Below are 52,912 nucleotides of genomic sequence, written 5' to 3' on the forward strand. Positions count from 1 at the left end.
GACCATGGGCGACCGCGTGGCGGTGCTCAAGGACGGTCTGCTCCAGCAGGTCGACTCGCCGCGCAACATGTACGACAAGCCCGCGAACCTCTTCGTCGCCGGCTTCATCGGCTCCCCGGCCATGAACCTGGTCGAGGTGCCGATCACCGACGGCGGCGTGAAGTTCGGCAACAGCGTGGTCCCGGTCAGCCGCGACGCCCTGAAGGCCGCGTCCGACCGGGGCGACCGCACGGTCACCGTCGGCGTCCGCCCCGAGCACTTCGACGTGGTGGAGCTGAACGGCGGCGCCGCGGCGTCCCTGACCAAGGACTCCGCCGACGCCCCGGCCGGTCTCGCGGTCTCGGTCAACGTCGTCGAGGAGACCGGCGCCGACGGCTACATCTACGGCACGGTCGAGGTCGGCGGCGAGACGAAGGACCTCGTGGTCCGCGTCAGCAGCCGTGCGGTGCCGGAGAAGGGCGCGACCGTGCACGTCGTGCCGCGGCCGGGCGAGCTCCACGTGTTCTCGTCCTCCTCGGGCGAGCGCCTCTCCGACTGAGAACCCGACCGGTGTGTGCCGGGGGCGGACGTCCCCGGCACGGGTGAATTCCCCCCGCATTGACGAGAAGGGCCCCGCAACCTGCTGCGGGGCCCTTTTCGTTGTCGACAAATACCCCGGCACAACGGACGTTTCGAGCAATGTGCGTCAACCCGTTACCCATTTTCGGGCCCTGCTATGTCACCCGAACCGGTGACTAAATGTCGCCAAATCATCACCGGGCGCTACCCTCACTCGCGTGAAGCACTCCGTGAAGCACTCCGCCACCCAGCAGACGCGAAGCGGCCGGGGCCCCGCCCGCCGGATCGGCCGTTCTCTCGCCTTCGTCCTGCCCGTCGTCCTGGTGCTCTCCGGGACCCTCGCGGTCACCCGGGTCAACTGGTCGGGGGACCCCTCGAACTCGGTGCTCACCGCGTCCGACGCCTCCGCCGCCGGGGCCTCCACGCGCGCCGCGGCCCGCGCTCCGCACGAGGTGCTGCGCGACCGGCTGCTGACCGAGCTTCAGGAGGAGGACCCGGGGGTCGCCCTCACCCACCTCCAGCAGGCCGTCGACGACCGCCCGTCCCTGGCCAAGCACTGTGCGTCCATCGCCCGCGCCCTCGGCCGCGCCGCCGTCAAGGTCTACGGCCCCACGCGCGCCCAGTCCTACGCGCGCCCCGTCTGCGACACCGCCTTCGCCTCGGGCGTGCTGGCCGCGCACCGCTGAACGCCCACGGCCGAACACCCCCACGGGGCCGACGGGACGCCACGTACAGTTCGGGTCATGACCGATCCGAACGCCGCGTCCCGCCGCCCCGTTCAAGCCGTCGTCCTGGCCGGCGGGCAGGGTTCCCGCCTGCGCCCGTACACCGACGACCGGCCCAAGCCGATGGTCGAGATACCGGGCACCGGAACCCCGATCATCGGCCATCAGCTCGCCTGGCTCGCCGAGGAGGGCGTGACCGACGTGGTGGTCTCCTGCGGCCACCTCGCCGAGGTGCTCCAGAAGTGGCTGGAGACCGCCGACCTGCCGCTCTCCGTCACCACCGTGGTGGAGCCCGAGCCCCTCGGCCGCGGCGGCGGCCTCAAGTACGCCGCCGCGCGTCTCCCCCACCCGGACCGGCCCTGGTACGCCACCAACGGCGACATCTGGACGCGTTTCTCGCTGCGCGACATGGCCGACTTCCACACCGAGCGGGACGCCGTCGCCACCCTCGCCCTGGCCCGCCCCCGGCTGCCCTGGGGCGCCGTGCAGACGGACGGCTTCGGGCACATCACGGACTTCATAGAGGCGCCCCCGTCGACCTTCGAGATCAACGCGGGTGTCTACGTCTTCTCGCCCGCCTTCGCCGAGATGCTCCCGGAGCGCGGTGACCACGAGCGGACGACGTTCCCGCGGCTGGCCCGCGAGCACCGGCTGGCCGGTTTCCCGATCCCGCAGGGCTCCTACTGGCGGGCGATCGACACCGCGAAGGACCTGACGGAGGCGGCCCGCGAGCTGGCGGCGCTGAGCCGCTGAGCCCCTACGTCGACGGGTCCCGCACGTCATCCGTGCGGGACCCGTCGTCGTACGTGCCCTGTGCCGGTGCGGCGGCCCCGGCCTAGCCCAGCAGGCCGCCCACCAGACGGCCGCCCGGCTGGCCCGTGGAGGAGGAGCCGCCGTCGCCGTCGCCGCTTCCGGTGGAGCCGGTGGAGCCGTCCCCGCTGCCCCCGGTGGCGGTGCCGCCGGAGGTCGGACCGGCGGTGGTGCTCGGCGCCTCTCCGGCCGGGGAGGTCCGCTGCGGCGGGGCCTGGCCCGTGGTGCCCTGGGTCTGGCTGGGGGCGCCGCCGGGAGTGGTGCCGCCGTCGCCGGGCTCTCCCGGCGTGGTCTCCTCGCCCTCGGAGGGCGTGGCCGCGCCGGAGGTGGCGCCCTCGGTGGATGCGGAGGAGGAGGCCTCCGGTGTCTTCTCCTTCCGCTCGCCGGGCTCCTGGGGGAGCGGGGAGCCGGGGAGTTCGTTGCGCGGGCCCTCGCCGGGTCCGGGCACGACCACGCGGTCGGCGTCGCGTACGGCACCGCCGAGCAGCGAGCCGACGAGGAGGGTGATGCCGCCGACGAGGAAGGTGAGGAGGGCGCCGCGGCGCAGCACGTAGCGGCGCAGGTCCCAGATGTCGGCGCGGGGGCCGAGGCGGCGCCAGGCACCGCCGGCGAGACGGCCGTCCACGGAGTAGACGGGCGCGCCGGCGATGATCAGCGGGGACCAGGCGGCGAGGTAGATGATGTCGGGCGCGTCGTAGACCGGGGTGCTCTTCCAGCTGACGGTGACCAGGAGCGCGGCGGACAGGATCGCGCCGATGACGGCGGCGACGCGCTGCCAGCAGCCCAGGACGGTCAGGACGCCCACGATGACCTGCAGGAAGGCGATGACCAGGCCGGAGCCGACGGGGTGCGCGAGGGCGAACTGGCGCAGCGGTTCGGCGACGTCCCAGGGGTGCAGGGTGTTGAGCCACTTGACCATGGACCCGCGCTCGCCGCCGTCGAAGTAGACGGGGTCGCAGAGCTTGCCCATGCCGGCGTAGACGGAGATGAAGCCGAGGAAGACGCGCAGGGGCAGCAGCACGACGCCGAGGTTGATGCGGCGGCCGGGGTAGTAGGCGTGCCGCGCCGGGTCGTCGGCGTGGCGCCTGGTACGCGGCTCCGTGTCCGTGCCGTCGCCGTAGTCGTGACCGGCGGGGGACGGGCCGAAGTCGTCGTCGCCGTAGGCCGGTTCGTCGTAGGCGCTGCCGACGGTGCGCATGGCGGGCAGCAGCCGGGTGCCGTCGCGGACGGGGCCGCGCTGGGCGCCGACGAGGGGGGTCTGGAGGGGCTGGGTGTCGGGGCCGTCGTCGAAGTCGTCGTACGGGTCGTAACCGGGGCGCCCGCCCTCGCCGGCGCGCGGGATGACCTGGGTGGCGCCGGCGTCGGCGGAGGTGTCGGCGACCGGGTCCTCGGTGTGACGGCCCGCTCCGGCCCGCACTGCCTGGAGCAGTCGGTGGGCGCCGGTGTCGTCCGGGTCGGACCGGCCGCTCCAGACGACGGGGCGGCGCCGGGCGGGCGTGGGGACCCCGGTTCCGGCGACGGGCATGCGGGCGGTGTCCTGGGTGGCGCTCAAGTGCCGCGCGATCCGCGGGGACCGGGTCCGTCGCGCGGAGGCACCGAGCTGCACGCGGAAGCTCGCGTGATTGACGATGACCTGGGCCGGATCGCTCGGCACCTTCACCATGCTCAGCGCGGGAGCTTCGTCGTAGCCCGACGAGCGGTCCCCCGTGGGAGTGCGGGGTGTTCTGGTGTCCACGCTCATCTAACCGAGTGATGTGTCGTTAGGACACTGCCTCGGCCCGCCGGATCTGTCCGGACCGCGTCAAGCTTGTCCGGACCGCCCGGAACACCCCGTTCGGGGGACCGCATCGAACACGCGATCCCCCGACCGTCGTCAGGCGCGTCGGCGCGCCGCCTCGTAGAGCACGATCCCCGCCGCCACACCGGCGTTGAGCGACTCGGCGCCACCGGGCATCGGGATCCGCACCCGGTAGTCGCAGGTCTCGCCGACCAGGCGCGACAGGCCCTTGCCCTCGCTGCCGACGACGATGACCACGGGTCCGCCCAGGGCGTCCAGGTCGCCGAGCTCGACCTCGCCGTCGGCGGCGAGGCCGACGACCGTGATCCCGGCCTTCTGGTACGACTCCAGCGCCCGGGTGAGGTTGGTGGCGCGGGCCACCGGCGTACGGGCGGCCGTACCCGCGGACGTCTTCCAGGCGCCCGCCGTCATGCCGGCCGCGCGCCGCTCGGGCACGACGACGCCGTGGCCGCCGAAGGCGGAGACGGAGCGGACGACCGCACCGAGGTTGCGCGGGTCGGTCACGCCGTCGAGAGCGACGATCAGCGGGTCCGCGCCCTCGTCGTGGGCGGCGGCGACCAGGTCCTCGGGGTGGGCGTACTCGTACGGCGGGACCTGGAGGACGAGGCCCTGGTGGTTGAGCCCGTTGGTCATCCGGTCCAGTTCGGGCCGCGGCGCCTCCATGAGGTTGATGCCGCCGCGCTCGGCCGCGAGCTGGAGCGCCTCGCGCACCCGCTCGTCGTTGTCGATGAACTGCTGGACGTAGAGCGTCGTGGCGGGCACGCCCTCGCGCAGCGCCTCGTAGACGGGGTTGCGGCCGACGACGAGTTCGGACGTCGACCGGCCGCCCCCGCGTCGCTGCTGGGGGCGCCCCGTGGCACGGCGGGCCTTCGCGTTCGCGGCGCGCTGCTTGGCGTGCCCCTTGCGCATCTCGGCGGGAGGCGTCGGCCCCTTGCCTTCCAGGCCCCGGCGTCGCTTGCCGCCGCTGCCGACCTGCGCGCCCTTCTTGCCGGACATGCGGCGGTTGTTCGCGGCCATGAGTTACCTGTCTCGCTCTCTGCGTCTTCACGGGAGTGTGGGTGGTGCTTGCGTCTTATGCAGTGTGCCGCCCGGGAGGCCGGGCGGCACAGTCGATCTTCCGGGACCGAGGAGCTCAGCGGGAGCCGAGGCTCCAGCGGGGCCCCTGCGGGCCGTCCTCGATGGCGAGCCCCGACTCCTTCAGCCGGTCGCGGATGGCGTCCGCGGTGGACCAGTCCTTCCGTCCCCGGGCGGCCTCCCGCTGGTCGAGGACGAGGCGTACGAGGCTGTCGACGACGTCGTGCAGGTCCTCGCCCTTCTCGCCCTCGCCGGCCCAGTGCGGCGCCTGCGGGTCGAGACCCAGCACACCGAGCATCGCACGGACCTCGGCGAGGCGGGCGACGGCGGCCTCCTTGTCGTCGGCGGCCAGCGCGCTGTTGCCCTGCCGGACGGTGGTGTGCACGACGGCGAGCGCCTGCGGGACGCCCAGATCGTCGTCCATCGCCTCGGCGAAGGCGGGCGGCACCTCGGCGGCCGGCTCGACGGTCCCGCCGGCCAGCTCGGTGACGCGCTGCACGAAGCCCTCGATCCGCGCGTACGCCGACTCGGCCTCGCGCAGGGACTCCTCGCTGTACTCGATGGTCGAGCGGTAGTGCGGCGTGCCCAGGTAGTACCGGAGCACGACCGGGCGCCACTGCTTGACCATCTCGCTCACGAGCACGCTGTTGCCGAGCGACTTCGACATCTTCTCGCCGCTCATAGTGACCCAGGCGTTGTGCACCCAGTACCGGGCGAAGGCGTCGCCGAAGCCCTTGGCCTGGGCGATCTCGTTCTCGTGGTGCGGGAAGATCAGGTCGATCCCGCCGCCGTGGATGTCGAACTCGGTGCCCAGGTACTTGTGCGCCATGGCGGAGCACTCCAGGTGCCAGCCCGGCCGCCCGCGTCCCCAGGGCGTCTCCCAGCTCGGCTCCCCGGGCTTGGCCGCCTTCCACATGGCGAAGTCCCGCGGGTCCCGCTTGCCGGTCTCGCCCTCACCCGCGGGCTGGCGCAGTTCGTCGATGTCCTGGTTGGACAGCGACAGGTACCCGGGCAGGGACCGTACGTCGAAGTAGACGTTGCCCTCGGCCTCGTAGGCGTGCCCGCGCTCGATGAGGCCGCGCATCATCTCGACCATCTCGGTGATGTGGCCGGTGGCACGGGGCTCGTAGGTGGGCGGCAGGCAACCGAGGGCGGTGTAGGCGTCGTTGAACGCCCGCTCGTTCTCGTACCCGATGGACCACCAGGGGCGGTTCTGCTCCGCCGCCTTCCTGATGATCTTGTCGTCGATGTCCGTGACATTGCGGATGAACGTGACGTCGTAGCCGCGGTACGCGAACCAGCGGCGCATGATGTCGAAGTTCAGGCCGGAGCGGATGTGCCCGATGTGCGGGGCGGCCTGCACGGTGGCACCGCACAGGTAGATCGAGACACACCCGGGCGTGAGGGGGGCGAAGTCACGGATCTGCCGGGCGCTGGTGTCGTACAGGCGAATAGTCACGAGTCCAGGGTAGTGGCCCCCGGGCAGTGCCACGGGCGCACGGCCCGCTTGTTCACCACACCGAATCCTTGAGGACGACGCCCACCCCTCAACCGGCCGAACACGAGGGCGCCGGTCACGGCCTGTCCGGCCGAGCGGCGACCGGGCCCGGAGGCGACGGCCACCGCTTGGCCGACCGAGTCGGGTGGTGGGTGGGCGCAGGCCGGAGTCCAGGGGCGGAGCCCCTGGCGGGGTGCGGGGCGGAGCCCCGCCGCTGCCGGGCACGGGCCGAGCCCCCAGCCCCCACGGCCACAGGGGCACGGGCCGCACCCGTCACCCCACCCGCACCACCAGCGCCGTCGCGATCGCCATCAGCCCTTCCCCCCGCCCGGGAAAGCCGAGCCCGTCCGTCGTGGCCCCCGACACCGACACCGGCGCCGCCACCGCCTCGGACAGCACCTTCTCCGCCTCCGCCCGCCGCTTGCCGATCTTCGGTCGCGGCCCCACCACCTGCACCGCGACGTTCCCGATCCGGAATCCCGCCGCCCGCACGATCCGCGCGGCCTCCGTCAGCAGGGTCACCCCCGACGCCCCGGACCACTCCGGCCGCCCGGTGCCGAAGTGCTGCCCCAGGTCACCGAGCCCGGCCGCGGAGAACAGCGCGTTGCACGCCGCGTGCGCGACGACGTCCGCGTCGGAGTGCCCGGCCAGCCCGGCCCCCTCGTCCTCCCACTTCAGCCCCGCGCACCACAGCTCGCGCCCGTCCTCGAAGGCGTGGATGTCGGTACCGATCCCGACCTGCGGCAGCACCAGGGGAACGTCCGCCTCAGAACCCATCGTTCAGCCTCCGGCGCGCCAGGACCGCCTCCGCGAGCACGAGGTCCAGAGGCCGCGTCACCTTGAACGCCTCCTCGTGCCCCGGCACGACCATCACCGTCTGTCCCAGCTGCTCGACCATGCTCGCGTCGTCGGTGACGTCACCGGTCACCGTCTCGTGGGCCCGCACCAGCGTGGCCCGGTCGAAGCCCTGCGGCGTCTGCACCGCCCGCAGCCGTGCCCGCTCCGGCGTCGCCACCACGGGTTCCGGCTCGCCCGGCACCGCGGCGGGCTCGACCTGCTTGACGGTGTCGGCGAGCGGCAGCGCCGGCACCACGGCGGACGCGCCGTCCCGGACGGCCTCGATCACGCCGTCCACCGTGTCCACCGGCACCAGCGGCCGGGCCGCGTCGTGCACGAGGACGATGTCGTACTCCGGCGGCAGCGCGTCCAGGCCGAGCCGTACGGACTCCTGCCGCGACTCGCCGCCGGGGACGACGAGGAAGTCGGTCCGCTCGGGCAGGGCGTGCGCGTCGAGGAGGCTCTTGACCTCGGCGGCGCCGTCGGGCGGGGCCACGACGACGACCAGGGAGACCGCGCGGGACGCGGCCATCGCGCGCACCGCGTGGATGAGCATGGGCGTGCCGCCCAGCGCGCGGAGGGCCTTCGGGGCGCCCGGGCCGAGGCGTACGCCGCGGCCGGCGGCCGGGATCACGGCCGCGGTCCGGGCGTTCGTACGGGCCCCGGCGGGCGGCTGCGCGGGCGAGGGGCGCGATTCGTCAGACATCGGTTCCTGTCAGGTTTGTGTGCTCGACCTAGTTGGGTATGGCCTCACCGTGCCGGGCGCGACGCCTTGACCGGACCCTTCCGTGACCCTGGTCGAGCCTGCTGCCCGGGCCCGGCACGCCAGGACCGGGGGGAAGCCTCCCGGGATGAGCGTACGAAGGCGTACGGCGTCAGGGTATGAAGATGCCGCAGCGCCCGGCGACAGCAAAGATGTCATCGGGCACCGCGGCATTTCCGTGCGCTGAACCGAGTGGGCCTGATGCGAGCGGCCGGTGGGCCATGTCTCGCGTCAGGTTCCGCGAGGGTTTCGCCTCAGGAGGCGAGCACCTCGTCGAGCAGGGCCTCCGCCTTGTCCTCGTTGGTGTTCTCCGCGAGAGCGAGCTCGCTCACCAGGATCTGGCGGGCCTTGGCGAGCATGCGCTTCTCACCTGCGGAGAGTCCGCGCTCGCGCTCACGCCGCCACAGGTCGCGTACGACTTCCGCGACCTTGATGACGTCGCCGGAGGCGAGCTTCTCCAGGTTTGCCTTGTAACGACGCGACCAGTTCGTGGGCTCCTCGGCGTACGGCGCGCGCAGCACCTCGAAGACCCGGTCCAGCCCGTCCTGACCGACCACATCACGCACGCCGACGAACTCCGCATTGTCCGCTGGCACACGTACCGTCAGGTCACCCTGGGCGACCTTCAGCACCAAGTAGGTCTTGTCCACGCCTTTGATCTGGCGAGTTTCGATAGCCTCGATCAGCGCGGCCCCGTGATGGGGATAGACCACGGTGTCGCCAACCTTGAACGTCATGTGACAGGTACCCCTTCCGTGGCTATCCAGGGTAACACGGATACGGCGTCTTCTGAATGGCGTTTTCGCAGGTCAGGGCATATCTCGGGGCTTGACAACAGCAACACGAACGTGCTGCGCCGGGTGAGCGGAAGAAGGTATTCGCAGGTCGGAGCGGCTCTTACGGCCGGGCGAAACGTGCACGCCACACACGCCGGGAGGGCCCCTCGAACGCCCGAAGGTCCCCATATGTCCGGTTCCATGCGTGCGACTTCCGCTACTCCGTTCGGTGTCCGGCGCGGGCTTCCGGACGAATCCGGAATTGATCACGGGCGCGTCCGGCCGGCCCCGCCGGTGATCAATTCCGGGTCCGTCCGCGCATTCCTTCACGCAAAATTCGTGCGCCGGCGGGGCGCCGGTATGACGGCGCTTCTTATCCGAATGGCGGATGAGTGCGTGTTGACTCTGCGTACCAATGTGGCCCCTGATGCCAGTGCGCTGGACGCCCTCCTGGTGCGACCGGCCGGCCCGGAACTGCCGCCTGCCGGGCGAAGCCGAGCCCCTCCGGGGAGGGTCGGGTGCGGCGGCCCGGGAACGGCTCGGTAACCTAAGGCCGCTGACAGTCACTTAGGGCGGCTTTATCCGTTGCCGCCGCCTCGCTCGAGTCCAAGGAGTTGCCGCCGCCGTGAGCAGCAGCCTTCGACGCGGTGCCCTCGCCGCCGCCGCCATCGCGTTCTCGATCGCCTCGCTCGCCGCGTGCGGTGCCGGTCACAACGCCCAGACCCTGGAGATCAAGCCGGACAACGCGGCCACCTCGGTCGGTGACCTCAAGATCCAGAACGCGCTGGTCATCACGCAGCCCGACCTGGAGTCGACCGGCCCGGCCGTGGTCTCCGCCACCCTGTTCAACAGCGGTTCGACGGACCAGACGCTGGACTCCATCACCGTGGCCGGCAAGTCCGCCGAGCTCAAGCCCGCCAAGGGCGGCAAGAACCTGACCGTCCCGGCCGGCGGTTCCCTGATCCTGGGCGGCAAGGACAACGCCTCCGCGGTGCTGCCCAGCAGCCGCGAGGCCATCCAGGACGGCAACGCGCAGAAGGTCACCTTCGCCTTCAGCGAGACCGGTGACGTGAGCCTGCGCGCCTTCGTCGTCCCGGCCGAGAGCTACTTCTCCTCGTGGGGCCCGAGCGACGTCCCGGCGGCGCCGGGCGCGTCGGCGCAGCCGTCCGCGGAGACCTCCGGGGAGCCGGCCGCCGGCGAGACCTCGGGCGCCCCGGCCGACGGCGCGTCGGCCGGCGCGACCGACGGTGCCTCGGCGGACGCCACCGGTACGGCGACCGGCTCCGAGGCGCAGGAGGAGACGGCCGGCCACTGAGCCCCGTACGGCGCAGCACGCGGTACGCCGAAGGGCGGGACCCCTGAGAGGGAGTCCCGCCCTTCGGCGTACCGTCCTGCTGTCCGGAAGGGGGCCGAGGCCGGTCCGGCTACGGCTCGAACTTGTAGCCGAGCCCGCGCACCGTCACCAGGTACCGCGGCGCGCCCGGGTCGGGCTCGATCTTGGCGCGCAGCCGCTTGACGTGGACGTCGAGGGTCTTGGTGTCACCGACGTAGTCGGCGCCCCACACCCGGTCGATCAGCTGCATGCGGGTCAGCACCCGGCCGGCGTTGCGCAGCAGCATCTCCAGCAGGTCGAACTCCTTCAGCGGCAGGTCGACCTTGGTGCCGCCGACGGTCACCACGTGCCGGTCGACGTCCATGCGGACCGGCCCGGCCTCCAGCGCGGCGGGGGTGACCTCCTCGGGCTCGCCGCGACGGCGCAGGACGGCGCGGATGCGGGCGACCAGCTCGCGCGAGGAGAAGGGCTTGGTGACGTAGTCGTCGGCCCCTATCTCCAGCCCGACGACCTTGTCGATCTCGCTGTCCTTGGCGGTCACCATGATCACGGGAACGTTCGAGCGGCCGCGCAGCTGACGGCACACCTCGGTGCCCGGCAGGCCGGGCAGCATCAGGTCGAGGAGGACGAGGTCGGCGCCGTTGCGCTCGAACTCGTCGAGTCCGTCGGGCCCGGTGGTCGCGACGGCGACCTCGAAGCCCTCCTTGCGGAGCATGTAGGACAGGGCGTCGGAGAAGGACTCCTCGTCCTCGACGACGAGCACACGGGTCACGGAAGGACCTCCGGGGCGGGAAGCGTTTCGTACGGGGATGTAGGGGGGGTGCTGGGGGCGGACCGTCCGTCGCCGGCGATCTCGCCGTGCTCCACGTGTCCCAGGTCCATCTGTTCCACCTGGTCCATGTGGTCGGCGTCGTGGGCGGTCCGCCGTGCTGCGCGGTCGCGGGCGGTGCCCGACTCCGGCAGTCGCAGGGTGAACGTGGAGCCCTGGCCTTCGGCGCTCCACACCGTGACCTCCCCGCCGTGCGAGGCGACCACGTGCTTGACGATCGCGAGACCCAGGCCGGTGCCTCCGGTGGCCCGGGAGCGGGCCGGGTCGACGCGGTAGAAGCGCTCGAAGACGCGCTCCTTGTCCTTCTCGGAGATGCCGATGCCCTGGTCGGTCACGGCGATCTCGATCAGGTCGCCGCCGGGAGCGCTGACGCGCCGGGCCGCTATACCGACGCGGGTGCGGGCGGGCGAGTAGTTGACGGCGTTCTCGACGAGGTTGCCGAGAGCGGCGGCGAGCTGGCCGCGGTTGCCGCGGACGTGCAGGTCCGCGGTGCCTCCGGCGGCCATCGTGATCTGTTTCGTGCCGGCCGCCTGCCGGCAGCGGTCGATGGCCTCGGCGACCAGTTCGTCCACCCGGACGGGCTCGGCGTCGTCCAGCGGATCGTCGTTCTGGACCCGGGACAGGTCGATGAGCTCCTGCACGAGGTTGGTCAGCCGGGTCGCCTCGATCTGCATGCGCCCGGCGAACCGCTCCACGGCCTCCGGGTCGTCGGAGGCGTCCATGACGGCCTCGGAGAGCAGGGAGAGCGCGCCGACCGGCGTCTTCAGCTCATGGCTCACGTTGGCGACGAAGTCGCGCCGCACGGCCTCGATACGGCGGGCCTCGGTCAGGTCCTCCACCAGCAGCAGCACCAGCCGCGACCCGAGGGGCGCCACACGCGCGGACACGGCGAGTGGCTCGCCGCGCCCGGTGCCCCGCCTCGGCAGATCCAGCTCGACCTGCCGTATCTCCCCGTCCCGCCGGGTGTCCCGGGCCATCTGCAGCATCGGGTCGACGGCGAGCTTGCCGCCCCGGACCAGGCCGAGGGCGTACGCCGCCGAGCTGGCCTTGACGACTCCGTCGGCCTCGTCGAGGACGACGGCGGAGGACCGCAGCACCGACAGGACGGTGTCCACGCCGGGCGGGAGCACCGGGTCGGTGTGCAGGGAGGTGCGGGTGGGGCGCTTCTGGTCGCGCTCGCTCCAGCGGAACGCGAGCATGGCGATGACGCCGGTGAGCACTCCGGCGATCGCTGCCGCTGCGGCGACCGCCGCGTTCACGTCCATGAGTCCAGGTTAGGCATGGCGAACGTCCCGGCAGCAGCCATCGGAGTGCGACCTCGAACACTCGTCGCCCAGAGTTCACCTTGGAGCCAGGGTCGGTTCACTTGTGGTGCCGGAAACGGACGCGTACGGGCCGGACGGTGTAAGCGTGGGGGTGCGGCGAGGGGTTCGAGCCCCCCTCCTAGGACGTACGAGAGGGAACCTGATGCGGGACGCGTACCACGAGGAACTGGACTCGATCGGCGACAGTCTGGTGGAGATGGCCCGGCTGGTCGGGTCGGCGATCGGGCGCGCCACGACCGCCATCCTCGACTCCGACCTGAAGCTGGCCGAGCACGTGATCGAGGGCGACCAGAAGGTCGACGAGCTCCAGCACGAGCTGGAGGCGAAGGCCATAGCCCTGCTGGCCCGGCAGCAGCCGGTGGCGACGGACCTGCGCATCGTCGTCACGTCGCTGCGGATGTCGGCCGACCTGGAGCGCTCGGGCGACCTGGCCCAGCACGTGGCCAAGCTGGCCCGGCTGCGCTACCCGGCGCGTGCGGTCCCGCACGACCTGCACGCCACGATCCTGGAGATGGGCCAGCTCGCGCAGCGCCTGATGGCGAAGGCGGCCGAGGTGATCATCACCAAGGACGTGGACCTGGCGCTCCAGCTGGAGCAGGACGACGACGCGATGGACCTCCTGCACCGCACCCTCTTCCAGCACCTGATGGACGACCGCTGGAAGCACGGCATCGAGACGGCCGTGGACGTGACCCTGCTCGGCCGCTACTACGAGCGCTACGCCGACCACGCCGTCGCGGTCGCCAAGCGGGTGGTCTACCTGGTCACGGGCGAGCACGCGGACGAGCTCCAAGCGGACATCCAGCCGGTGACGGGGGTCGAGGGGGCCTGACGGCGGTGTCGCCGGGCGGCGGGCCGTGCCGGCGAATGCCGGCCGGCCCCCGCCCGGGGCGCAGCGAGTCGACGCCTGGGGCGCATCGAGTGGCCTCCTGGGGGGCGCGCGGAAGCGCCTCAGTGCGCCGTTGATGCGACCAGGGCTCCGGGCTTCCAATGGGCTCAGGCACCAGCCTCTAGGAGGAACCCATGGCCGATTCCCCCAGCACGACACCCGACCCCGCGCAGGAACGCCGGACCGAGCAGCCCACCGACCTCCGCAACCTGCCCCTGATCGCCGCCTGCGGCTGCGGTTCGGGCTGCGGCTGCGGCTGTCAGTCGGGCAACCCGTGCCAGTGCGGCTGACGGGACGATGACGCGGTGACGCGTACGGCGGCCGGGCTCGCTCCGGCCGCCGTACGGGCGCACCCTGGAAGGGAGAATCCCGAAGGGGGTGCGAGGCCATGGCTCACTTCATGGACGTGCACCACGGCATGCACGGAATCACGGCGGACCAGCTCCACCGGGCACACCAGGCCGACCTGGCGCTGGAGAAGGACGAGGGCGTCCACTTCGAGCACGCGTGGGCGGACCCGGACTCCGGCACGATCTACTGCCTCTCCGAGGGCCCGACGGCCGAGGCGGTCCAGCGCGTCCACGAGCGCACGGGACACAAGGCGGACGAGATCCACGAGGTCTCGCTGTCGGTATGACGGCTCCTGTCTCCCCGTAGGCCGTCGCGACGCCCTGAGTGAGTACGGGTACTCAGGACGCGGAGGCGCTCCCCGTCCGACCCTGGGAACAGGACGACGACCCACGGGGAGATTCCGATGAAATCCGGCCGGATACGCACGCTGACCCGCATGACCTTCGCCAACCCCGCCTCGGCGGTCTACCTGGCACTGGTGGGCGGCGCCGTCGCCGTCGCCGTGACGCAACCGCTGCTGGCCCCCGACGCGGACGCCTCGTTCATCTGGGTCTGGCCGGCGCTGTTCACCTTCCCCACCTTGGGCTTCGCGGCGTGGCTGGGCGGGGCGGTCTGGGGCGGGGAGGCGCCGACGTGGTTCTTCACCGGCGGGATCGCGGCCTCGGCGCTGGTCCAGTCCCTGGCGCTGGGCGCGACGCTGGAGACCCTGCGAGGCCGCCGCCGGGTGCCGACGGCGGGCTGAGTCCGGCTCGGCGAGTCCCGCGCTGATCGCTAACTTGGCCCCATGGCAAGTCAGATCATCACCCTGGTCGGTGTCCTGCTGGGCGCGGTCACGTCGTTCTTCGCCGCGACGCTGGCCGAACGGGCCAAGTTCCGGCAGGCGTTGGCCACGCGGTGGGACGAGCGGAAGCTCGACGCCTACGTGGAGTACGTCTCCTGCGTGAAGGAGGCCGCACGAGCCGCGCAGTCAGCTCTGGAGGCCCGCGAGCGAGGTGACGACCCGTCCGGGGCGCTCGCGGAGATGGAGACGGCGGAGCACCGGCGCTCCTTACTGTTCGAGGGGCTCGTGCTGCTCGCGGAGGACACCGCCTCGCAGGCGGCGTGGAAGGTCAACGAGCGCCTCTGGGACCTGCTGATCCACGCCCGTGACGCGTCCAGCGCCTCCCCCACCCGCCGTGCCGAGCTCGGCTCCACGCTCATCGACGCAATGAACACCTTGCACAAGGCGGCCCGGGCGGACCTGGCGATAGGCAGGCCCCGGGCCGGAGGACGCTGACGGCCTTCTTCTCGCCCTGCGGCTGGGACAGCGTCCGACCGAGGCGCCTCTGCCGCACGTACCGGAGGATCACGACCACGATCGCGGCGAGCTGCGCGACGAACCACCCCAGCCCCGTGGGCTCGCGCCCTGGCGAGCGTGAGCGCAGGTGGTGATCGCCGCGTACAGATCTCGCCGACCCGTACGTCCGGGGAGTCCCGTCCCGCCCGCGCAAAAGCCCCCGACCTGCCGGAAGGACGCAGGCCGGGGGCTGTTCGTGCCGCGTTACTTCTTCTTGCCCTGGTTCTTCACGGCCTCGATGGCCGCCGCCGCCGCGTCCGGGTCGAGGTACGTGCCGCCCGGGTTGACCGGCTTGAAGTCGGCGTCCAGCTCGTAGGAGAGCGGGATGCCCGTCGGGATGTTCAGGCCCGCGATGTCGGCGTCGGAGATGCCGTCGAGGTGCTTGACCAGGGCGCGGAGCGAGTTGCCGTGCGCCGCGACCAGGACCGTGCGGCCGGTGAGGAGGTCGGGGACGATGTTGTCGAACCAGTACGGCAGCATGCGGACGACGACGTCCTTCAGGCACTCCGTCTGCGGGCGCAGCTCCGGCGGGAGCATCGCGTAGCGCGCGTCGGAGAACTGCGAGTACTCGGCGTCGCGGTCCAGCGGCGGCGGCGGGGTGTCGTAGGAGCGGCGCCACAGCATGAACTGCTCCTCGCCGAACTCGGCGAGGGTCTGGGCCTTGTCCTTGCCCTGGAGGGCGCCGTAGTGGCGCTCGTTCAGACGCCAGTGGCGGTGGACGGGGATCCAGTGACGGTCCGCGGCCTCCAGCGCGAGCTGGGCCGTGCGGATCGCGCGCTTCTGGACGGACGTGTGGACCACGTCGGGCAGCAGGCCGGCGTCCTTGAGCAGCTCGCCGCCGCGCGTCGCCTCCTTCTCGCCCTTCGGGGTGAGGTTGACGTCCACCCAGCCGGTGAACAGGTTCTTCTCGTTCCACTCGCTCTCGCCGTGGCGGAGGAGGATCAGCTTGTACGGTGCGTCGGCCATGGCTCCGAGCGTAATCGACCCCCCTGACCGACCGCGCGCCGCGCCCGGTGGGCGGACGGTTGACGGGAAGTGTTAATCGAGTGGCCTGCGGCGACCTCCCCCTCGTAAGTTGTGCTCACTACTTGAGCCGCTTACATGCCATCGGGGGTCCCCATGTCCGTCGCCGGGCTGAGACATGCCGCGCGCGAGTCCGTCTCCGGGCTCCCGCGCGAGTTCTGGTGGCTGTGGACCAGCACCCTGGTCAACCGGCTCGGCGCCTTCGTCGCCACCTTCATGGCGCTGTACCTGACCCTCGACCGCGGCTACTCCGCCTCGTACGCCGGTCTGGTCGCCGCCCTGCACGGGCTCGGCGGGGTCGTGTCCTCGCTGGGCGCCGGGGTGATGACGGACCGGCTCGGGCGGCGGCCCACGCTGCTCGTCGCGCAGACCTCCACCGCTGCGTCCGTCGCGCTGCTCGGCTTCATGCGGGACCCGGTCGCCATCGCGGCCGTCGCCTTCCTGGTCGGCATGGCGAGCAACGCCTCCCGGCCGGCCGTGCAGGCGATGATGGCGGACATCGTGCGGCCCGAGGACCGGATCCGCGCCTTCTCGCTGAACTACTGGGCCATCAACCTCGGCTTCGCCATCTCCTCCATGGGCGCCGGGTTCATCGCCGAGTTCAGCTACCTGGCCGGCTTCCTGATCGAGGCGGGCATGACCCTGGTCTGCGCCGTCCTCGTCTTCGTGAAGCTGCCCGAGTCGCGGCCCGAGAAGACCTCCCTGGACGCCGGCCCGGCGGGCGAGCCCCCCGTCTCCCTGATGACCGTCCTGCGCGACGGGCGCTACATGAGCGTCGTCGGGCTGTCCTTCCTGGTCGCCCTCATCTTCCAGCAGGGCTACCTGGGCCTGCCGGTCGCCATGGGCGAGGCCGGGTTCACGCCCGCGGACTTCGGCCTGGCCATCGCCGTCAACGGCGTGCTGATCGTCGTCCTGCAGATTCCGGTCACCCGGTTCATCGAGCACCGGGACCCCCGGCGGCTGCTGGTCGCCTCGTCCCTGCTCGCCGGGTACGGCTTCGGGCTCACCGCCTTCGCCGGGTCGGTCGGGGTGTTCGCCCTCACCGTGTGCGTGTGGACGCTGGCCGAGATCGTCAACGCGCCGACGCAGACGGGGCTGGTCGTGCGCCTCTCCCCCGTGCGCGGGCGCGGGCGCTACCAGGGCATGTACACCATGTCCTGGGCCGTCGCCTCGCTGGTCGCCCCGCTGATGTCGGGCTTCGTCATCGACCACTGGGGCGCCGAGTGGCTGTGGGGCATGTGCGCGGTCGTCGGCACGGTGGCCGCCGTGGGCTACGGGGCGCTGATGCGGCGGCTGCCGCAGGACGAGCCGACGGCCTCCGAGACGTCCCTGGTCGCGAAGCCCGAGGTCAGCGCGGCCTGACGCCCGTCACGGGTGCATCCGCGCCCCCTTCAGCACCTTGTCCACCGCGTTCTTCGGGCCGTACACCGCCAGTCCGACCAGGTCCAGCTCCGCGGTCGGCACGGCCCTCACCGCCGCCCGGTTGTCGCGGTCGTTGCCGGTGGTGAAGAGGTCGGAGGTGAACACCGCGCGGGGCAGGGCGCGGGACAGCACACGCGCGTGGGCGTTGGTCAGCGTCTCCTTGGTGCCCTCGAAGACCAGCACCGGCTGCCGGAACATCGGCAGGTAGGCGGTCGCGTCGGCGTCCTCGTACGGTTCGCCGATCACCTCGGGGATCTGGGCGCCCAGGCCGCTGACCAGGAACGCGGTGACGTTGAGGCGCTGCCAGGTCTCCAGGTCCTCGCGCAGCAGGACGGCGATCTTGGTGTCGAAGCGGACGGGGCTCTCGGTGTCGTGCGTGCTCATACCGTGAGACTGCCGGTCGGCGCGGGGCGCGGTCTTGTACGTTTTTTGCATGGCCGACCAGCGGCAGGTGTCCGCCTGGCGTCCCCGGGTCCCGGGCGTCGTCGAGGTCTTCCACGCCCACTACACCGAGTACAGCTACCCGATGCACGTCCACGACGCCTGGACGCTGCTCATCGTGGACGACGGGGCGGTGCGCTACGACCTGGACCGGCACGAGCACGGCACGCCGCACGACACGGTGTCGCTGCTGCCGCCGCACGTGCCGCACAACGGCTCCCCCGCCACCCCGGACGGCTTCCGCAAGCGCGTCCTGTACCTGGACGCCTCCCGGCTCGGCGAGGAGCTGATCGGGCGCGCGGTCGACGCCCCCGACCTGCGTGACCCGGTGCTGCGGCGGCGGGTCGGGCAGGTGCATGCCGCGCTCGCCCGGCCCGGTGACGAGCTGGAGGCGGAGAGCAGGCTGACGCTGATCGGGGAGCGGCTGCACGCCCACCTGCGGCCCCGGGGCGCGCCCGGTTCCGCGCGCCCCGACCCCGTCCTCGCCCGCCGGCTGCGGGAGTTGCTGGACGAGCGGGTCGTCGAGGGCGTCGGCCTGGAGGAGGCCGGCGGGCTGGTGTCCGCCCATCCGGCCCATCTGGTGCGGGCGTTCAGCACGGCGTACGGGATCGCCCCGCACCAGTACCTGATGTCCCGTCGGGTGGATCTGGCCCGGCGGCTGCTGCTCGCGGGACGTGCGCCGGCCGACGTGGCGGGCGCGACCGGGTTCTACGACCAGGCCCATCTGACCCGGCACTTCAAGCGGCTGGTGGGGGTCACGCCGGGGCGCTACCGCACCGGAGCGCAGCGGCGCTGACGGGGCGTCAGTCCTCGGAGCGCTCGATCAGGTGCTGGAACGCCTCCAGGTTCCGCGTCGACTCCCCGCGCGAGGTGCGCCACGCGTACTCCTTGCGGATGGCGGACGCGAAGCCCAGCTCCAGCAGGGTGTTGAAGGCGCCGTCGGCGGCCTCCAGGACCTGCCCGAGGAGGCGGTCGATCTCGTCGGCGGTGACGGCGGACAGCGGGAGCTTGGCGGTGACGTAGACGTCGCCGAGGCGGTCGACGGCGTAACTCACCCCGTACAGCTTGAGGTTGCGCTCCAGCAGCCAGCGGTGGACGGCCGGTTCGTTCTCGTCGGGGTGGCGGACGACGAAGGCGTTCAGGGAGAGGGAGTGCCGGCCCAGGAGGAAGGAGACCGTGGTCGACAGTTTGCGGGTGCCGGGGAGCTTCACGACGTAGTTGCCGGGCTCGGGGCTCTCCCACTCCAGCTCGGCGTTCTTCAGGGCGCCCTCGAGGATCTGCGCTGCCTTCTGTCCCTCAGCCATGGTGGGAGCGTACGCGACGGCGGTGGGACTGGGCCGCGGCCGTGTAGACGTCGGCCGTCGCCGCGGCGGCGCTGTCCCAGCCGAAGGACTGGGCGTGCCGGGCGGCGGCGTCGCCCATGCGGGACACGAGGTCCGGCTGGTCGGCGAAGTCGCGCAGCACGCGCGCGTAGGCGGCGGGTTCGTGGCCCTGGACGAGCCGGCCGGTGTGCCCGTCGCGCACGGCGACCGGGAGGCCGCCGACCGCTGCGGCGAGCACGGGCGTACCGGCCGCCTGGGCCTCGATGGCGACCAGGCCGAAGGACTCGCTGTAGGACGGCATGACCAGTACGGACGCGGCCCGGAACCAGTCGGCGAGCTGTTCCTGCCCGACCGGCGGGCGGAACCGTACGACGTCGGCGATGCCGAGCCGCGCGGCGAGTTTCTGCAGGCCCTCCGGCTTGGCGAGGCCGCTGCCGCTGGGCCCGCCGACGACGGGGACGACGATGCGGGAGCGCAGCTCGGGGCGTTCGTCGAGGAGGACGGCGACGGCGCGCAGCAGGACGTCGGGGGCCTTCAGGGGCTGTATGCGGCCGGCGAAGAGCGGGATCAGGGCGTCCTGCGGCAGGCCGAGGCGGGCGCGGGCGGCGGCGCGGCCGTCGGCGGGGCGGAACCGGTCGAGGTTGACGCCCGGGTGGACGACGGCGACCTTGGCCGGGTCGGCGGCGTAGTGCCGGACGAGTTCGTCGGCCTCCTCGGCCGTGTTGGCGATCAGCCGGTCGGAGGCGGCGACGATCTGGGTCTCGCCGATGACGCGGGCGGCCGGTTCCGGGGTGTCGCCGTCGGCCAGGTTGGCGTTCTTGACCTTGGCCATGGTGTGCATGGCGTGCACCAGGGGGGCGCCCCAGCGCTGGGCGGCGAGCCAGCCGACGTGGCCGGAGAGCCAGTAGTGGGAGTGCACGAGGTCGTAGTAGCCGGGGCGGTGTCCGGCCCAGGCCTGCATCACTCCGTGGGTGAAGGCGCACAGCTGGGCCGGCAGGTCCTCCTTGGCGAGCCCCTCGTAGGGGCCGGCGTCGACGTGCCGGACGAGGACGCCGGGGGACAGTTCGACGGTGGGCGGGAGAGCGGCGGTGGTCGCGCGCGTGAAGATCTCGACCTCGATGTTGATCGCGGCCAAGCGCTGCGCGAGCTCCACGATGTAGACGTTCATGCCGCCGGCGTCGCCGGTGCCGGGCTGGTGGAGCGGTGAGGTGTGCACGGAGAGCATGGCGACGCGGCGGGGCCTGCGATGCAGCCGCAGCCGCGTGGAGGCCGCCGGTGAGCGACGCCCGAGCCTGCTGACGTACTGGCTCACGAGCCGTTCCTCCTCGCTGCGGGCATGCCGGTCGGAGGACAGGCGCCGCCCTCCAAGGAGGGGGAACACCGGATGACGGTGCTCCATTTCCGGTTCGCCGCCCTTTACCGAATCATTACCGCTTGTCGCTCAACCGTTCGATGACACGGCGCGCACGAGGGCCTCCATGCCCTTCCTCCACGCCTCCGCCAGGTCCGCCTCCGCGGGAAACCGGCCGTGGATCTCGAGGATCACCATCCCGTGCGCGAACGCCCAGACCGAGCGCGCCAGGTCCCCGTCCCCCGCGCAGGCCTGCAGTACGGGTGCGGCGGCCCGGTCCTCCAGGCCGGCCGGGAGGGACTCGCGGGGCAGGGGGCGTTCGTTGGCCAGGCAGTACAGGTGGGGGTGCGCGAGCGCGTAGGCCCGGTACGCCCGCGCCAGCGCCATCGGCGAGCCGGGCTCCCGCGCCACGGCGGTCTCCATCGCTTCGGCGGCCTCGGCGAGGAACTGTGCGACCAGTTCGACCTCGACGGCCTTCTTGTCCGGGAAGTGCTTGTAGAGGGAGGGGGCCTTGATGCCGATGCGGTCGGCGAGCGCCCGCAGGGTGAGCGCGGCGGGCCCGGACTCCTCCAGGAGGGCGCGTGCCGCCGCGGCGATCTCACGGGCCCGGGGGGACAGGCGGTCAGCCACGCTGGAAGCCCTCCTTCGTACGCAGTCCGTAGCCGAAGGCGCGATCGTACGAGATGTGGGCGAGCCACCCGCACAGCGCGGCGAACGCGGGTGCCCAGGTCAGCGGCGTCACGGTGGAGATCACGACGAGCGCGAGCGGGATCAGGGCGCGGTGGGCGGCGTTGTAGTACGGCACCGCGCGGGGCGGCAGCTGCCCCCTCTCCATGCGGGGCGCGTCGGACAGGCCCGCCAGGAAGGTCAGGTCGGGCGCCAGGAAGAAGGCGAACGCCAGGAGTCCCGCGGTCCAGCCGTGGTTCACGGCCTCCAGGACGGCGAACGCGGACCAGAACAGCGCGCCCAGCAGCCAGGCGGTGCGTCGGGCGACGGCGAGTGCGCGCCAAGGACGTGGGGTGGCGGTGACCGTGCTCATGGGTTCGTTCCCCTCCTGCCGGGCGGGACGACGTAGGCTAACGTCGTTAGCTCCACCGTAGGGCTAACGACGTTAGCCGTCAAGCGCGCGTCCCCGACCCGGCTCGGCCGGGAGCGGCCGCATACCCTCGTACGCATGACAGCCCGCGCCACCCCCCGCCCCGTAGGGACGGTCACGCGCGGGACGACGAACCCGAACCGGCTGCGCCGCATGGACCGCTGGATCGCGGCCGCGCACGGTGCCGAACTGCGCCGCGCCGCCGACCCCGTCGCCGTCGACCTCGGCTACGGCGCGGCCCCCTGGACCGCCGTGGAGCTGCTGCACCGCCTGCGCACCGTCGCGCCGCGCACGCGCGTGGTGGGCGTCGAGATCGACCCGGCGCGGGTGGCGGCGGCCGAGCCGTACGCGCGCGAGGGGCTCGTCTTCCGGCACGGCGGCTTCGAGGTCCCCGTCCCCCGGCCCCCGTCGCTGATCCGCGCGGCGAACGTGCTGCGCCAGTACGACGAGGACGAGGTCGCCGCCGTCTGGCAGCGGCTGTGCGCGCGGCTCGCGCCGGCGTCACCGCACTCCCGCGGCGGACTCCTGGTCGAGGGCACCTGTGACGAGATCGGGCGGCGGCACGTGTGGGTCGCACTCGGACCGGAGGGGCCGCGCACGGTCACCTTCGCCACCCGGCTCGGCTCGCTGGACCGCCCCTCCGACCTGGCCGAACGGCTGCCCAAGGCGCTCATCCACCGCAACGTCCCCGGCGAGCCGGTGCACGCCTTCCTGCGCGACTTCGACCGCGCCTGGGCCGCTGCCGCGCCCTACGCCGCCTACGGGGCCCGCCAGCGCTGGATGCGGGCGGTGCGGGACCTGGGCGCCGACTGGCCGGTGAGTGACGGTCCGGTGCGGTGGCGGCAGGGCGAAGTGACGGTGCGCTGGGAAGCGTTGGCCCCGCGCGGCTGAGCGGCAGCCGCGACACGGGAACGATCTCCGTGAGGTGTTCGTCACACAGCACGGGAAACGCCGCGCCGGCACAGCGGGGGAAGACGGAGGGAAGCGGGAGGGAAGCGGTGGCGAAGCGGGCGGGAAACAGCGGGAGATACGGGCGGAGAAACAGCGGGAGAAGCTGCGGCAAAGCCGTGGCAAGCGGGGGGAAGCCCTCCACAAGCCCCGGAAGCAGCCCCTCTGTCGCTTTCCGCGCCGGCATGGCACGATCCCTCGAACGACCGAAGTTACTGACGGTAAATCAGTTGTGGGGGCGAGGTATGCGTACGGGGAAGCGTGGCTTGACGACTGCCGCCGTGACCGTGGTCTGCGCGGTCACCGTGCTGGCCGCCCCGGGCACGGCGTTCGCGGCCCCAGGCCCCACCCCGTCACCGACGGCCTCCTCGACGGCACCGCCCACGGCGGCTCCCGGCAAGGATCTGGAGGCCGTGCGCAAGAAGCTCGACAAGCTCTACCGCGCGGCGGCCTCGGCCACGGACGAGTACAACGCCGCCGAGGAGAAGGCGCAGCAGCAGTCCGCCGAGATCGTCGCTCTGGCCAAGAAGATCGTCGAGGGCCAGGAGGAGCTGGACCGCCTCAAGGACCGGGCGGGTGCCGCGGCCCGCGCCCAGTACCGCACCGGCGGGCTGTCCGACGAGGCCAAGCTGATCCTGAGCGAGGACCCCGAGGAGTTCCTCGACAGCACCGGCCGGGTGATGCAGGGCCAGCGCGCCACCAAGGGCCTGCTCGGCGAGATGGCCCGCACCCAGGAGGACCTGAAGGCCTACCAGGCGGACGCCTCCGCCCAGTGGAGGAAGCTGGAGGGCAACCGCAAGGCCAAGGCCAAGGCCCAGAAGAAGATCGAGGAGCAGATCGCGGCGGCCGAGAAGCTCGAGTCCGAGCTGGAGCAGGAGGAGAAGGAGCGCCTCGCCCGGCTGGAACGGCTGGCCCAGGAGAAGGCCCAGGCCGCCTGGCTCGGCTCCGGCGTCGTCAAGGACCTCGACGCCTCCGCGACCGAGCAGGGCAGGAAGGCCGTGGAGTACGCCACCGCCCAGCTCGGCAAGCCGTACCAGTGGGGCGCCGAGGGCCCGGACGCGTACGACTGCTCCGGCCTGACCTCACAGGCGTGGGTGGCGGCCGGGCAGACGATCCCGCGCACCTCGCAGCAGCAGTGGCAGCAGCTGAGGCACGTCGACATCAAGGACATGCGCCCCGGCGACCTGATCATCTACTTCGACGACGCCAGCCACGTCGGGATGTACGTCGGTGACGGCAAGGTCGTCCACGCCCCGCGTCCCGGGCGCACGGTGACGATCACGGGGGCGGGCACGATGCCGATCCTCGGCGTGGTGCGGCCGGACACGGCGACCGCGCCCCCGCGGTGACGCGGGCCACTCGGTCCGTGCCCCGGGCGTGACGCCGCCCACGTGACCCAGTCCACGCCGGACGCCCGCCCCGCGTGACGTTCGTCATCCCCGTGCCGCGGTCGACGTGTCCAACTGCGGTACGGATCGCGGCATATGACAGTGGCCGATGGCCGTCCGACGTGTTGTGGACCATTCCGCAGCGGCGCCGTCACCCGCTATGGTCCCCGTCGGTGGGTCGAGGTCCCTCGCCCCGCCATGCCCTCGGGGGGAGGGAAGGAACCCAGACGATGCCCGTACCCGTACCGCGGCAGAGGGCGATCCCGGCCGTGGAGTGTGGTCAGGCGCCCGCCGCGTCCCCGCGGAGCGGCCGTTCCCAGGAGCAGGCCCCGCTCGGGACGAACCCGGCCGAGAACCCCACCAGTCAGCGAGAGACCCCGACGGAGAAGCGCGAGAAGACCACGGACCAGCGAGAGAGCACCCCTCCCACGAACCTGACGCTGCTGCTGATCGAGGACGATCCGGCCGGCTCGCCGATCGTGCCGGACCTGCTCGACCAGGCCGGCAAGCCGATCCGCGTCCGCACCGCCCGCAACCTCACCGAGGCCGAGCGGCTGCTGACCGACGACGTCCACTGCATCCTGCTGGACCTCGCCCTGTCCGCCCCGGCGCGGGCGGGCGACGGCGAGGGCGACGACGAGCTGGCGGTGCTCAAGCACGTACTGGAGCTGGCGCCCCGGCACGCGGTGCTCGCGCTCACCTCCTCCAGCGACGCCGAGCGCGGCGCGGAGGCGGTGGCGGTCGGCGCGCAGGACTACCTGTTCCGCGACGAGCTGGACGGCCGGCTGCTGAGCCGGGCCATCCGCTACGCCGTCGAGCGCAAGCGGTCCGACTCGGCGGAGCGGCGTCTGGCCGAGGGCCGGCTGCGCGCGCAGGAGAACGCGCGCCTGGAGCGCGGTCTGCTGCCGACCCCGCTCCTGGAGGGCTCCCCGCTGCGGTTCGCCGCCCGCTACCGTCCGGGCCGTTCGCGCGCCCTGCTCGGCGGCGACTTCTACGACGTGGTCCGCACCCCGGACGGCACCGTGCACGCCATGATCGGCGACGTCTGCGGGCACGGCCCGGACGAGGCGGCGCTCGGCGTGGAGCTGCGGATCGCCTGGCGTGCGCTGACCCTGGCGGGACTGTGCGGGGACCAGCTGCTCGGCACGCTGCAGCAGGTGCTGGAGCACGAGCGCTCCGACGACGAGATCTTCGCGACGCTGTGCACCGTGGACATCGCGCCGGACGGGCGCCGCGCGGGCCTGTGCCTGGCCGGACACCCGGCGCCGCTGATCGCCGACCCCGGGATGCCCGCCCGTCTGCTGCCGTACGACAACAACGGCCCGGCGCTCGGACTGCTGCCGGGTGCCCGCTGGCCGCGCATGCAGGTGGAGCTGGGCGCCGAGTGGAGCCTGATGCTCTACACCGACGGCCTGATCGAGGGCCACATCGGCGAGGGCCGCGAGCGGCTCGGCCAGGACGGCATGGTGGAGTTGGTCCGCCGCCGCTTCGCCGACGGCCTGCGCGGCGAGGAGCTGATCCGGACGGCCGTGAACGAGGTCCGCGACCTCAACGGCGGCGAGCTGACGGACGACGTGGCCGTCCTGCTGCTGGACCGGACTCCCTGACCGCCCCGCAGGGCGGCGCGGGGGTCAGCGTCCGCCGTTGTACGGTCCGTACGGGCCGTCGCTGCTGGAGCCGCGGCGGCTGTTGCGGCCGCCGCCCGGCAGGCCGCGCAGCACGGGCCGTACGTCGACCATGTACACGATCGTCGCGACGAGACCGATGATCGGCAGGAACGACAGGATCGGGAAGAGCAGGTTCACCACGAACGCGAGTCCGAGGATGATCAGCCAGAACGGCTTGGTCTTCTTGTCGGCCGCGCGGTAGGCGTCCTCCCGGCGCGTGGCCGCGTCGATCAACGCGAAGCCGCTGAAAACGATCAGGGCGGTGCTCAGCAGCCACATGAAGCCTGCGAACCCCTGCATCAGCACAACGTCCACCACCAGACTCGGGTCGTCATTACGCGGTCACCGTACCCGGAGAACGGGCCGGACACCCCAAGGGTGCCCGGCCCGCATGTGCTTCCGCTCTCCTACTTGGCGGGCGGCGTCGTCTTCTTGGCGACGGTGGTGGGGGTGGGGGTGGGGGTGGGCTTCTTCACCGGAGCCTTGCGGGCGGCCGCCGGGGTCTTCTTCTCCGCGGCCGGCTTGTCCTCCGTGACCGTGACGGGTGCGGGCTTCGGCTCGACGGCCACGGCCACCTCCTCCACGCCCTCGGCGAGGTCCTCGATGCCGTCGGCGGCCTGGCCGCGCCAGGTGCGCACGGCCTGCTCGCCGTGCTCGGCGACCTTCTCGTAGGTCTCCCGGGCCTTGACGGCGTACTCGGCGGCGACGCCGACACCGCGCAGCGCGAGGTCCTGGGCGGTCTCGCCGAGCTTCTTGAAGTCGGCGTCGAGGGACCCGAGGAGCTCGTTGACCTTGGTCTGCAGGGTGCCCTGCGTCTCCTTGACGCGGGCCGTCGCCTTCTCCTGGACGGCCTTCGGGTCGGTGTTGCGCACGGCCTCGATACGGGCCGGCGCCTCGGTGCGCAGCTGCTCCACCAGCACCGGCACCTTCTTGGCCTGCTGGAAGGCGAGGTCGGCGGTGCCGGCGGCGAAGTAGAGCGGGGTGGGGTCGCTGAGGGTCTTGCGCAGGTCGTCGGTGATGGCCATGGTGCTGGTCCTCCCGGAATGCGTTCGGCTGAGGGTGGGTTGGTGGTCCCGCGCCCGGCCGGCCGGCTGCTCGCTCCTGCTCATCCGGCCGTCTGCTGCGGGTCGGCGTCGCTGCCGCCGCTCGTACGGAGGCGGCGGCCGGGTATGGAGCCGCCACCGCCGAGGCCGCCCTCGGGGGCGTCGTCGGCGACTTCGCCCGCGACGTCGTCCGTACCGAACCCGTTCTCCTTGCGGAAGGAGTCGTAGATCTGGAGCAGCACCTGCTTCTGCCGCTCGTTCAGCGTGGGATCGGCGAGGACGACCGCACGCGTCTCCACCTCGTCCCGGTCCCGTTCCGCGTCAAGAATCCCGGCACGGACATACAGCGTCTCGGCGGAGATCCGCAGCGCCTTGGCGACCTGCTGGAGCACCTCCGCGCTCGGCTTGCGCAGCCCGCGCTCGATCTGGCTCAGGTACGGATTCGACACCCCGGCGGCATCGGCGAGCTGCCGCAGCGACAGCTGCGCGTTGCGCCGCTGCTCGCGCAGGTACTCACCGAGATTGCCGACGTTGAGCGAAGCCATGACTCCACCATGCACCAGCGTGCTAACTATTGCAAGCAGCCGCTTGCAAGAGTGCGCCTGCCCGGCGCCGCCGGGCTCACACCAGTTCGGGCTGGGGACGCGCCTGCGGTGCCGGTACCGGCACCGCCTCGGGGTCCCACAGCCCGGTGGTCCGCGTGTACCCGTACACCACCGAGGCCATCGCCAGCAGCAGAAGCGGACCGGCCACCCACGGGTGCGCGGCCATCTCCACGGGCAGGTAGCGGTACGAGACGAGCAGCGCGGCGAACACCGTCGCGCCGTAGGCGACCAGCCGGATGCCCGGCCAGTCCAGACCGCGGTCGAACGTGCGCAGCCCCGCCTCGACCGTGCACGCGAACACCACGCCGGCCACCAGGTCCACGCCGTAGTGGTAGCCGAAGCCCAGCGTCGCGGTGAGCGTGGCGACCAGCCAGACCGCGCCCGCCCAGCGCAGGACGCGGGGGCCGGTGCGGGAGTGGATGAAGATCACGACGGCCCATGCCGTGTGCAGGCTGGGCATGCAGTTGCGCGGGGTAAAGGCGTCGTACGGCATGTCCTGCGGGGCGCCGGCCGGCGGCAGCGTGTGCGGCCACAGGTGGGCCACCGCCCATGGCCCGCCACCGGTGCCCCAGGCGCCGTCGCCGTAGGCGAAGATCGGCCCGACCACCGGGAAGACCATGTAGACAGCCGGCCCGAGCAGGCCGACGGCCAGGAAGGTGCGCACCAGGTGGTGGCGCGGGAAGCGGCGCTCGGCCGCCACCTTGCGCAGTTGCCACACGGCGATCACGACCGCGGCCACGGGGAGCATGACGTAGACGAAGTCGAGGATCCGGTGGCCGACCGAGCCGGTGGCCCCGACGATCCGGCCGGCCACCCACGACGGGTTGCCCAGCGCGTGGTCGGCGCTCGCCAGGTACTGGTCGAGCACCGTCGGGCGGGTCTTCGACGTGATGAGCAGCCAGGCGTCGCCGGTCTTGCGGCCGGCCACCAGCAACAGCCCCAGCCCGACGCCCTTCAGCAGCAGGACGCGTTCCGGCCCGGTGCGGCGCGTGACGGCGACCACCGCGCCGCCCAGGATCACCCACAGCGCGCCGTTGCCGAAGTTCATCTCGGCACCGGCCGCCCACCGCACCAGGGCGAAGACGACGTCGATGCCGACCGCGACGCCGGCCGCGACGAACCGCTGCCGCCAGGTGAGCACCACCATCATCAACGCCATGCTGGCGTACAACAGCGGCCCGGAGGCGGGAGCGAAGACCACCTCACGCGCCTGGTTGGTGATCGGTCCCGGCTCGCCGTAGTGGCGCGCGGCGATCTCCAGTGCGACGAGGAACCCGAGGACCGCCACACCCGCCGTGGTCCACAGCATCACCCGTGGCCGACGCCACGCGGTGAACGTGCTTCTGACGCTTATTCGCGACAACAGGCGCGACGCTGCAGATATCAATTTTCGGCCGATTTGTGAGGAACAGGCGGTTAAGGAAACACGAACGAGTGATGGGCGATCACCGCAAGTTCGGACATGCTAGCGAATCCGGTGCGGGGCGCGTCCATGGCTTTCGGACCTGTCCTTCAGAGCGGCAGCCGCCGCGCGTGCGCCACGTCCGGCCGGGACACCGCCCGGCGGTCTCCTGCGCTCACGCAGGCCGGTCACGCTCGTGGCGCGGGTCTACGCGCCGCTCCCGTCGGCCGCGGAGAGCGGCTCCAGGGCACTCGCCGCGTCCCACAGGACACCGAAGAACGCCCGCCTGCGAGCGACCACGTCCCGCCCCCGCTCGCTGTCGTCCCGGCACCAGCGGGTCAGCAGCGAGCCGTGCCCGATGAGGTCGAGCAGCTGGTCGTCGTCGTGCGACCGCGACGGGGCCGGGACCAGGGACCGGTACTCGTCCGGCCTCAGGTCGATCTTGTCGTAGATCCCCTCGAACACCACGTCGTCGTCGATGACGTAGAGCTTCAGCGACGGCGACATGTGCACCACCCGGAACTCGACCGACAGCGCGCCCTGTCCCCTGCGGAGCATCCGGCCGCGCATCATCCGCAGGTCGCGCTCGTACCCCGCGATCTTCCCGACCAGGTACCGGCGGAATCCGGGGGCGTCCGCCAGCTTGCCGTCCGCGTCCCGCACCAGGCCGGGAACCTCCATCGGCCGTGTGAAGTCCGGTACCAGGATGCGGACGTCCACCGACCGCGACGGGTCCGGAGGGAGATCCTCCAGCACCCTCCTCATCGGGTCGGCGAAGGTCTCCCCGGTGAAGCACATCCCCCAGAGCCGGACGTCGCCGCCGCGCCGGAGCGCCTCGGCGCACTCCCGCACCAACTGGTCCGTCGTGGCGTGCTCGCCCGACTGCGGCCGCAGCCGCGCCGTCAGGTCCCGGACTTCCTCGCCCAGCCGCCGGACCGTCTCGTCCAGTCGCCGCGTCTGCTCCCGCTGCGCGTCGTGCGCCGTGTTCAGCCGCAGCACCTCCGCGTAGAGCACGTAGCCCACGATGCTGAGCAGTGCTCCGCCGATGTAGGTCTTGCCCTGCAGGGCGTCGCCCACCGGCTTGACGAACTGGGCCACGAGGCCGACGCAGAAGACGGCCAGCAGCAGCACCCTGGTCACCGCCGGCTCGGCACGACTCCACCGCGCCGCCATTCTGCCGCCCAGCGACGGTCCGCGCTCCGGCACCAAGTCCCCCCGTGGACGCATGAGTTCTCACCGCGCCCACTCATGGTGCCCGGTACCGGTGCCGGCCGGAAGAGGGCGGCGCGGGCCTATGCGGGCCGTCGGGCCGGGTGCGAGGGGACGTCGTCCGGCCGGCCGTGTTCACCGTGCCAGGCCCGCAGCGCGTCCAGGACCTGTTCCCGGCCCGGTACGTCGACCAGCTGGAGCGGCTCGCGGGCCCGCCGCGTCGCACGCCGGACGCGGTCGGCGGCGAGGCCGAAGTGCTCCGGGCCCGCGTCGGCGGGCAGGTCGAGGGCCGCGCGCATCACGTCGGGGAAGACGGACTGGGCGTGCTCGAACGCGAGGTAGACGGGGAGGTCGTCGTCCAGGCCGGCGGTCAGCTCGGCGAGACCCGCCTCCTCCATCGCCTCGGCCCACAGCTCCGTCATGCGGACCTGGTCGTGCTTCTCGTACCCCATGCGGACGAGGTGCGTCGCGAGGTCGTGCAGGGGGTCGCCGAATATCGCCAGCTCCCAGTCGATCACCGTGAGCCGCTTGCCCCGGAGCACCGCGTTGGCACGGTGGACGTCCGTGTGCAGCAGCCGGAACGGCCTGGCCGTCCGGCAGCGGTGGTGCGCCGCGAACCGTGCCATCGCGTCCTGGGGGACGCCGACCGCGTCGAAGAGCGCGCCGAAGCGGTCCCGGTTGGGGCGGTGCACCCGCTCCTCGGTGAAGCGGACGAGCCAGTCCAGGAAGCCCTGCGTGTCACCGTCCTCGGGCCAGTCGCCGGGGCGGTCCGGCAGTTCCGCCACGGGGACCCGCGCGGTCCTGACGAAGAACGCGGCGAACTCGCGCATGAGCGTCTCGTCCGCGCCCCCGGCCTCCTCGGTCCGGAGCTCGCTGAGCGCCCGGCCCATCCGGTACCGGTGCACGGAGCGGTCGCCGAGGTCGGCGAGGCACGGCGGCACCTCGCGCAGGTGCCGGCACACGACGCGGAGCACCTCCGACTCCCGCGGCCAGATGCGCGGCACGACCTCGACGGTCGTCAGCGGGACGCGGTACTTGAACCGGGTGAACGGCACGGCACCCAGCAGCAGCGCCAGCACCGGTCCGGCGCGCAGCACGTAGTTGGTGTTGTGGTGCCCACGCAGCACCTCGACCCTGCCACGGAGCCTCCGGGACTCCACAAAATGGCGCACAAGCGCCTTGTGCGCTCGGTGTGGCAGACGGTGCATGGCCGGAGAGTAGCGCCTCCGGTCCGTCACCGGCGGCCGCGTCCGAAGGGTGTCCGCCGAACGCCGGAGTCAGCCGCCGGACGCCCCGCCGGTGCGGAGCAGTGCCAGCAGCGGTTCGAAGGAGCCGATGACGGTGTCCGCGCCGGCGTCCCGCAGGGACTTCTCCTTGCGTTCGTTGCGGGCGTAGCCGAGGAAGGGGACCTGGGCCAGCCGGGCGGCCTCGCAGTCCGAGGGGGAGTCGCCGATGAACAGGGAGGCGGACGGCGCGGCCCCCATCGCGCTGAGCGCCCGGACGAGGGTGTGCGGGTCGGGCTTGAGGAGCCTCAGTTCCTGGGTGCGGCCGTAGATGTGCGGGGTGAAGCACGGCAGCAGGCTCCGGCCGGTCAGATAGGTGCGCACGACCCGCGGGGCGTTGTTGGTGGCGACGGCCAGCCGCACGCCCACGGCCGTCCAGGTCCGGATCAGCGGATCGGCGTACGCGGTCGGCATGGCGGAGGCGGTGGCCCGCAGCTCCTCCTGGGTGAGGCGTTCCTCCAGTTCCGCCACCAGGTCGCTGTCGGGATGCCGGCGGTCCACCGCGCGCAGCACCGCGTGCGGGTCCGGCGACTCCCGTTCCTCCTGGGTCAGCAGGCCGCGCAGCCCGCGCTCCTCGAGCCAGTCGACGAGGTCGGCCGCCACCCGCTCCGCCGTGTGCCCGGCGAACAGCCGGCAGATCGGCCCGTCGAAGTCCCAGAGCACGAACCGGGCGCCGCGCACCAGCCGTCCGAGGTTCTCCGTGTCCGCCGCCACCGGCTCGGTCTGCGTCGTATCAGAAGTCACTAGGAGAGTGTCATGTCCGTGGTGATGGTTTCCCAGAGGGCGTCGAACCACTTCTGTGATTCCTTCACGAACACCGCGTCCCGCTGCCCCGTCCGCGTCAGGAAGGAGAACAGCAGCGACTGGGAGCCGAGGGCGTCGTACATCTCCAGCGTCCGGCTCTCGTACTCCTCCTCGCGCCGGGTGAGCATGTAGTAGCCGAGGAGCGCCTCCTCGCCGTTGAGCAGGTACAGCTTCATCGGCGGGGTGAAGGGCAGGGCGCGGAAGGCGATGCGCACGTCGACGCGGTGGGTGGACCGCACGGCGTACAGGTTGTGCTGGAGGACGCGGGCCTGGGCGTTGCGCATCTGCAGCCAGCGCTGGTGGACCGGGTCGTCCTCCTCGTCCTCGACCAGGACGGGGAAGGCCAGTTCGATGTCCCGTGACGGCATCAGCACGCGGAAGTCGATCGACTCCGGGCGGATCCGGCCCTCGTGGATCAGCCGGAGCGGCTCGCTGAGCGCCAGCATCAGCGTCTCCGAGGTGTGGCACACGACGTCCACCCGCACGTGGGGCGCCGAGAACGCCTCCGACAGCCGGGGCCCGAGCGCCACCATCGTCGGCTGGGGCTCGCCCCGGGCCGGAGGGGGCTCGGCGATGCGGGGCGGGCTGCCCTTGCTGACGTTGGTGAGCAGGCCGTCCTCCTGGAGGGCCCGCAGTGCCTGGCGGACGGTGCCGCGCTCCACCTTGAACTCGTCGGCCAGCTCGGCCTGGGTGGGCAGGCGGTCGCCCGCCTTGAGGTCGCCCCCGCGGATCCGTTCCCGCAGGATGTCGGCGATCTCCTGGGCCGAGAGCCTTCTGCTGCCGTTCACGGACACGTTCTCCTGAGTCACGACCAGACGCTACAACTCCGACCTACCTAGCGGGAGTTGTTTGAAACTTGTTTATAACTAGTAGCCAAGTGGGGACAACATAGGCAGAGTTGGTTGCCAACTTATTCGAGTTGGCGGAAGTTTTACGTCCCGAAGCTTCCGAAGGGGGAAAGACCATGCCCGTCCTCGCCCTCGTCTCCGCGGTCCTCGTCGTCACCTTCGAGCAGATCGTCCAGTGGAGGTACGGCGCCACCGGAGTCGTCGGCCTGCTCCTGCTCACCATAGGCATCAAGGCCAAGAGCCCGTCCGTCAGCTCCGCCGGCGCGGTGGTGCTGGCCCTGCTGGTCGCGGGGCCCGCCCTGTGAGGGGCCGGCCCCCGGATCCGCACGGGGAACACCGGATTGCGGGAGGCGGTCAGTCCGTGAGCACCAGCTCCGAACTGATCGTCTCCCACAGTGCGTCGAACCACAATCGCGACTGCCGCACGAACGACGTGTCGCGCGGCCCGGCCCCCTGCTCGAAGGCGAACAGCGTCGAGCGGGTGCCCTCGGCGTCGTACATCTCCAACTGCTCCTCGCCGACCCGCTCTTCGCGCCGGGTGAGCGTGTAGTAGGCGAACAGCGCCTCCGTGCCGTTGAGCAGGTAGAGCTTCACCGGCGGGGTGAAGGGCAGCGCGCGGAAGGAGACGCTCACGTCGATGCCGTGCGTGGCACGCAGCGCCAGCAGGTTGTGCTTGAGCACCTGCCCCTGGGCGTTGCGCATGGCCAGCCACCGCTCGTGCACCGGGCCGGCGCCGCCGCGGCCCGCCACCGGCACCGGGAACGCCAGGTCGATGTCCCGGCCCGGCAGCAGCACACGGACGTCGACCTTGGCCGGTTTGCGTCGCCCGGTGTGGATCTGGCGCAGCGATTCGCCGATGGCGAGCGTGAGGGAGACGGCGGTCAGACACAGCGCGTCGATCGTGACGTGCGGGGCGGCGAAGGCGTCCGCGATCCGCGGGGCGAGGGCCACCGTGGTCGGCAGCGGCAGCGCGTCCGGCCCGGTCAGAACCTTGCCCGGGTCGGGCGCGACGGTCGCCGGGCTCCCCTTGGAGACGTTGGTGAGCAGCTGCTCCGACTGCAGGATGCGCAGGGCCTGGCGGACGGTGCCGCGCTCCACACCGAACTCGTCGGCCAACTGCGCCTGCGTGGGCATGCGCTGGCCCGACTGCAACGTCCCGGACCTGATCCGGGCCCGCAGCTCGTCGGCCACCTCGCGATGGGTTCTCGCAGGCTCCTGAGGCTTCTTCCGCCCATTGACGGAGGCATGTTCCCGCTCCACGACCAAACACTACAACTTCCCGCCATCTTTGGGCAGTTCACGGAAAGGTGGTTATGAGTCGCTCCCAAGCGGAGATAACTACAGAGAAGTTGGCTGCCAACTTGGGCAACGTGGTCGGACCCTCAAGGGGGTTGGCCACCACGTGAAGCAGAAGGGGACACGTCCCGCGCGGGACGGCCCGAAGGGGGACCGCCATGCCGCTCATCGCCATCGTCATCGCCGCTCTGGCCATCGGGTTCGAGCAGCTGGTGCAGTGGAGGTACGGACCGATGGGAATCATCGCGTTCGTCGCCCTGTCCATCGGCATCAAGGCGAAGAACACCGCGATCGGCGGGGTCGGCGCGGTGATCCTCGTGATGCTGCTCGCCCAGTCCGGCTGAGTAGGCGTACCGCTGTCCGGGCCCCCTTCCGGAGGGGAGCCGGGAGCCCGGACAGCCGGTCGGCACCACCGCACAACAACCACAACCGAAGAGCAGGCGCTGACTACGGACAGCGCGTCCACCCGTCGCCGGCCGAAGGGAGCGACCTCAGAACATGTCCGGGCACCAAGGCCGCCTGGGCGTACGCAGCAGGGCGTCGGCCAGCCGGGCGGCGCCCGCTCGCTCTTCCCGGATCCGGCCGAGCGCCGCCAGCCGCACGGCCGACTCGTCACCCAGCCACAGCGCCGCCAGCTCGCCGACGCCGAGCACCAGGGCGGCGCTCTCGGTGGTCGGCGTGCAGGACGCCCCGGTCTCCGAGGCCTCCAGCCGCCACCGCCCGCCGGCCGGCCCTCCCCCACTACCGGCTCCGCTCGAGCGGGGGGACCCCCACCTGTCCACGACTTCCAGCACCAGCGTTCCTGCGGCCCCGTACGTGCGGGCCTCCAGCGCCCGCACGACGTCCAGGATCCGCACCCACAGCCAGTCCGCCTGCGTGACGATCCTGGCGGCGCGCGGGTCCGGCAGCAGGTGCGGGAGCAGGTCGTCGGGGGCCCGCCAGCCGCTCTTCACCGTGGTGATCCAGTCGATCGAGCACAGATACCGCCACAGCGCCCGCTCCGCGGCCGGGGTCACGCCGAGCAGCCAGTCGACGGTCGCCGTGTTCAGCGGCTGCTTGGCGTCGCCCCACCTGTCGTCCGCCCGGTAGGAGACCATGCCCTCCACCTCGCCGCCCGCCGAGCGGTACACGGCGTAGAAGGGCTCGGTCCACGGGGCGCCGTCCATGCGCACCGCGCCGGTCCTGGCCAGCCACCACAGCTCGGCCCGGCTGACCGCGCCCGGCTGGACCCGGCGCAGCCGCTCGTGCAGCTCGGGGCCCAGCTTGCGGACGTCCTCGCCGTCCACGAGGTCGATCCGGCCGCCGTCCTCCGGGGCGTCCCGGCGCGGGTCGAGACCGGCGCGGGGCACGTCGACGGTCCACTCGGTCATGGTGGTGGCGGGGCCGAAGCCGTAGCGGCCGTAGATCGGGTACTCCGCCGCGATCAGCGTGGCCACGACGTCTCCGCGTTCCTTCGCGGCCGCCAGGTCCTGCGCCATCATGCGGGTGAGCAGGCCGCGGCGGCGGTGGGTCGGGCTGACGGTGACGTTGGAGACGGCGTCGGCCGGGACGGGCACCCCGCCGACGGCGGTGACCTGCTGGTCGAAGGACCGGAAGGTGGCCACACAGCGGTCGCCGTCGAAGGCCCCCAGGAGCCGGCCGGGGACGAACTGGTTGCGGCGGGCCTCCAGTTGCTCCGCGCCGACGGCGGGCGGCTGCAGGAACCCGGTGTTCAGGGCACGGTTCCAGTCGGGGAACTCGGCCTCGGTTATGGGACGTACGTCGATGTCGGTGCGGCGGGTCATGCGCTCACGGTAGGTCGGCGACCGCTCCGCCGTCGCGGGTATTTGTCCGCCCTGCGACGACACCCGCCGCAGCTCCCGGCGCCCTCGTATGCCCCCCCGCCTTCGGGATGCCTGTCGGCGCGTCGGCCGCGGGGACGGGGGTTCCCGCGCGGACGGCCGTGGCGTCTCGCGAGCCCTGGCGTCTCACCGGCCCACCGACAGCCTCACGCCCCGCAGCCCCGCGGCGCCTCGCACACTCCCGCGCAGCGCGCCCCCGCGTACTCCCCGGCGTCAGAAGGCCGCCCGGATCTCGCCCACCTCGTGGCCGCCGCCCAGCAGCGGGGCCCGGCCGATGCGCTCGACCACCGGGGCGTCCACGCCCAGCAGCGTCAGCGCGCGGGCCAGGACCGGGCCCAGAGCCCTGCTCGCCCCGTCCTCCACCTTGAAGGCCAGCGCGCGGCCGTCGGGCAGGGCCACCGCCTGGACGGCCTCCGCGCCCATCTTGGAGAGCGTGCCGGGCACCTCGCGCATCAGCCAGGTGTCGGCGCGGCGGGTGCCGGCGACGTACTCGGGGTGGGCGCGCATCGCGTCGGCGACCCGGCGCTCCGCGGTGCCGGGCTCGGCGCCCACGAAGCTGCGGAAGGCGCGGGCCAGCCCGACCAGGCTGATCGCCATCAGCGGCGCCCCGCACCCGTCCGTGCCGACGGCGGCGACCGGCTCGCCCGCCGCGTCCTCCACAACCCTGTGGATGAGCCGCTGGAGCGGGTGGTCCGCGTCGAGGTAGGTCTCCAGCGGCCAGCCCCGCTGGGCGCAGACGGCCAGCATCGCGGTGTGCTTGCCGGAGCAGTTCATGGTGACCCGGTCGGGCCCCGCGCCCGAGGCCAGGTACGTGTCCCGCTCCTCTGGGTCCAGCGGCAGGTCGGGCGGGCACTGGAGCAGGGCCGGGTCGAGGCCGTACTCGTCGAGCATCTTGCGGACCAGGTCGCGGTGGAAGGGCTCCCCGGAGTGGCTGGCGGCGGCCAGCGCCAGCCGCTCCCCCGCGAGGTCGAGACCGGCCCGCAGCACGCCCGCCGCCTGCATCGGCTTGTTGGAGGAGCGCGGGAAGACCGGCGCCGTCACGTCCCCCAGCGCCAGCTCCACGGCTCCGTCGGCGGCCAGGACGACCAGACTGCCCCGGTGCCGCCCCTCGACGAAGCCGGACCGGACGACCTCGGCGAGGACGGGCGGCACGACGGGCGAGAGGGCGGACGTGGGCGCGGACGGGGACGCGGGCATCGGCGGTGGCCTTCCGGACGGGTGACCCGCCGCCGTGACGGCCCGGGTTCACCGGGCCCTGCGGGGCGGCCGGCGTAGGCCGCTCCCGGCGTCACACGAGCAGGTCGTCGACTTGTGCTTCCCCCTCACGGTACCGGCGTGCGATCTCCGCGCTGCAGCCGTCGGCCGTCCGCTGCAGCCGCTGCCGACGACGGGAGACCTGCTGCTCGTAGCGCACGAGGCGGCCCATCGCGGCGTTCAGCTCCAGATCGGTGCGGGCCGTCAGGTCGGACAGCTCCACCTCGCCGAGCATCTCCGCGGCCAGCCTCCGGCCCTCCTCGCTGCGCGGTGTGCCCAGCGTCACATGGCGTGCGGAGGACCGCTGCCGGGCCGGCGCGTCGGTCAGGATCTCCGACAGCCGCGCCACGACGGACGCGACCGACTCCGCGGCCGTCACGCCCGGATCCACCGCGGGCCCCGGCCCGCGCCGCGCCAGCTCCGCCCGCAGGATGTCGATCCGCCCCTGCAGCAGCCGCCGTACGTAACTGAGATCGGCCTCCTCGCGCTGGGCGTCCCGCCGCAGGGTGCGCAGCTCGGGCAGGCTCAGCACGGGCAGGTCGTGCTCCGGCGGGCCCACGGGCAGCTCCGGGCTGTCCGTGCGCTGCACGGGCGGCCGGGGCGGCTCCAGGCCCCCCGGACAGGTCCACGCGACAGTCCCAGGCGGCTGTCCCGTACTCGGTGTGCTCATATCCCTCAACCGTCCCCTCGACCGGCGTCTGGCAAGCATCGTGCCACCCCAAGTGGCCGCTATGTGACCGAGTGCCCCCGATCGGCCCCAGATGGGGGGTTACGGAAGCCCCGTACGGCCCGCCCGCCGGGCTCCCGGGACGGCACGGCATCATGGCGGCATGCGTGCGGTGGTGCAGAGAGTGGACGGCGCGAGCGTCGTCGTGGACGGCGAGACGGTGGGCGAGATCGACGGCGAGGGACTGTGCGTCCTGGTCGGCGTGACCCACGAGGACACCAAGGAGAAGGCGGCGCAGCTGGCCCGCAAGCTCTGGTCGGTGCGGATGCTGCACGAGGAGAAGTCGTGCAGCGACATCGACGCCCCGCTCCTGGTGATCAGCCAGTTCACCCTGTACGGCGACGCCCGCAAGGGCCGCCGCCCCACGTGGAACGCCGCCGCTCCCGGTGATGTCGCCGAGCCGCTCGTCGACGAGGTCGTCGCGCAGTTGCGGGCGCTCGGCGCGACCGTGGCGACGGGCCGCTTCGGCGCGCGGATGCGGGTGTCGCTGACGAACGACGGCCCGTTCACGGTGCTGATCGAGGTCTAGGACCCCTACGGCTCGACGACCGTCTCCTGGGCCGCCGCCGTGGTCTCGGCGAGCAGCCGGGCGTCCACCGGCACGTTCCGCTTGACCAGGGCGAGGGCGACCGGGCCGAGTTCGTGGTGGCGTACGGACGTGGTGACGAAGCCGATCTTGCGGCCGTCGGGTCCGTCGTCGGCGAGGCGCACCTCGGCCCCGGCGGGCGGCAGGTGGACGTCACTGCCGTCCAGGTGCAGGAAGACCAGCCGGCGCGGCGGCTTGCCCAGGTTCTGCACGCGGGCGACGGTCTCCTGCCCCCGGTAGCAGCCCTTCTGCAGGTGCACGGCCGTGCCGATCCAGCCCAGCTCGTGCGGAATGGTGCGGTGGTCGGTCTCGAAGCCGAGGCGGGGCCGGTGCTGCTCGACGCGCAGCGCCTCGTGGGCGAGGATCCCGACCGGCGGACCGGTCTCGGCGGCGAAGGCCTCCAGCTCCTCGCGCGGCAGGAAGAGATCACGGCCGTACGGCGTCTCGCGCACGACGGCGCGCTCGGGGGCCGCGGCGATGGACCCGGCCGGCAGGTGGACGACCGCGGTGTCGGCGGTGCGGTCGGCGACCTCGACCCGGTAGAAGAACTTCATCGACTCCAGGTAGGCGATCAGCGCCTCCTGGGTGCCGGGCTCCACGTGGGCCCAGACGGTCTCGCCGTCGTCCACGAGGTACAGGGCGTGCTCGATGTGGCCGTTGGCGGAGAGGATCAGCGCCTCGGTGGCCTGGCCGGCGGGGAGGTCGCTGACGTGCTGGGTGAGCAGCAGGTGCAGCCAGGCCAGCCGGTCGTCGCCGCTGACGGTGACGACACCGCGGTGGGACAGGTCGACGAAGCCGGTGCCGTCGGCGAGGGCACGCTGCTCGCGGAACAGGTCGCCGTAGTGGGCGGCGACGCCTTCGTCCACGCCCTCGGCGGGGACGGCGCCGGGCAGGGACAGCAGAGGGCTCTTCATATGCCTAGCCTACGACTCGGTAGTTGAACCCTTCAGGGAGCAGTCCCGGCACCGGCCGAAGATGGCGAAGTGCTTCATGTCGGTGTCGAAGCCGAACTGCTCGCGCAGCTTGGCGGTGAACTCGGCGGCCACCGACAGATCGGCCTCGATGACGTTGGTGCAGTCCCGGCAGACCAGGTGGATGTGGTGGTGCCGGTCGGCGAGGTGGTAGGTGGGCGCCCCGTGCCCGAGGTGGGCATGGCTGACCAGCCCGAGCTCCTCCAGCAGCTCCAGCGTGCGGTACACGGTGGAAATGTTGACCCCCGACGCCGTCTTCCTCACTTCGCCGAGGATGTCGTCGGGGGTCGCGTGTTCCAGGGTGTCGACGGCTTCGAGCACCAGCTGCCGCTGCGGGGTCAGCCGGTAGCCGCGCTGCCTGAGGTCGCTCTTCCAGTCGGTGCTCACCACACCCCTGAGTCTAGGACTACTTGAAGAAAGCGATCCCGTCGTCCGGCATGTCGTCCGGCAGGGCCTTGGCCCAGCGCTCGACGTCCTCCGGGGTGACGACCTTCTTCAGGTGCGCCGACATGTAGGGGCGCAGCTCGACCTCGGGGGTCTGCTTCTCGCCGACCCACATCAGGTCGCTCTTGACGTAGCCGTACAGCCGCTTGCCGCCGGTGTAGGGCCGCGAGGCGGCCGTGCGGGCCACGGCGTCGGTCACCAGGTCGATCTGCGGCTTCTGGTCGGCCAGTTCGCCGTACCAGATCTCGATGACGCCGTCGTCGCGGGTCATCGTGACCTCGACCTTGCGCCGGCCGTCGATGCGCCAGAAGCCGTGCTCGGACTCGAGCGGGCGGACCTTGTTGCCGTCCTGGTCCAGCACCCAGGTGTGGGACTGGTACTCCAGGAAGTCACGGCCGTCGTGGCTGAAGGTGACTTCCTGCCCGAAGTTGCACTTCTCGGCACCCGGGAAGTCGTGCACGCCCGCGCCCGCCCAGTTGCCGAGCAGGAAGGCGAGCGGGACGAGGTCCTTGTGGAGGTCGGACGGGATCTCGATCATGAGCAGAACTTCCTGGCGTGGGGGGTCAGCGCTGGCCCTGGTACAGCTTCTTCACGGTCAGTCCGGCGAAGGCGAGGACGCCGACGCAGACCAGGACCAGCAGGGTTTCGAAGAAGATCTCCACGGGTGCTCCTCGATTGAGCGGGGTGCGGTGCGTGCGCTGTGTGCACAAGGGCCGGTGCCCAGCTTACGCGGCCGGACCGGACGGCACTTGGTGAGGTGCGTCCTCGCGGCGGCCGTACGATTCCGCCATGGCGAAGAAGCTCGTGATCAAGGTGACGGCCGGGGCCGATGCGCCCGAGCGGTGTTCTCAGGCGTTCACGGTGGCGGCGGTGGCCGTGGCCAGTGGGGTCGACGTCTCGCTGTGGCTGACCGGCGAGTCCGCCTGGTTCGCCCTGCCGGGCCGGGCGGCGGAGTTCGAGCTGCCGCACGCCGCGCCGCTGCCCGACCTGCTCGACTCGCTGCTGGCGGGGGGCCGGGTCACCCTGTGCACCCAGTGCGCGGCCCGCCGCGACATCACCGAGAAGGACGTCCTCGAGGGCGTGCGGATCGCGGGGGCCCAGGTCTTCGTGCAGGAGTCTCTCGCCGACGACACGCAGGCGCTCGTCTACTGAGTCCGCCGGGCGTCCCCCTCAGCGTCGGCGCTTGCCGTCCAGCTCGTCCCACCACTCGTCGGACTTCTCATCGCCCGAGGGGTCGTCCCACCAGCGGTCGTCGGGGCCGCGGCGGTTGGCGACCATCGCGGCCACCGGGGGGATGACCATGGCCACCACGCACATGCCCACGGCCGCGGGGACCGACCAGAGGCGGACGACTCCCCAGGCCAGGACGAACAGCGCGATGCAGGTGCCCATCATCACGAAGTAGACGTGCCGCCGCCGTGCGTACATACGTCCAGAGTAGGTCCGCGCACACCGAAGGGACCGCACCCCAGGCGTCCAACCCGGTGGGTGCGGCCCCTCGGCCGTTGCGTGGCGCGTCTGCCGTCAGACGGCGATCGCGACCTCCGCCAGCCCGCCCTGCTGGGCGACGACCGTGCGGTCGGCGCTGGCCCCCGGGACGAGCGCCCGTACGGTCCAGGTGCCCTCGGCCGCGTAGAAGCGGAACTGGCCCGTCGCGGAGGTCGGGACCTCCGCCGTGAACTCGCCGGTGGAGTCCAGCAGACGGACGTAGCCCGTCACCGGCTCGCCGTCGCGGGTCACCTGACCCTGGATGGTGGTCTCACCGGGCTTGATCGTCGAGGCGTCGGGGCCGCCGGCCTTCGCTCCGCACATGTCGTACTCCTGAGGGGTTGGAAAAGGTCGGTCGGGTCGCTTACTTGTTGGCGCCGAGCTCGATCGGCACGCCGACGAGGGAGCCGTACTCGGTCCAGGAGCCGTCGTAGTTCTTGACGTTCTCCACGCCCAGCAGCTCGTGCAGCACGAACCAGGTCAGGGCCGAGCGCTCACCGATGCGGCAGTAGGCGATGGTGTCCTTCGCCAGGTCGACCTGCTCGTCGGTGTAGAGCTGCTTGAGCTCCTCGTCCGACTTGAAGGTGCCGTCGTCGTTGGCGTTCTTCGACCACGGGATGTTGCGGGCGGACGGGACGTGGCCCGGACGCTGCGACTGCTCCTGCGGCAGGTGGGCCGGGGCGAGCAGCTTGCCGGAGAACTCGTCGGGCGAGCGGACGTCGACCAGGTTCTGCGCGCCGATCGCCTTGACGACGTCGTCGCGGAAGGCGCGGATCGAGGTGTCCTGCGGCTTGGCCTTGTAGTCGGTCGCCGGGCGCTCGGGCACCTCGGTGCCGTCGACCAGCTCGCGGGCGTCCAGCTCCCACTTCTTGCGGCCGCCGTCGAGGAGCTTGACGTTCTCGTGGCCGTACAACTTGAAGTACCAGTAGGCGTAGGACGCGAACCAGTTGTTGTTGCCGCCGTAGAGGACCACGGTGTGGTCGTTGGAGATGCCCTTCTTCGACAGGAGCTTCTCGAAGCCCTCCTGGTCGATGAAGTCACGGCGGACCGGGTCCTGGAGGTCCTGGGTCCAGTCGATCCGGATCGCGTTCTTGATGTGGTTCTTGTCGTACGCGGACGTGTCCTCGTCCACCTCGACGATCGCGATGGTCGGGTCGTCCAGGTGGTCCTGAAGCCAGTCGGCGTCGACCAGGACGTCGCTGCGGCTCATGGTTTCTCCTCCGGGGCAGTTGCGGCGGGGCGTACGGGTGAGAGGGTGTGCGCGCTCATGCCGGAGCGGCGCGCGGGTGCCCTGAGCAGGGCGGTGAGGGGAACCGGACGGCGGCGACGCCGTCCGCTCAGAAGGTGCGACAGAGCATGGCGGCAACGCGGCACAGGTCCACTGCCCGCCGCTTCGTGAGATCCGCCTGTCGCTTCATAGCCTCGATCGTAGGGACGGATACGGGGCCATGTCACCGGCGTGTCGCATGATGAGACGCGACCGTCCGTCATGTGAGATCGACGAGGCTCCCGGGGTGCCGCCGAGGGGTCCGCGGCTCGTCGCGTCCGCCGTCACATCTGCGGTGCGGACGTCGACGTCTCGCCTGTCGGACGTCGATGCGTCACCGGCCGGCCGGCGGGCGTTCCGTCCGGCCTCTCCCAGGATGCCGACCGTCGTCCTACCCGGCCAGTTCGACGTCCGAACCCTTCACCGTGATCTCGACGCCGTTCTTCGCCGCCTCGACCTTGTCCAGCTCGATCCCGCCGGGCAGCTCGTCGATGGTCTGCTGGAAGTCCGTGATGGCCCGGATCCGGGACTCGGCGAACTGCTTGCCGCCTATCGTCGGCAGGCCGTCGGCGACGACCTCGACGTTGTCGTCCTTGACCTTGACCGAGCTGAGCACGTCGACCGGCTCGGGCAGTTCGACGCCCAGAATCGTGGCGCGGAGCGACACCTTGATCTTGCCGTTGCCGCCGTCGGAGAGGCCGACGACCTTGGCGGTGATGCCGAACCCGATGTCCGTGGGCTCGGACTTGGTGGCCTTCATCAGCTCGTCGTAGCCGATCGTCGCGGTGCCGGTGGCCGTGGCCGCGGTGGCGGAGCTGAAGTCGCCGGAGAACGCGACCCCCCTCATGTCCGCCCGCAGATCGTCGATACGGATCTTCTCGGCGCCGTCGCCGGTGGTGGCCTCGTAGTCGTGGATGCCGACCTCGACCTCGTCGAGCTCACCGCCGGCGAGCTGCGTGAGGAAGGGAAAGCCGTTGATCGACACGTCCGGCGTCGAGGCCAGGTTCTCGGTGGTGCGCAGCTTGTCCGCGGCCCGGTCCTCCGCGAAGTTGACCGCGATCCGGTCGGCGATCACGAAGAGCCCGCCCAGGATCACGACGACCACCAACAGTATCCGCAGTGCGCGCATGCGAGCGTTCCCCACCAGTAGGCGTCAACGACAGCGGTCCCCCGACGGCCGGCGGCCGTCCAGCGCGAGCGTAACGCGGTGGGCGACGGCCGCCGGATTTTTGTCGATCACCTGTGACAGGCGGGGTCGGTGCGCCCCGGGGGCTGCTCAGCCGAGCGCGCGGCCGAGCAGGTACACGGCCGGTGCGGAGGCCGCCAGCGGCAGCGCCACGCCCGCCGTGAAGTGCACGAACCGCGACGGGTAGTCGTAGGCCGCGACCCGGTGCCCGATCAGCGCGCACACCGCGGCGCCCGCGCCGAGCAGCGCACCCGACGTGCCGATGTCCGTCACCGCGCCGGCCGCGACCCCGGCACCCGCCGCCGCGAGCAGCGCGACGACCACGGAGACGGGCGTCGGCAGCGGCAGCGCGCGGGCCACGAGGGCCACCGCCACGGCGACCGCGCCGACCGTCACCGCGTCCGCGTCGGCCGCGAGATAGCCGCCCGCGACGACGGCCAGGGCCGTCGCGGCGACGGTCGCCATCAGGCCGTACATCCGCTCGTCCGGGTCGGCGTGCGACCGCAGTTGCAGGACCAGGGACAGCAGCACCCACACGCCGAGCGTGCCGAGGAGCGCCGCCGGGGAACGGTCCGACACCAGCATCGCCGCGTCCGCGGCCAGCGCGCCCGCGAAGCCCAGCGCGATGCCCTGCCGGGCGGGCCACATGCCGTTCAGCCGGAACCAGCCCGCCGCGGTGACGGCCTGGAGGACGATCAGCGGGACGAGCAGCGCGTACGTGCCGACCGCGGCCGCGCCGGCCAGCAGCAGCCCCAGCAGCGCGGTGAGCGCGGCCGGCTGCATCCCGGGATCGATGATCGGCGAACGCCCTTCGGCACGGGCCCGCTGCGCGTCGGTGATCCGGGCGTTGCCCGCGAGGGTGGCCGGGCCGTACTCGGGTGCGTCGGTGGAGGCGGTGGCCGCCGGAGGCGCGGTGGCGGCCGTGGCCGGCGAAGGCTCGGGGGCGGCGGGGGCGGTGGAGGGCTCGGGGGCGTAGGGCTGCGGTTGGGGCTGAGCCTGGGGGGCGTACGTCTGGGGTTGCGGCTGGTACGGCTGCGGCTGTGGCTGCGCTTGGTACTGCTGTGACTGTGGCTGGTACGGCTGCGGCTGCGCTTGGTACGGCTGCGGCTGCGGCTGCGCTTGGTACTGCTGTGACTGTGGCTGGTACGGCTGCGGCTGTGGCTGCGCTTGGTACTGCTGTGACTGTGGCTGGTACGGCTGCGGCTGCGGTTGCGGCTGGTACTGCTGCGCTCCGTACGCCTGCCCCCCGTACCCACCGCCGTGCGCGCCGTCCCCCTGCGGGGGCAGGTACGCCGTCTCCTCCGCCGGGACGGGCGGTTGCAGCTGGGTCTCCCAGGTCTGGCCCTGCCACTGCTGCGTGTGCTCGCCCTGCTGGTGCTGTCCGGGCCACACCTGGGCGTCGTACCCCTCGTGTCCCTCGTACGGCTGATGCGGCTGCTGCCCCTGATACGGCTGATCGGTCATCGTCACCCTCCCGCGAACGGCGGGAGCACCTCGACCGTGCCGCCGTCGGCCAGCCGTACCGTCTCGTGCGCGCGCGTGCCCACGGGGTCGCCGTCGACGAGGAACGAGCAGCGCAGCAGCACGCGCGTGAGTTCGCCGGGGTGGCTCTCGCGCACCGCGTCGAGCGCGTCGGCGAGCGTGGCCGCCTCGTGCGGCTCCTCGGCCACTCCCGCCGCGGCCTTCGCGGCGGCCCAGTAGCGCACCGTGACCTTTGCCATCTGGATCCTTCGTCGCCGGTGCCGATCGGCGTCCGTGCCGATCGGCGGTGAACACCGTCAGGCTAGCCCGCCCGCGCCACGGCCCAGTCGCCGATCCTGCGCAGCAGCTCCTCGCCGGAGGCGTGCTCGGCGTGGCCCATGCCGGGCTCCACCCAGAGTTCGCCGTGGTCACCGGCCGCCTCGGCCAGCATCCGGGGGTGGTCGAGAGGGAAGTAGCCGTCCCGGTCGCCGTGCACGAGAAGCAGCGGCGTCGGCGCGATGCGCGGCACCGCCTCCACCGGCGACAGCGGCACCGGGTCCCAGTCCCGGTGGTGGATGCGGGTGCGCAGGCCGTAGCGGCCGACCAGGCGCCCGGCGGGCCGCATCACCAGCCAGTGCAGCCGGCGCATGGGGGCCGTACCCCGGTAGTACCAGCGGGCGGGGGCGCTCACCGAGACGACGGCGTCAACGCGGGCGGCACTGTCGTCGCCGTACAGCGCGGCGTGCCGCAGCACCACCGAGCCGCCCATGGAGAAGCCGACGGTCACCACGCGCGCGTGGCCGAAGCCGCGCGCCCAGGCCACCGCCGCCGCCAGGTCGAGCACCTCCCGGTCGCCGACGGTCGAACGCCCGCCGGAGGCACCGTGGCCCCTGAAGGAGAACGTGACGACGGCCCCGTGGCGCGCGAACGCCTCCGCGATCCGGCGCACGTGCGGGCGGTCGGCGTCGCCGGTGAACCCGTGCGCGACGACGAACACCGGGTCCGCGGCGTCCCCGCGGGCCGGGCCGGGGCCGTACACGGCGTCGATGCGCACCCCGTCCGACGTGCGCAGAAACGTTCGCGCGGGCGTGCGGCGAGGTGTCCGCCCCGCCGTGCCCCGGGGCGTCCCAGCATGCGGACGAATGGTGGAACGCGCCACATGACCTGCCCGACCGTCGCTCATGTCGGCTATTCTGCTGGGCAGAGGACTCGGGCAACGTAGCCCCCGGGTCCTTTTGTGCTTTCGGGAGCGTTCACCAGCGTTCACCTCCCGGACTCGCAGCGGACCTCACGGGCGCGGGGCCCGCACCGTACGAAGCAGTGCCGTAAACGTCCTCGCAGGGACCGAGGAGGAACCAGACGTTATGGGCGAGCGAAACGTGCACGACCGTAGGACGACCCAGGCAGGTGGGGCGCGATGAGTTCTCTGCTGCTCCTGACCAACGCCCTCCAGCCGTCGACGGAGGTGCTTCCCGCCCTCGGCCTGCTGCTGCACAACGTCCGCGTGGCTCCGGCGGAGGGACCCGCTCTCGTCGACACCCCCGGCGCCGACGTGATCCTCGTCGACGGACGCCGCGATCTCCCCCAGGTGCGCAGCCTGTGCCAGCTCCTGCGTTCCACGGGCCTCGGCTGTCCGCTGATCCTCGTCGTCACCGAGGGCGGCCTCGCCGCCGTCACCGCCGACTGGGGCATCGACGACGTGCTGCTGGACACCGCCGGTCCGGCGGAGGTCGAGGCCCGGCTGCGGCTGGCCATGGGCCGCCAGCAGATCGTCGGCGACGACTCCCCGATGGAGATCCGCAACGGCGACCTGTCGGTGGACGAGGCGACATACTCCGCGAAGCTCAAGGGCCGGGTCCTGGACCTGACCTTCAAGGAGTTCGAGCTGCTGAAGTACCTCGCCCAGCACCCGGGCCGGGTCTTCACCCGCGCCCAGCTGCTCCAGGAGGTGTGGGGCTACGACTACTTCGGCGGCACCCGCACCGTCGACGTGCACGTACGGCGGCTGCGCGCCAAGCTCGGCCCCGAGCACGAGTCGCTGATCGGCACCGTCCGCAACGTCGGCTACCGCTTCGTCACGCCCGAGAAACCGGAGAAGAAGGAGCGGGCCGCGGAGGAGTCCACGGCGAAGTCGGGGTCCACGGCCGAGGCGGACGCGGCGGAGGCGACGCCCGCCGCAGCCGAGGCCTGAGCGCCACCGGGCGGACCGAGGGCCGATACGCCCTGCCCGGAGACGGTCCATCCGCGTAGACTCCGCGCGTGGCCAAGGTGACTCGGGATGATGTGGCGCGACTGGCGGGGACTTCGACCGCCGTCGTCAGCTATGTCATCAACAACGGACCCCGGCCGGTCGCCCCGGCCACGCGCGAGCGTGTCCTCGCCGCGATCAAGGAGCTGGGGTACCGGCCCGACCGGGTCGCCCAGGCCATGGCGTCGCGGCGCACGGACCTGATAGGCCTGATCATCCCGGACGCCCGCCAGCCCTTCTTCGGGGAGATGGCCCATGCCGTCGAACAGGCCGCGTCCGAGCGCGGGAAGATGGTCCTCGTCGGCAACACCGACTACGTCGGCGAGCGCGAGGTCCACTACCTGCGTGCGTTCCTCGGCATGCGGGTCTCCGGCCTGATCCTGGTCAGCCACGCCCTGAACGACCTGGCCGCCGCCGAGATCGACGCGTGGGACGCCCGGGTGGTGCTGCTGCACGAGCGTCCCGAGGCCATCGACGACGTCGCCGTCGTCACCGACGACCTGGGCGGCGCCCAGCTCGCCGTGCGGCACCTGCTGGAACACGGGTACGAGTACGTGGCCTGTATGGGCGGCACCGCCGACACCCCGTCCGTCGGCGACCCGGTCTCCGACCACGTCGAGGGCTGGAGGCGGGCGATGAAGGAGGCCGGGCTCTCCACCGAGGGCCGGCTCTTCGAGGCGCCGTACAACCGCTACGACGCGTACAAGGTGGCCCTGGAGGTCCTCGCCGGACCGCGCCGCCCGCCCGCGGTCTTCTGCTCCACCGACGACCAGGCGATCGGCCTGCTGCGCGCGGCCCGCGAGCTGCGCATCGACGTCCCCGGCGAGCTGGCGGTGGCCGGCTTCGACGACATCAAGGAAGCGGACCTGGCCGACCCGCCGCTGACGACGGTCGCCTCCGACCGGTCGGCGATGGCGCGGTCCGCCGTCGACCTGGTCCTGGACGACGGGCTGCGGGTCGCGGGCTCGCGGCGGGAGCGGCTGAAGGTCTTCCCGTCGCGGCTGGTGGTACGGCGGTCCTGCGGCTGCGAGTAGCCTCCGGCAGTCGCTGGAGCCGGGTGCCTTTATAACGGGCATACGAGGTTCTGCCGGGCTTCTCAGGCAGGACTCAGGAAGCTCTCATCCGCGGGCGCGAAGCTCATGGACATGACCGAGAGCTTCCGCCGCAGCGGCGAGTACGAGAACGCGAATCCGTACGTGACCCCCTACGAGGGCGCCCAGCAGCACGCCTCCTCCCCGGAGAGCCACGCGAGCTCGGAGAGCCACGCGAGCCCGGAGAGCCACGCGAGCCCGGTGAACCCGGAGTGGCCGCCTCCGCCGGCCCAGCCGCCCCACCCCCCGATGGCCGCGGGGCCGGGTGATCCCGCCCGGTCGCCCCGCAGGCGGACCCGGCGCGGTCCGGTCGCCCTGCTCGCGGCCGTGGCGATCGTCGCGGCGGCCGTCGGCGGCGGCACCGCCTTCGGCATCCAGGAGCTGACCGGCGGCGACACCGTCGCCTCCAGCTCCACCAGCACCACCGTGGTGCCCTCCAGCCAGAAGGGCACGGTCGCCGGTGTGGCCCGGGCGGTCAGCCCGAGCATCGTCGAGATCAGCGCCACCTCGAACGCCGGCTCCTCCACCGGCTCCGGCGTGGTCATCACCGGCGACGGCGAGATCATCACCAACAACCACGTCGTGTCCGGCGCCTCGTCGGTCAAGGTGACGACCAGCGACGGCAAGCAGTACAGCGCGCAGGTCGTCGGCACCGACAGCAAGAAGGACCTGGCGCTGATCAAGCTGGAGAACGCCTCCGGCCTGAAGACCGCCACCCTCGGCGACTCCGACGGCGTCCAGGTCGGCGACCAGGTCGTGGCGATCGGCTCCCCCGAGGGCCTGACCGGCACCGTGACCAGCGGCATCGTCTCGGCCCTGAACCGTGACGTGACCGTGTCGGCGGACGAGGGCCGGCAGCAGGAGCAGCAGCGGCAGGGCGGCCAGTGGCCGTTCGAGTTCGGCGGCCAGGAGTTCAACGGCGACACCGGCTCGTCCACGACGACGTACAAGGCGATCCAGACGGACGCCTCCCTCAACCCGGGCAACTCCGGCGGCGCGCTGATCGACATGAACGGCAACATCGTCGGCATCAACTCCGCGATGTACTCGGCGGCCGGTTCGTCCTCGTCGGCGGACGCGGGCAGCGTCGGTCTCGGCTTCGCCATCCCGATCAACACCGTCAAGGCGGACCTGGCCACGCTGCGGGCGGGCGCGGACAGCTGAGCGAAGGAGCGCAGCACCCCATGATCCAGCGGATCGCGCACGCCGCGACGTCCCTCGGCGACGGCCCGGCCGGAGTCGTCCTCGCCCTGGAGGTCGCCTCCGCGCTGCACCCTCCGGTGCCCCGGGCGCCGGAGGTGTCGGCCCGCGCCGCCACCCATGCCCCCGCCCGCCCCGCGGCGCACCGTCCCGCACCCCGTCGCCGCGCCGCACGGGGCTGACCCGCACGCACCGCGCCGCAGGGCGCCGGCCCCGGCCTACGACGCCCACGGGGCCGACCCGGACGTGCGACGCTGAAGGCGTTGGCAGCCCGTACCCACCGCACCCGAGGAACCCGAGCCCATGAGCCCCGCAGAAGGCGACCGCGACCGTGACACCCAGCGCATCCTGATCGTCGACGACGAGCCGGCGGTCCGCGAAGCCCTTCAGCGCAGCCTCGCCTTCGAGGGGTACGGCACCGAGGTCGCCGTCGACGGCGCCGACGCCCTGGAGAAGGCGGCGGCGTACCGGCCCGACCTCGTCGTCCTCGACATCCAGATGCCCCGCATGGACGGCCTGACCGCCGCCCGCCGGATCCGCGGGGCGGGCGACACGACCCCGATCCTCATGCTGACGGCGCGCGACACGGTCGGCGACCGGGTGACCGGCCTGGACGCCGGCGCCGACGACTACCTGGTCAAGCCCTTCGAGCTCGACGAACTCTTCGCCCGCATCCGCGCGCTGCTGCGCCGCAGCTCCTACGCGGCGGCGCTCGAGGCCACCGCCGACAACGACGACACCCTCGGCTTCGCCGACCTGACCATGGACCTGGCGACGCGGGAGGTCACGCGGGCCGGGCGGCCGGTGGAGCTGACCCGCACGGAGTTCACCCTCCTGGAGATGTTCATGGCGCACCCGCGCCAGGTCCTCACCCGGGAGCAGATCCTGAAGGCGGTCTGGGGCTTCGACTTCGAGCCGTCGTCCAACTCCCTCGACGTGTACGTCATGTACCTGCGCCGCAAGACCGAGGCGGGCGGCGAACCGCGCCTCGTCCACACGGTCCGCGGCGTCGGCTACGTCCTGCGGCAGGGCGGCGCGGAGTGATCAAGCGGTTCCGCACCCTGCCCCTGCGCTCCCGCCTGGCCCTGCTGGTCGCGGCGGCGGTGGCGTTCGCGGTGGCGGCGGTCTCGGTGACGTGCTGGTTCGTGGTGCGCAACCAGCTGTACCACCAGCTGGACGACCAGCTGCGCGGCGAGCAGGTCTCCAGCCAGCTTCTGCAGAGCATGCTGGCCAACTGCCGGTCGGCCGACCCCCAGGAGCTGCCTCAGGCACCCAACGCCCCCATCGTGACGATCCTCTACTCCGACGGCTCCACGTGCGTGGATCCGGGCAGCGAGGAGATGCGCGTGCAGGCCGCGGACGTGGCCGTCGCCGACGGCCTGGCGGATAGCACGCTGCACACCGGCAGCACCACGGACGGCACCACGGTCCGCGTCTACACCCGCCCGGTCGTCGACCGGCTCACCAAGCAGGTGCAGCCGGGCATCGCCGTATCCGTCGCCAAACCGGTGAAGGAGGTCACCGAGCCGCTGTCCTCGCTGGTCTGGGTCCTCCTGCTCGTCTCCGGCATCGGCGTCGTGGGCGCCGGGGCCGCCGGACTCGCCGTCGCCCGCGCCGGTCTGCGTCCGGTGGACGACCTGGCCCAGGCCGTCGAGCACGTCGCCCGGACCGAGGACCTGAACGTCCGCATCCCCGTGGAGGACGACAGCGAGGACGAGATCGCCCGACTCTCCCGCTCCTTCAACTCGATGACCTCCTCCCTGGCCAGCTCCCGCGACCTGCAGCAGCAGCTCATCGCCGACGCCGGCCACGAACTGCGCACGCCCCTCACCTCCCTGCGTACCAACATCGAGCTGCTCTCCCGCAGCGAGGAGACCGGCCGCCCGATCCCCGAGGCCGACCGCAAGGCGCTCCTCGCCTCCGTGAAGGCGCAGATGACGGAACTCGCCGCGCTCATCGGCGACCTCCAGGAGCTGTCCCGCCCGGACACCGGCCAGCACGCGGGCAAGACGCAGATCCTCGCCTGGCAGGACATCGTCGAGTCGGCGCTGCGCCGGGCCCGCCTGCGCGGACCGGAGCTGACGATCACCGCCGACGTCCAGCCCTGGTACGTACGGGCGGAGCCCTCCGCCCTGGAGCGCGCGATGGTCAACATCCTGGACAACGCGGTGAAGTTCAGCCCGGACGGCGGCACCGTCGACGTACGCCTCGCCGACGGCGTCCTCACCGTCCGCGACCACGGCCCCGGCATCCCCGCCGAGGAACTCCCGCACGTCTTCGACCGCTTCTGGCGCTCCCCGTCGGCCCGCGCGCTGCCCGGCTCGGGCCTCGGCCTGTCGATCGTGGCCCGGACGGTCCAGCAGGCGGGCGGCGAGGTGACCCTGACCCCGGCGGAGGGCGGCGGCACGACGGTCACGGTGCGACTGCCGGGGGCACCTGTGCCCCCGCCGGATCTGGGCGCGGCGGACGGGGAGGACTGACACGGCACGAGGCCCGGGCCGCGTCACAGGGTGAACGCGTCCCGGGCCTCGCAGGTGCCGGAAGCCGCCTACCGCACCACCGTGATCCGGTCCGCGGCCGGCGGGGCGATCGGGGCCGACGCCGACGAGTTGGCCGTCAGGTACTGCTCGAGGGCCGTCAGGTCGTCCGTGCCGACCAGTTCGTCCGTGCCCTGGCCCAAGGTGGTGAAGCCGTCGCCGCCGCCCGCGAGGAAGCTGTTCATCGCGACGCGGTAGGTGGCCGCCGGGTCGATCGGGGCGCCGTTCAGGCGGATGGAGCCGGTGACGACCCGGTCCGCGCCCGTCTTCGTCAGGTCCAGGGTGTACGTCAGACCGGACGAGATCTGGAGGATCTTCGGCGCCGCCTCGTTGCCGCCGGTCACCTGCTCCTTGAGCGCCTGGATCAGCTGGGCGCCCGTGTAGGTGCGCAGGTTCACCGTGTTGGCGAAGGGCTGGACCGTGAAGCCCTCGGCGTACGTCACCACGCCGTCGCCCTCACCGGCCTTCGCCGCGTACGTGAGCGGCGCCCGGATGCCGCCCGGGTTCATCAGGGCCAGGTCGGTCTCCGGGTCCAGGGACTTGCCGTAGGCCAGTTGCGCG

Annotated in this window: 62 protein-coding genes (2 of these 62 only partly in view); 24 read left to right on the forward strand and 38 right to left on the reverse strand. The window is 72.2% G+C overall.

What is annotated here, in order from left to right; genetic code table 11:
- The 3 genes from msiK to ACIRG6_RS21130 form a co-directional block, all read left to right on the forward strand.
- Positions 1–538: the final stretch of a diacetylchitobiose ABC transporter ATP-binding protein MsiK gene (msiK, locus tag ACIRG6_RS21120; protein WP_239765803.1), read on the forward strand. 599 nt of this gene lie to the left of the window's left edge; the window shows 538 of its 1,137 coding nt (coding positions 600–1,137); its start codon lies beyond the left edge, outside the window; it ends in the stop codon at positions 536–538.
- Between the two features lie 250 nt (positions 539–788).
- Complete coding sequence (locus ACIRG6_RS21125) at positions 789–1,244, forward strand: hypothetical protein (RefSeq protein ID WP_351133601.1); 456 nt, start codon at positions 789–791, stop codon at positions 1,242–1,244.
- Positions 1,245–1,301: 57 nt separating this feature from the next.
- Entirely contained in the window at positions 1,302–2,036 is a 735-nt protein-coding gene (locus tag ACIRG6_RS21130) for a nucleotidyltransferase family protein (protein ID WP_239765802.1), read from the forward strand.
- 82 nt (positions 2,037–2,118) lie between these two features.
- Here the strand turns inward: ACIRG6_RS21130 and ACIRG6_RS21135 are convergent, their stop codons facing one another.
- The 6 genes from ACIRG6_RS21135 to ACIRG6_RS21160 all read right to left on the reverse strand — a co-directional run bounded on the left by ACIRG6_RS21135 (position 2,119) and on the right by ACIRG6_RS21160 (position 8,800).
- Entirely contained in the window at positions 2,119–3,834 is a 1,716-nt protein-coding gene (locus tag ACIRG6_RS21135) for a DoxX family protein (RefSeq protein ID WP_403324025.1), read from the reverse strand.
- A 132-nt stretch (positions 3,835–3,966) separates the two neighbouring features.
- Positions 3,967–4,908: a 23S rRNA (guanosine(2251)-2'-O)-methyltransferase RlmB gene (gene rlmB, locus ACIRG6_RS21140; RefSeq protein ID WP_350722231.1), complete on the reverse strand. Its 942-nt coding sequence runs from the start codon at positions 4,906–4,908 to the stop codon at positions 3,967–3,969.
- 115 nt (positions 4,909–5,023) lie between these two features.
- Positions 5,024–6,424: a cysteine--tRNA ligase gene (gene cysS, locus ACIRG6_RS21145; protein ID WP_359400524.1), complete on the reverse strand. Its 1,401-nt coding sequence runs from the start codon at positions 6,422–6,424 to the stop codon at positions 5,024–5,026.
- Between the two features lie 312 nt (positions 6,425–6,736).
- Positions 6,737–7,240: a 2-C-methyl-D-erythritol 2,4-cyclodiphosphate synthase gene (gene ispF / locus ACIRG6_RS21150; RefSeq protein ID WP_403324027.1), complete on the reverse strand. Its 504-nt coding sequence runs from the start codon at positions 7,238–7,240 to the stop codon at positions 6,737–6,739.
- Complete coding sequence (ispD, locus tag ACIRG6_RS21155) at positions 7,230–8,006, reverse strand: 2-C-methyl-D-erythritol 4-phosphate cytidylyltransferase (protein WP_364674243.1); 777 nt, start codon at positions 8,004–8,006, stop codon at positions 7,230–7,232. The genes ispF and ispD overlap by 11 nt, the downstream gene beginning before the upstream one ends.
- 311 nt (positions 8,007–8,317) lie before the next feature.
- Positions 8,318–8,800, reverse strand: coding sequence for a CarD family transcriptional regulator (locus ACIRG6_RS21160; protein WP_003953493.1), 483 nt, complete (start codon positions 8,798–8,800; stop codon positions 8,318–8,320).
- A 664-nt stretch (positions 8,801–9,464) separates the two neighbouring features.
- Between ACIRG6_RS21160 and ACIRG6_RS21165 the strand changes: the two genes are divergently transcribed.
- On the forward strand, positions 9,465–10,154 hold the full coding sequence (locus ACIRG6_RS21165; RefSeq protein ID WP_364674244.1) for a DUF461 domain-containing protein: 690 nt from the start codon (positions 9,465–9,467) through the stop codon (positions 10,152–10,154).
- A gap of 109 nt (positions 10,155–10,263) precedes the next feature.
- Here ACIRG6_RS21165 and ACIRG6_RS21170 read toward each other — a convergent pair whose 3' ends face one another.
- A complete protein-coding gene (locus ACIRG6_RS21170) occupies positions 10,264–10,944 on the reverse strand; it encodes a response regulator transcription factor (RefSeq protein WP_004929857.1) in 681 nt (226 codons plus the stop codon).
- Entirely contained in the window at positions 10,941–12,266 is a 1,326-nt protein-coding gene (locus tag ACIRG6_RS21175) for a sensor histidine kinase (protein WP_350722239.1), read from the reverse strand. The genes ACIRG6_RS21170 and ACIRG6_RS21175 overlap by 4 nt, the downstream gene beginning before the upstream one ends.
- Before the next feature lie 202 nt (positions 12,267–12,468).
- Between ACIRG6_RS21175 and phoU the strand changes: the two genes are divergently transcribed.
- From phoU to ACIRG6_RS21200, 5 genes are all read left to right on the forward strand, one after another.
- Entirely contained in the window at positions 12,469–13,158 is a 690-nt protein-coding gene (gene phoU / locus ACIRG6_RS21180; protein ID WP_189234035.1) for a phosphate signaling complex protein PhoU, read from the forward strand.
- 191 nt (positions 13,159–13,349) lie between these two features.
- Entirely contained in the window at positions 13,350–13,505 is a 156-nt protein-coding gene (locus ACIRG6_RS21185; RefSeq protein ID WP_239765799.1) for a hypothetical protein, read from the forward strand.
- A gap of 98 nt (positions 13,506–13,603) precedes the next feature.
- On the forward strand, positions 13,604–13,852 hold the full coding sequence (locus ACIRG6_RS21190) for an SCO4226 family nickel-binding protein (RefSeq protein ID WP_364674251.1): 249 nt from the start codon (positions 13,604–13,606) through the stop codon (positions 13,850–13,852).
- Between the two features lie 117 nt (positions 13,853–13,969).
- Positions 13,970–14,308, forward strand: a complete 339-nt coding sequence (locus tag ACIRG6_RS21195; protein ID WP_450152410.1) for an SCO4225 family membrane protein — start codon at positions 13,970–13,972, stop codon at positions 14,306–14,308.
- A 42-nt stretch (positions 14,309–14,350) separates the two neighbouring features.
- A complete protein-coding gene (locus tag ACIRG6_RS21200; protein ID WP_364818031.1) occupies positions 14,351–14,842 on the forward strand; it encodes a hypothetical protein in 492 nt (163 codons plus the stop codon).
- Positions 14,843–15,106: 264 nt separating this feature from the next.
- Here ACIRG6_RS21200 and ACIRG6_RS21205 read toward each other — a convergent pair whose 3' ends face one another.
- Positions 15,107–15,868, reverse strand: a complete 762-nt coding sequence (locus tag ACIRG6_RS21205; RefSeq protein WP_189234029.1) for a phosphoglyceromutase — start codon at positions 15,866–15,868, stop codon at positions 15,107–15,109.
- A gap of 153 nt (positions 15,869–16,021) precedes the next feature.
- On the opposite strand from ACIRG6_RS21205, the gene ACIRG6_RS21210 reads away from it, so the two are divergent.
- Positions 16,022–17,287, forward strand: coding sequence for an MDR family MFS transporter (locus ACIRG6_RS21210; RefSeq protein WP_403324033.1), 1,266 nt, complete (start codon positions 16,022–16,024; stop codon positions 17,285–17,287).
- Between the two features lie 6 nt (positions 17,288–17,293).
- Here ACIRG6_RS21210 and ACIRG6_RS21215 read toward each other — a convergent pair whose 3' ends face one another.
- Complete coding sequence (locus ACIRG6_RS21215; RefSeq protein ID WP_364674260.1) at positions 17,294–17,731, reverse strand: DUF2000 domain-containing protein; 438 nt, start codon at positions 17,729–17,731, stop codon at positions 17,294–17,296.
- A gap of 49 nt (positions 17,732–17,780) precedes the next feature.
- Between ACIRG6_RS21215 and ACIRG6_RS21220 the strand changes: the two genes are divergently transcribed.
- Complete coding sequence (locus ACIRG6_RS21220) at positions 17,781–18,584, forward strand: AraC family transcriptional regulator (RefSeq protein ID WP_364674262.1); 804 nt, start codon at positions 17,781–17,783, stop codon at positions 18,582–18,584.
- Between the two features lie 7 nt (positions 18,585–18,591).
- Here the strand turns inward: ACIRG6_RS21220 and ACIRG6_RS21225 are convergent, their stop codons facing one another.
- The 4 genes from ACIRG6_RS21225 to ACIRG6_RS21240 all read right to left on the reverse strand — a co-directional run bounded on the left by ACIRG6_RS21225 (position 18,592) and on the right by ACIRG6_RS21240 (position 21,500).
- Complete coding sequence (locus ACIRG6_RS21225; protein WP_403324034.1) at positions 18,592–19,092, reverse strand: type III secretion system chaperone family protein; 501 nt, start codon at positions 19,090–19,092, stop codon at positions 18,592–18,594.
- Entirely contained in the window at positions 19,085–20,422 is a 1,338-nt protein-coding gene (gene mshA / locus ACIRG6_RS21230) for a D-inositol-3-phosphate glycosyltransferase (protein ID WP_239765789.1), read from the reverse strand. The genes ACIRG6_RS21225 and mshA overlap by 8 nt, the downstream gene beginning before the upstream one ends.
- Positions 20,423–20,551: 129 nt before the next feature.
- Positions 20,552–21,091: a TetR/AcrR family transcriptional regulator gene (locus tag ACIRG6_RS21235; RefSeq protein ID WP_364674267.1), complete on the reverse strand. Its 540-nt coding sequence runs from the start codon at positions 21,089–21,091 to the stop codon at positions 20,552–20,554.
- Positions 21,084–21,500: a DUF4260 family protein gene (locus ACIRG6_RS21240; protein ID WP_364818017.1), complete on the reverse strand. Its 417-nt coding sequence runs from the start codon at positions 21,498–21,500 to the stop codon at positions 21,084–21,086. Before ACIRG6_RS21240 ends, ACIRG6_RS21235 begins: the two co-directional genes overlap by 8 nt.
- A 135-nt stretch (positions 21,501–21,635) precedes the next feature.
- Between ACIRG6_RS21240 and ACIRG6_RS21245 the strand changes: the two genes are divergently transcribed.
- The 3 genes from ACIRG6_RS21245 to ACIRG6_RS21255 all read left to right on the forward strand — a co-directional run bounded on the left by ACIRG6_RS21245 (position 21,636) and on the right by ACIRG6_RS21255 (position 25,500).
- Positions 21,636–22,448 (forward strand): class I SAM-dependent methyltransferase, encoded by an 813-nt coding sequence (locus ACIRG6_RS21245; RefSeq protein ID WP_364674272.1) that lies wholly within the window; start codon positions 21,636–21,638, stop codon positions 22,446–22,448.
- A 302-nt stretch (positions 22,449–22,750) separates the two neighbouring features.
- Positions 22,751–23,854, forward strand: coding sequence for an NlpC/P60 family protein (locus ACIRG6_RS21250; protein ID WP_403324036.1), 1,104 nt, complete (start codon positions 22,751–22,753; stop codon positions 23,852–23,854).
- Positions 23,855–24,123: 269 nt separating this feature from the next.
- Positions 24,124–25,500, forward strand: coding sequence for a PP2C family protein-serine/threonine phosphatase (locus ACIRG6_RS21255; RefSeq protein WP_403324039.1), 1,377 nt, complete (start codon positions 24,124–24,126; stop codon positions 25,498–25,500).
- Positions 25,501–25,524: 24 nt separating this feature from the next.
- Here ACIRG6_RS21255 and ACIRG6_RS21260 read toward each other — a convergent pair whose 3' ends face one another.
- The 8 genes from ACIRG6_RS21260 to ACIRG6_RS21295 all read right to left on the reverse strand — a co-directional run bounded on the left by ACIRG6_RS21260 (position 25,525) and on the right by ACIRG6_RS21295 (position 32,721).
- Positions 25,525–25,860, reverse strand: a complete 336-nt coding sequence (locus tag ACIRG6_RS21260; RefSeq protein WP_189234018.1) for a DUF2516 family protein — start codon at positions 25,858–25,860, stop codon at positions 25,525–25,527.
- Between the two features lie 107 nt (positions 25,861–25,967).
- A complete protein-coding gene (locus ACIRG6_RS21265) occupies positions 25,968–26,585 on the reverse strand; it encodes a hypothetical protein (RefSeq protein ID WP_364674277.1) in 618 nt (205 codons plus the stop codon).
- An 80-nt stretch (positions 26,586–26,665) separates the two neighbouring features.
- Positions 26,666–27,148, reverse strand: coding sequence for a helix-turn-helix domain-containing protein (locus ACIRG6_RS21270; protein ID WP_364674279.1), 483 nt, complete (start codon positions 27,146–27,148; stop codon positions 26,666–26,668).
- Positions 27,149–27,224: 76 nt separating this feature from the next.
- Positions 27,225–28,517: a phosphatase PAP2 family protein gene (locus tag ACIRG6_RS21275; protein WP_364674282.1), complete on the reverse strand. Its 1,293-nt coding sequence runs from the start codon at positions 28,515–28,517 to the stop codon at positions 27,225–27,227.
- A gap of 300 nt (positions 28,518–28,817) precedes the next feature.
- Complete coding sequence (locus ACIRG6_RS21280) at positions 28,818–29,750, reverse strand: ATP/GTP-binding protein (protein ID WP_403324043.1); 933 nt, start codon at positions 29,748–29,750, stop codon at positions 28,818–28,820.
- 152 nt (positions 29,751–29,902) lie between these two features.
- Positions 29,903–30,946: a phosphotransferase family protein gene (locus ACIRG6_RS21285; protein WP_403324045.1), complete on the reverse strand. Its 1,044-nt coding sequence runs from the start codon at positions 30,944–30,946 to the stop codon at positions 29,903–29,905.
- 150 nt (positions 30,947–31,096) lie between these two features.
- A complete protein-coding gene (locus ACIRG6_RS21290; protein WP_350722276.1) occupies positions 31,097–31,846 on the reverse strand; it encodes an HAD family hydrolase in 750 nt (249 codons plus the stop codon).
- The gene (locus tag ACIRG6_RS21295) at positions 31,846–32,721 is read right to left on the reverse strand and encodes a winged helix-turn-helix domain-containing protein (RefSeq protein WP_364818511.1); all 876 of its coding nucleotides are present in this window, start codon (positions 32,719–32,721) and stop codon (positions 31,846–31,848) included. The genes ACIRG6_RS21290 and ACIRG6_RS21295 overlap by 1 nt, the downstream gene beginning before the upstream one ends.
- Positions 32,722–32,870: 149 nt before the next feature.
- Here ACIRG6_RS21295 and ACIRG6_RS21300 point away from each other — a divergent pair, with 149 nt between their 5' ends.
- Positions 32,871–33,059, forward strand: coding sequence for a hypothetical protein (locus ACIRG6_RS21300; RefSeq protein ID WP_364674289.1), 189 nt, complete (start codon positions 32,871–32,873; stop codon positions 33,057–33,059).
- Positions 33,060–33,108: 49 nt separating this feature from the next.
- Here the strand turns inward: ACIRG6_RS21300 and ACIRG6_RS21305 are convergent, their stop codons facing one another.
- Positions 33,109–34,020, reverse strand: a complete 912-nt coding sequence (locus ACIRG6_RS21305; RefSeq protein ID WP_364674292.1) for a winged helix-turn-helix domain-containing protein — start codon at positions 34,018–34,020, stop codon at positions 33,109–33,111.
- Between the two features lie 188 nt (positions 34,021–34,208).
- Between ACIRG6_RS21305 and ACIRG6_RS21310 the strand changes: the two genes are divergently transcribed.
- Complete coding sequence (locus ACIRG6_RS21310) at positions 34,209–34,394, forward strand: hypothetical protein (RefSeq protein ID WP_239765773.1); 186 nt, start codon at positions 34,209–34,211, stop codon at positions 34,392–34,394.
- A gap of 147 nt (positions 34,395–34,541) precedes the next feature.
- On the opposite strand, the gene ACIRG6_RS21315 is transcribed toward ACIRG6_RS21310, so the two are convergent.
- The 3 genes from ACIRG6_RS21315 to ACIRG6_RS21325 all read right to left on the reverse strand — a co-directional run bounded on the left by ACIRG6_RS21315 (position 34,542) and on the right by ACIRG6_RS21325 (position 37,815).
- A complete protein-coding gene (locus ACIRG6_RS21315; protein WP_350722283.1) occupies positions 34,542–35,834 on the reverse strand; it encodes a GNAT family N-acetyltransferase in 1,293 nt (430 codons plus the stop codon).
- 270 nt (positions 35,835–36,104) lie between these two features.
- Complete coding sequence (locus ACIRG6_RS21320; protein WP_350722285.1) at positions 36,105–37,088, reverse strand: asparaginase; 984 nt, start codon at positions 37,086–37,088, stop codon at positions 36,105–36,107.
- Positions 37,089–37,179: 91 nt separating this feature from the next.
- Complete coding sequence (locus ACIRG6_RS21325; RefSeq protein ID WP_365020213.1) at positions 37,180–37,815, reverse strand: RsiG family protein; 636 nt, start codon at positions 37,813–37,815, stop codon at positions 37,180–37,182.
- Between the two features lie 160 nt (positions 37,816–37,975).
- Here ACIRG6_RS21325 and dtd point away from each other — a divergent pair, with 160 nt between their 5' ends.
- Positions 37,976–38,401: a D-aminoacyl-tRNA deacylase gene (gene dtd / locus ACIRG6_RS21330; protein ID WP_239765769.1), complete on the forward strand. Its 426-nt coding sequence runs from the start codon at positions 37,976–37,978 to the stop codon at positions 38,399–38,401.
- A 5-nt stretch (positions 38,402–38,406) separates the two neighbouring features.
- Here the strand turns inward: dtd and ygfZ are convergent, their stop codons facing one another.
- From ygfZ to ACIRG6_RS21345, 3 genes are read right to left on the reverse strand one after another with little or no spacing between them, the layout of a single operon-like run.
- Positions 38,407–39,372 carry a CAF17-like 4Fe-4S cluster assembly/insertion protein YgfZ gene (ygfZ, locus tag ACIRG6_RS21335; RefSeq protein ID WP_225635238.1) on the reverse strand — a complete coding sequence of 322 codons (966 nt, stop codon included), beginning with the start codon at positions 39,370–39,372 and terminating at the stop codon, positions 38,407–38,409.
- A 9-nt stretch (positions 39,373–39,381) separates the two neighbouring features.
- Positions 39,382–39,819 carry a Fur family transcriptional regulator gene (locus tag ACIRG6_RS21340; RefSeq protein WP_225635239.1) on the reverse strand — a complete coding sequence of 146 codons (438 nt, stop codon included), beginning with the start codon at positions 39,817–39,819 and terminating at the stop codon, positions 39,382–39,384.
- A gap of 16 nt (positions 39,820–39,835) precedes the next feature.
- A complete protein-coding gene (locus tag ACIRG6_RS21345) occupies positions 39,836–40,411 on the reverse strand; it encodes an FABP family protein (protein WP_189234002.1) in 576 nt (191 codons plus the stop codon).
- A 251-nt stretch (positions 40,412–40,662) separates the two neighbouring features.
- Here ACIRG6_RS21345 and ACIRG6_RS21350 point away from each other — a divergent pair, with 251 nt between their 5' ends.
- Positions 40,663–41,025, forward strand: coding sequence for a DsrE family protein (locus ACIRG6_RS21350; protein WP_077799246.1), 363 nt, complete (start codon positions 40,663–40,665; stop codon positions 41,023–41,025).
- A gap of 18 nt (positions 41,026–41,043) precedes the next feature.
- Here the strand turns inward: ACIRG6_RS21350 and ACIRG6_RS21355 are convergent, their stop codons facing one another.
- From ACIRG6_RS21355 to ACIRG6_RS21390, 8 genes are all read right to left on the reverse strand, one after another.
- On the reverse strand, positions 41,044–41,301 hold the full coding sequence (locus ACIRG6_RS21355; protein WP_350722292.1) for a DUF3099 domain-containing protein: 258 nt from the start codon (positions 41,299–41,301) through the stop codon (positions 41,044–41,046).
- A 96-nt stretch (positions 41,302–41,397) separates the two neighbouring features.
- Positions 41,398–41,685, reverse strand: a complete 288-nt coding sequence (locus ACIRG6_RS21360) for a DUF1416 domain-containing protein (protein ID WP_100569102.1) — start codon at positions 41,683–41,685, stop codon at positions 41,398–41,400.
- A 40-nt stretch (positions 41,686–41,725) separates the two neighbouring features.
- On the reverse strand, positions 41,726–42,571 hold the full coding sequence (locus ACIRG6_RS21365; protein WP_239765766.1) for a sulfurtransferase: 846 nt from the start codon (positions 42,569–42,571) through the stop codon (positions 41,726–41,728).
- Positions 42,572–42,698: 127 nt separating this feature from the next.
- On the reverse strand, positions 42,699–42,779 hold the full coding sequence (locus ACIRG6_RS21370) for a putative leader peptide (protein ID WP_350310325.1): 81 nt from the start codon (positions 42,777–42,779) through the stop codon (positions 42,699–42,701).
- A 240-nt stretch (positions 42,780–43,019) separates the two neighbouring features.
- Entirely contained in the window at positions 43,020–43,757 is a 738-nt protein-coding gene (locus ACIRG6_RS21375) for an LmeA family phospholipid-binding protein (RefSeq protein WP_364674302.1), read from the reverse strand.
- A 147-nt stretch (positions 43,758–43,904) separates the two neighbouring features.
- Positions 43,905–45,278 (reverse strand): hypothetical protein, encoded by a 1,374-nt coding sequence (locus ACIRG6_RS21380; protein WP_403324051.1) that lies wholly within the window; start codon positions 45,276–45,278, stop codon positions 43,905–43,907.
- A gap of 2 nt (positions 45,279–45,280) precedes the next feature.
- Positions 45,281–45,535, reverse strand: a complete 255-nt coding sequence (locus tag ACIRG6_RS21385; RefSeq protein ID WP_189233997.1) for a MoaD/ThiS family protein — start codon at positions 45,533–45,535, stop codon at positions 45,281–45,283.
- A 62-nt stretch (positions 45,536–45,597) separates the two neighbouring features.
- Positions 45,598–46,458, reverse strand: coding sequence for an alpha/beta hydrolase (locus tag ACIRG6_RS21390; RefSeq protein ID WP_403324053.1), 861 nt, complete (start codon positions 46,456–46,458; stop codon positions 45,598–45,600).
- Between the two features lie 234 nt (positions 46,459–46,692).
- Here ACIRG6_RS21390 and ACIRG6_RS21395 point away from each other — a divergent pair, with 234 nt between their 5' ends.
- From ACIRG6_RS21395 to ACIRG6_RS21420, 6 genes are all read left to right on the forward strand, one after another.
- On the forward strand, positions 46,693–47,466 hold the full coding sequence (locus ACIRG6_RS21395) for a response regulator transcription factor (RefSeq protein ID WP_239765762.1): 774 nt from the start codon (positions 46,693–46,695) through the stop codon (positions 47,464–47,466).
- A 68-nt stretch (positions 47,467–47,534) separates the two neighbouring features.
- The gene (locus tag ACIRG6_RS21400; protein WP_239765761.1) at positions 47,535–48,557 is read left to right on the forward strand and encodes a LacI family DNA-binding transcriptional regulator; all 1,023 of its coding nucleotides are present in this window, start codon (positions 47,535–47,537) and stop codon (positions 48,555–48,557) included.
- Between the two features lie 111 nt (positions 48,558–48,668).
- The gene (locus ACIRG6_RS21405) at positions 48,669–49,778 is read left to right on the forward strand and encodes a S1C family serine protease (RefSeq protein ID WP_403324056.1); all 1,110 of its coding nucleotides are present in this window, start codon (positions 48,669–48,671) and stop codon (positions 49,776–49,778) included.
- A gap of 20 nt (positions 49,779–49,798) precedes the next feature.
- Positions 49,799–49,996 (forward strand): hypothetical protein, encoded by a 198-nt coding sequence (locus ACIRG6_RS21410; protein WP_364674314.1) that lies wholly within the window; start codon positions 49,799–49,801, stop codon positions 49,994–49,996.
- Positions 49,997–50,117: 121 nt separating this feature from the next.
- Positions 50,118–50,858 carry a response regulator transcription factor gene (locus tag ACIRG6_RS21415; RefSeq protein WP_239765758.1) on the forward strand — a complete coding sequence of 247 codons (741 nt, stop codon included), beginning with the start codon at positions 50,118–50,120 and terminating at the stop codon, positions 50,856–50,858.
- Positions 50,855–52,294: a sensor histidine kinase gene (locus ACIRG6_RS21420; RefSeq protein ID WP_403324058.1), complete on the forward strand. Its 1,440-nt coding sequence runs from the start codon at positions 50,855–50,857 to the stop codon at positions 52,292–52,294. Before ACIRG6_RS21415 ends, ACIRG6_RS21420 begins: the two co-directional genes overlap by 4 nt.
- Before the next feature lie 68 nt (positions 52,295–52,362).
- Here ACIRG6_RS21420 and ACIRG6_RS21425 read toward each other — a convergent pair whose 3' ends face one another.
- A protein-coding gene (locus ACIRG6_RS21425) for a bifunctional metallophosphatase/5'-nucleotidase (RefSeq protein WP_403324060.1) crosses the window boundary here: on the reverse strand, positions 52,363–52,912 show its 3' portion. Its footprint extends 1,274 nt past the window's final position; only the last 550 of its 1,824 coding nucleotides appear in the window; its start codon lies beyond the right edge, outside the window; its stop codon occupies positions 52,363–52,365.

It is taken from the genome of Streptomyces flaveolus (genome assembly GCF_044765825.1).
Taxonomy (GTDB): domain Bacteria; phylum Actinomycetota; class Actinomycetes; order Streptomycetales; family Streptomycetaceae; genus Streptomyces; species Streptomyces flaveolus.

What these genes read in the sequence shown, in the direction of transcription:
- ACIRG6_RS21130 (WP_239765802.1), top strand. Translation starts at nt 1,302, where the DNA reads ATGACCGATCCGAACGCCGCGTCCCGCCGCCCCGTTCAAGCCGTCGTC.
- ACIRG6_RS21135 (WP_403324025.1), bottom strand. Translation starts at nt 3,834, where the DNA reads ATGAGCGTGGACACCAGAACACCCCGCACTCCCACGGGGGACCGCTCG.
- rlmB (WP_350722231.1), bottom strand. Translation starts at nt 4,908, where the DNA reads ATGGCCGCGAACAACCGCCGCATGTCCGGCAAGAAGGGCGCGCAGGTC.
- ispF (WP_403324027.1), bottom strand. Translation starts at nt 7,240, where the DNA reads ATGGGTTCTGAGGCGGACGTTCCCCTGGTGCTGCCGCAGGTCGGGATC.
- ispD (WP_364674243.1), bottom strand. Translation starts at nt 8,006, where the DNA reads ATGTCTGACGAATCGCGCCCCTCGCCCGCGCAGCCGCCCGCCGGGGCC.
- ACIRG6_RS21160 (WP_003953493.1), bottom strand. Translation starts at nt 8,800, where the DNA reads ATGACGTTCAAGGTTGGCGACACCGTGGTCTATCCCCATCACGGGGCC.
- ACIRG6_RS21175 (WP_350722239.1), bottom strand. Translation starts at nt 12,266, where the DNA reads ATGGACGTGAACGCGGCGGTCGCCGCAGCGGCAGCGATCGCCGGAGTG.
- phoU (WP_189234035.1), top strand. Translation starts at nt 12,469, where the DNA reads ATGCGGGACGCGTACCACGAGGAACTGGACTCGATCGGCGACAGTCTG.
- ACIRG6_RS21185 (WP_239765799.1), top strand. Translation starts at nt 13,350, where the DNA reads ATGGCCGATTCCCCCAGCACGACACCCGACCCCGCGCAGGAACGCCGG.
- ACIRG6_RS21190 (WP_364674251.1), top strand. Translation starts at nt 13,604, where the DNA reads ATGGCTCACTTCATGGACGTGCACCACGGCATGCACGGAATCACGGCG.
- ACIRG6_RS21195 (WP_450152410.1), top strand. Translation starts at nt 13,970, where the DNA reads ATGAAATCCGGCCGGATACGCACGCTGACCCGCATGACCTTCGCCAAC.
- ACIRG6_RS21200 (WP_364818031.1), top strand. Translation starts at nt 14,351, where the DNA reads ATGGCAAGTCAGATCATCACCCTGGTCGGTGTCCTGCTGGGCGCGGTC.
- ACIRG6_RS21205 (WP_189234029.1), bottom strand. Translation starts at nt 15,868, where the DNA reads ATGGCCGACGCACCGTACAAGCTGATCCTCCTCCGCCACGGCGAGAGC.
- ACIRG6_RS21210 (WP_403324033.1), top strand. Translation starts at nt 16,022, where the DNA reads ATGTCCGTCGCCGGGCTGAGACATGCCGCGCGCGAGTCCGTCTCCGGG.
- ACIRG6_RS21215 (WP_364674260.1), bottom strand. Translation starts at nt 17,731, where the DNA reads ATGAGCACGCACGACACCGAGAGCCCCGTCCGCTTCGACACCAAGATC.
- ACIRG6_RS21220 (WP_364674262.1), top strand. Translation starts at nt 17,781, where the DNA reads ATGGCCGACCAGCGGCAGGTGTCCGCCTGGCGTCCCCGGGTCCCGGGC.
- ACIRG6_RS21225 (WP_403324034.1), bottom strand. Translation starts at nt 19,092, where the DNA reads ATGGCTGAGGGACAGAAGGCAGCGCAGATCCTCGAGGGCGCCCTGAAG.
- ACIRG6_RS21240 (WP_364818017.1), bottom strand. Translation starts at nt 21,500, where the DNA reads ATGAGCACGGTCACCGCCACCCCACGTCCTTGGCGCGCACTCGCCGTC.
- ACIRG6_RS21245 (WP_364674272.1), top strand. Translation starts at nt 21,636, where the DNA reads ATGACAGCCCGCGCCACCCCCCGCCCCGTAGGGACGGTCACGCGCGGG.
- ACIRG6_RS21250 (WP_403324036.1), top strand. Translation starts at nt 22,751, where the DNA reads ATGCGTACGGGGAAGCGTGGCTTGACGACTGCCGCCGTGACCGTGGTC.
- ACIRG6_RS21255 (WP_403324039.1), top strand. Translation starts at nt 24,124, where the DNA reads ATGCCCGTACCCGTACCGCGGCAGAGGGCGATCCCGGCCGTGGAGTGT.
- ACIRG6_RS21260 (WP_189234018.1), bottom strand. Translation starts at nt 25,860, where the DNA reads ATGCAGGGGTTCGCAGGCTTCATGTGGCTGCTGAGCACCGCCCTGATC.
- ACIRG6_RS21265 (WP_364674277.1), bottom strand. Translation starts at nt 26,585, where the DNA reads ATGGCCATCACCGACGACCTGCGCAAGACCCTCAGCGACCCCACCCCG.
- ACIRG6_RS21270 (WP_364674279.1), bottom strand. Translation starts at nt 27,148, where the DNA reads ATGGCTTCGCTCAACGTCGGCAATCTCGGTGAGTACCTGCGCGAGCAG.
- ACIRG6_RS21275 (WP_364674282.1), bottom strand. Translation starts at nt 28,517, where the DNA reads ATGCTGTGGACCACGGCGGGTGTGGCGGTCCTCGGGTTCCTCGTCGCA.
- ACIRG6_RS21300 (WP_364674289.1), top strand. Translation starts at nt 32,871, where the DNA reads ATGCCCGTCCTCGCCCTCGTCTCCGCGGTCCTCGTCGTCACCTTCGAG.
- ACIRG6_RS21310 (WP_239765773.1), top strand. Translation starts at nt 34,209, where the DNA reads ATGCCGCTCATCGCCATCGTCATCGCCGCTCTGGCCATCGGGTTCGAG.
- ACIRG6_RS21315 (WP_350722283.1), bottom strand. Translation starts at nt 35,834, where the DNA reads ATGACCCGCCGCACCGACATCGACGTACGTCCCATAACCGAGGCCGAG.
- ACIRG6_RS21320 (WP_350722285.1), bottom strand. Translation starts at nt 37,088, where the DNA reads ATGCCCGCGTCCCCGTCCGCGCCCACGTCCGCCCTCTCGCCCGTCGTG.
- ACIRG6_RS21325 (WP_365020213.1), bottom strand. Translation starts at nt 37,815, where the DNA reads ATGAGCACACCGAGTACGGGACAGCCGCCTGGGACTGTCGCGTGGACC.
- dtd (WP_239765769.1), top strand. Translation starts at nt 37,976, where the DNA reads ATGCGTGCGGTGGTGCAGAGAGTGGACGGCGCGAGCGTCGTCGTGGAC.
- ygfZ (WP_225635238.1), bottom strand. Translation starts at nt 39,372, where the DNA reads ATGAAGAGCCCTCTGCTGTCCCTGCCCGGCGCCGTCCCCGCCGAGGGC.
- ACIRG6_RS21345 (WP_189234002.1), bottom strand. Translation starts at nt 40,411, where the DNA reads ATGATCGAGATCCCGTCCGACCTCCACAAGGACCTCGTCCCGCTCGCC.
- ACIRG6_RS21350 (WP_077799246.1), top strand. Translation starts at nt 40,663, where the DNA reads ATGGCGAAGAAGCTCGTGATCAAGGTGACGGCCGGGGCCGATGCGCCC.
- ACIRG6_RS21355 (WP_350722292.1), bottom strand. Translation starts at nt 41,301, where the DNA reads ATGTACGCACGGCGGCGGCACGTCTACTTCGTGATGATGGGCACCTGC.
- ACIRG6_RS21360 (WP_100569102.1), bottom strand. Translation starts at nt 41,685, where the DNA reads ATGTGCGGAGCGAAGGCCGGCGGCCCCGACGCCTCGACGATCAAGCCC.
- ACIRG6_RS21365 (WP_239765766.1), bottom strand. Translation starts at nt 42,571, where the DNA reads ATGAGCCGCAGCGACGTCCTGGTCGACGCCGACTGGCTTCAGGACCAC.
- ACIRG6_RS21370 (WP_350310325.1), bottom strand. Translation starts at nt 42,779, where the DNA reads ATGAAGCGACAGGCGGATCTCACGAAGCGGCGGGCAGTGGACCTGTGC.
- ACIRG6_RS21375 (WP_364674302.1), bottom strand. Translation starts at nt 43,757, where the DNA reads ATGCGCGCACTGCGGATACTGTTGGTGGTCGTCGTGATCCTGGGCGGG.
- ACIRG6_RS21380 (WP_403324051.1), bottom strand. Translation starts at nt 45,278, where the DNA reads ATGACCGATCAGCCGTATCAGGGGCAGCAGCCGCATCAGCCGTACGAG.
- ACIRG6_RS21385 (WP_189233997.1), bottom strand. Translation starts at nt 45,535, where the DNA reads ATGGCAAAGGTCACGGTGCGCTACTGGGCCGCCGCGAAGGCCGCGGCG.
- ACIRG6_RS21390 (WP_403324053.1), bottom strand. Translation starts at nt 46,458, where the DNA reads ATGAGCGACGGTCGGGCAGGTCATGTGGCGCGTTCCACCATTCGTCCG.
- ACIRG6_RS21395 (WP_239765762.1), top strand. Translation starts at nt 46,693, where the DNA reads ATGAGTTCTCTGCTGCTCCTGACCAACGCCCTCCAGCCGTCGACGGAG.
- ACIRG6_RS21405 (WP_403324056.1), top strand. Translation starts at nt 48,669, where the DNA reads ATGACCGAGAGCTTCCGCCGCAGCGGCGAGTACGAGAACGCGAATCCG.
- ACIRG6_RS21410 (WP_364674314.1), top strand. Translation starts at nt 49,799, where the DNA reads ATGATCCAGCGGATCGCGCACGCCGCGACGTCCCTCGGCGACGGCCCG.
- ACIRG6_RS21415 (WP_239765758.1), top strand. Translation starts at nt 50,118, where the DNA reads ATGAGCCCCGCAGAAGGCGACCGCGACCGTGACACCCAGCGCATCCTG.